54 protein-coding genes and 3 pseudogenes (1 of these 57 running past the window's edge) are annotated in these 57,671 nt (G+C 52.3%); 43 read left to right on the forward strand and 14 right to left on the reverse strand.

Translation table 11 applies throughout. The features are described from left to right. Positions 1-349: 349 nt before the first annotated feature. Positions 350-1,458 (forward strand): annotated as a pseudogene (locus HFP08_RS23215) (DUF2332 domain-containing protein). A gap of 10 nt (positions 1,459-1,468) precedes the next feature. On the opposite strand, the gene HFP08_RS23220 reads toward HFP08_RS23215, so the two are convergent. Beyond that, positions 1,469-2,368 carry an AraC family transcriptional regulator gene (locus HFP08_RS23220; RefSeq protein ID WP_168123016.1) on the reverse strand — a complete coding sequence of 300 codons (900 nt, stop codon included), beginning with the start codon at positions 2,366-2,368 and terminating at the stop codon, positions 1,469-1,471. Positions 2,369-2,508: 140 nt separating this feature from the next. Here HFP08_RS23220 and HFP08_RS23225 point away from each other — a divergent pair, with 140 nt between their 5' ends. From HFP08_RS23225 to HFP08_RS23305, 18 genes are all read left to right on the forward strand, one after another. Next, the gene (locus HFP08_RS23225) at positions 2,509-3,945 is read left to right on the forward strand and encodes a sulfatase family protein (protein WP_206109309.1); all 1,437 of its coding nucleotides are present in this window, start codon (positions 2,509-2,511) and stop codon (positions 3,943-3,945) included. Between the two features lie 108 nt (positions 3,946-4,053). After that, on the forward strand, positions 4,054-5,040 hold the full coding sequence (locus tag HFP08_RS23230) for a sensor domain-containing protein (protein WP_168123017.1): 987 nt from the start codon (positions 4,054-4,056) through the stop codon (positions 5,038-5,040). Positions 5,041-5,317: 277 nt separating this feature from the next. Continuing rightward, a complete protein-coding gene (locus HFP08_RS23235) occupies positions 5,318-5,548 on the forward strand; it encodes a hypothetical protein (RefSeq protein ID WP_168123018.1) in 231 nt (76 codons plus the stop codon). Positions 5,549-5,577: 29 nt separating this feature from the next. Next, positions 5,578-6,375, forward strand: a complete 798-nt coding sequence (locus tag HFP08_RS23240; protein WP_168123019.1) for a phosphotransferase family protein — start codon at positions 5,578-5,580, stop codon at positions 6,373-6,375. A 35-nt stretch (positions 6,376-6,410) separates the two neighbouring features. Next, positions 6,411-6,605, forward strand: coding sequence for a hypothetical protein (locus HFP08_RS23245; RefSeq protein WP_168123020.1), 195 nt, complete (start codon positions 6,411-6,413; stop codon positions 6,603-6,605). 23 nt (positions 6,606-6,628) lie between these two features. Further along, positions 6,629-7,144, forward strand: a complete 516-nt coding sequence (locus HFP08_RS23250; RefSeq protein ID WP_168123021.1) for an AAA family ATPase — start codon at positions 6,629-6,631, stop codon at positions 7,142-7,144. A 445-nt stretch (positions 7,145-7,589) separates the two neighbouring features. Then, complete coding sequence (locus tag HFP08_RS23255; protein WP_168123022.1) at positions 7,590-8,252, forward strand: PspA/IM30 family protein; 663 nt, start codon at positions 7,590-7,592, stop codon at positions 8,250-8,252. 42 nt (positions 8,253-8,294) lie between these two features. After that, a complete protein-coding gene (locus HFP08_RS23260; RefSeq protein WP_168123023.1) occupies positions 8,295-9,323 on the forward strand; it encodes a TFIIB-type zinc ribbon-containing protein in 1,029 nt (342 codons plus the stop codon). After that, entirely contained in the window at positions 9,323-10,165 is an 843-nt protein-coding gene (locus tag HFP08_RS23265; RefSeq protein WP_481856600.1) for a TPM domain-containing protein, read from the forward strand. Before HFP08_RS23260 ends, HFP08_RS23265 begins: the two co-directional genes overlap by 1 nt. A 22-nt stretch (positions 10,166-10,187) precedes the next feature. Beyond that, positions 10,188-11,198, forward strand: coding sequence for an SPFH domain-containing protein (locus HFP08_RS23270; protein WP_168123024.1), 1,011 nt, complete (start codon positions 10,188-10,190; stop codon positions 11,196-11,198). 87 nt (positions 11,199-11,285) lie between these two features. Further along, the gene (locus HFP08_RS23275; RefSeq protein WP_168123025.1) at positions 11,286-11,774 is read left to right on the forward strand and encodes a hypothetical protein; all 489 of its coding nucleotides are present in this window, start codon (positions 11,286-11,288) and stop codon (positions 11,772-11,774) included. Positions 11,775-11,820: 46 nt separating this feature from the next. Next, positions 11,821-12,585, forward strand: coding sequence for an SDR family NAD(P)-dependent oxidoreductase (locus HFP08_RS23280; RefSeq protein WP_168123026.1), 765 nt, complete (start codon positions 11,821-11,823; stop codon positions 12,583-12,585). Beyond that, positions 12,569-13,192, forward strand: coding sequence for an NUDIX hydrolase (locus HFP08_RS23285; protein ID WP_168123027.1), 624 nt, complete (start codon positions 12,569-12,571; stop codon positions 13,190-13,192). Before HFP08_RS23280 ends, HFP08_RS23285 begins: the two co-directional genes overlap by 17 nt. 35 nt (positions 13,193-13,227) lie before the next feature. After that, positions 13,228-13,650: a YhfM domain-containing protein gene (locus tag HFP08_RS23290; protein WP_168123028.1), complete on the forward strand. Its 423-nt coding sequence runs from the start codon at positions 13,228-13,230 to the stop codon at positions 13,648-13,650. Continuing rightward, positions 13,650-14,135, forward strand: a complete 486-nt coding sequence (locus HFP08_RS23295) for a GNAT family N-acetyltransferase (protein ID WP_168123029.1) — start codon at positions 13,650-13,652, stop codon at positions 14,133-14,135. The genes HFP08_RS23290 and HFP08_RS23295 overlap by 1 nt, the downstream gene beginning before the upstream one ends. 4 nt (positions 14,136-14,139) lie before the next feature. After that, a complete protein-coding gene (locus HFP08_RS29545) occupies positions 14,140-14,274 on the forward strand; it encodes a hypothetical protein (RefSeq protein ID WP_277345882.1) in 135 nt (44 codons plus the stop codon). Between the two features lie 69 nt (positions 14,275-14,343). Further along, a complete protein-coding gene (locus HFP08_RS23300; protein WP_168123030.1) occupies positions 14,344-14,994 on the forward strand; it encodes a carboxylesterase family protein in 651 nt (216 codons plus the stop codon). Between the two features lie 21 nt (positions 14,995-15,015). Then, complete coding sequence (locus tag HFP08_RS23305; RefSeq protein ID WP_168123031.1) at positions 15,016-15,858, forward strand: DMT family transporter; 843 nt, start codon at positions 15,016-15,018, stop codon at positions 15,856-15,858. On the opposite strand, the gene HFP08_RS23310 is transcribed toward HFP08_RS23305, so the two are convergent. Further along, a complete protein-coding gene (locus tag HFP08_RS23310) occupies positions 15,839-16,462 on the reverse strand; it encodes a cysteine hydrolase family protein (protein ID WP_168123032.1) in 624 nt (207 codons plus the stop codon). The two genes, HFP08_RS23305 and HFP08_RS23310, sit on opposite strands and share 20 nt — an antisense overlap. Positions 16,463-16,630: 168 nt before the next feature. Here HFP08_RS23310 and HFP08_RS23315 point away from each other — a divergent pair, with 168 nt between their 5' ends. Beyond that, the gene (locus tag HFP08_RS23315; protein ID WP_168123033.1) at positions 16,631-17,584 is read left to right on the forward strand and encodes a LysR family transcriptional regulator; all 954 of its coding nucleotides are present in this window, start codon (positions 16,631-16,633) and stop codon (positions 17,582-17,584) included. Between the two features lie 111 nt (positions 17,585-17,695). On the opposite strand, the gene HFP08_RS23320 is transcribed toward HFP08_RS23315, so the two are convergent. Next, positions 17,696-17,890 (reverse strand): hypothetical protein, encoded by a 195-nt coding sequence (locus HFP08_RS23320; RefSeq protein ID WP_168123034.1) that lies wholly within the window; start codon positions 17,888-17,890, stop codon positions 17,696-17,698. A gap of 48 nt (positions 17,891-17,938) precedes the next feature. After that, the gene (locus HFP08_RS23325; RefSeq protein ID WP_168123035.1) at positions 17,939-19,330 is read right to left on the reverse strand and encodes an amidase; all 1,392 of its coding nucleotides are present in this window, start codon (positions 19,328-19,330) and stop codon (positions 17,939-17,941) included. Positions 19,331-19,628: 298 nt separating this feature from the next. Between HFP08_RS23325 and HFP08_RS23330 the strand changes: the two genes are divergently transcribed. From HFP08_RS23330 to HFP08_RS23355, 6 genes are all read left to right on the forward strand, one after another. After that, positions 19,629-20,606 (forward strand): ABC transporter ATP-binding protein, encoded by a 978-nt coding sequence (locus tag HFP08_RS23330; protein ID WP_168123036.1) that lies wholly within the window; start codon positions 19,629-19,631, stop codon positions 20,604-20,606. A gap of 40 nt (positions 20,607-20,646) precedes the next feature. Continuing rightward, positions 20,647-22,260, forward strand: a complete 1,614-nt coding sequence (locus HFP08_RS23335) for an ABC transporter substrate-binding protein (protein ID WP_168123037.1) — start codon at positions 20,647-20,649, stop codon at positions 22,258-22,260. Between the two features lie 16 nt (positions 22,261-22,276). Next, entirely contained in the window at positions 22,277-23,221 is a 945-nt protein-coding gene (locus HFP08_RS23340) for an ABC transporter permease (RefSeq protein ID WP_168123038.1), read from the forward strand. 13 nt (positions 23,222-23,234) lie between these two features. Then, a complete protein-coding gene (locus HFP08_RS23345; protein ID WP_168123039.1) occupies positions 23,235-24,131 on the forward strand; it encodes an ABC transporter permease in 897 nt (298 codons plus the stop codon). A gap of 13 nt (positions 24,132-24,144) precedes the next feature. Further along, positions 24,145-25,158 carry an ABC transporter ATP-binding protein gene (locus HFP08_RS23350; protein ID WP_240941778.1) on the forward strand — a complete coding sequence of 338 codons (1,014 nt, stop codon included), beginning with the start codon at positions 24,145-24,147 and terminating at the stop codon, positions 25,156-25,158. Positions 25,159-25,758: 600 nt separating this feature from the next. Beyond that, positions 25,759-26,703: a carbon-nitrogen hydrolase family protein gene (locus HFP08_RS23355; protein WP_168123041.1), complete on the forward strand. Its 945-nt coding sequence runs from the start codon at positions 25,759-25,761 to the stop codon at positions 26,701-26,703. Positions 26,704-26,822: 119 nt separating this feature from the next. Here the strand turns inward: HFP08_RS23355 and HFP08_RS23360 are convergent, their stop codons facing one another. Beyond that, positions 26,823-28,229: an MFS transporter gene (locus tag HFP08_RS23360; RefSeq protein WP_168123042.1), complete on the reverse strand. Its 1,407-nt coding sequence runs from the start codon at positions 28,227-28,229 to the stop codon at positions 26,823-26,825. 346 nt (positions 28,230-28,575) lie between these two features. Continuing rightward, positions 28,576-29,097, reverse strand: coding sequence for a TetR/AcrR family transcriptional regulator (locus HFP08_RS23365; RefSeq protein ID WP_168123043.1), 522 nt, complete (start codon positions 29,095-29,097; stop codon positions 28,576-28,578). Between the two features lie 179 nt (positions 29,098-29,276). Between HFP08_RS23365 and HFP08_RS23370 the strand changes: the two genes are divergently transcribed. Next, positions 29,277-31,112, forward strand: a complete 1,836-nt coding sequence (locus HFP08_RS23370) for a cation:proton antiporter family protein (RefSeq protein WP_168123044.1) — start codon at positions 29,277-29,279, stop codon at positions 31,110-31,112. A gap of 770 nt (positions 31,113-31,882) precedes the next feature. On the opposite strand, the pseudogene HFP08_RS23375 reads toward HFP08_RS23370, so the two are convergent. From HFP08_RS23375 to HFP08_RS23390, 4 genes and pseudogenes are all read right to left on the reverse strand, one after another. Then, positions 31,883-32,215: pseudogene (locus HFP08_RS23375) on the reverse strand (ATP-binding cassette domain-containing protein); the annotation flags it as partial. Next, positions 32,208-32,573: pseudogene (locus tag HFP08_RS23380) on the reverse strand (amino acid ABC transporter permease); the annotation flags it as partial. The pseudogenes HFP08_RS23380 and HFP08_RS23375, both read right to left, overlap by 8 nt. Next, positions 32,570-33,169: a transporter substrate-binding domain-containing protein gene (locus HFP08_RS23385; protein WP_168123046.1), complete on the reverse strand. Its 600-nt coding sequence runs from the start codon at positions 33,167-33,169 to the stop codon at positions 32,570-32,572. The pseudogene HFP08_RS23380 and the gene HFP08_RS23385, both read right to left, overlap by 4 nt. After that, entirely contained in the window at positions 33,154-33,318 is a 165-nt protein-coding gene (locus HFP08_RS23390; RefSeq protein WP_168123047.1) for a hypothetical protein, read from the reverse strand. Before HFP08_RS23390 ends, HFP08_RS23385 begins: the two co-directional genes overlap by 16 nt. A gap of 236 nt (positions 33,319-33,554) precedes the next feature. Here HFP08_RS23390 and HFP08_RS23395 point away from each other — a divergent pair, with 236 nt between their 5' ends. The 6 genes from HFP08_RS23395 to HFP08_RS23420 all read left to right on the forward strand — a co-directional run bounded on the left by HFP08_RS23395 (position 33,555) and on the right by HFP08_RS23420 (position 40,644). Beyond that, positions 33,555-33,911 (forward strand): hypothetical protein, encoded by a 357-nt coding sequence (locus HFP08_RS23395; protein WP_168123048.1) that lies wholly within the window; start codon positions 33,555-33,557, stop codon positions 33,909-33,911. A 2-nt stretch (positions 33,912-33,913) separates the two neighbouring features. After that, positions 33,914-34,705 (forward strand): membrane protein insertase YidC, encoded by a 792-nt coding sequence (yidC, locus tag HFP08_RS23400; protein ID WP_240941781.1) that lies wholly within the window; start codon positions 33,914-33,916, stop codon positions 34,703-34,705. Positions 34,706-34,842: 137 nt separating this feature from the next. Then, positions 34,843-35,601, forward strand: a complete 759-nt coding sequence (locus tag HFP08_RS23405) for a hypothetical protein (protein ID WP_168123050.1) — start codon at positions 34,843-34,845, stop codon at positions 35,599-35,601. 386 nt (positions 35,602-35,987) lie between these two features. Continuing rightward, entirely contained in the window at positions 35,988-36,194 is a 207-nt protein-coding gene (locus tag HFP08_RS23410; RefSeq protein ID WP_168123051.1) for a cold-shock protein, read from the forward strand. A gap of 552 nt (positions 36,195-36,746) precedes the next feature. Next, complete coding sequence (locus HFP08_RS23415) at positions 36,747-38,489, forward strand: ABC transporter ATP-binding protein (protein WP_168123052.1); 1,743 nt, start codon at positions 36,747-36,749, stop codon at positions 38,487-38,489. 22 nt (positions 38,490-38,511) lie between these two features. Next, the gene (locus HFP08_RS23420; protein WP_168123053.1) at positions 38,512-40,644 is read left to right on the forward strand and encodes an ABC transporter ATP-binding protein; all 2,133 of its coding nucleotides are present in this window, start codon (positions 38,512-38,514) and stop codon (positions 40,642-40,644) included. A gap of 174 nt (positions 40,645-40,818) precedes the next feature. On the opposite strand, the gene HFP08_RS23425 is transcribed toward HFP08_RS23420, so the two are convergent. Continuing rightward, a complete protein-coding gene (locus HFP08_RS23425; protein ID WP_168123054.1) occupies positions 40,819-43,482 on the reverse strand; it encodes a putative bifunctional diguanylate cyclase/phosphodiesterase in 2,664 nt (887 codons plus the stop codon). Positions 43,483-43,710: 228 nt separating this feature from the next. Here HFP08_RS23425 and HFP08_RS23430 point away from each other — a divergent pair, with 228 nt between their 5' ends. The 4 genes from HFP08_RS23430 to bcp are packed head-to-tail and all read left to right on the forward strand — an operon-like array spanning position 43,711 to position 48,011. Continuing rightward, positions 43,711-44,151, forward strand: coding sequence for a MarR family winged helix-turn-helix transcriptional regulator (locus HFP08_RS23430; RefSeq protein ID WP_168123055.1), 441 nt, complete (start codon positions 43,711-43,713; stop codon positions 44,149-44,151). A gap of 50 nt (positions 44,152-44,201) precedes the next feature. Further along, positions 44,202-46,442, forward strand: coding sequence for an MMPL family transporter (locus HFP08_RS23435; protein ID WP_168123056.1), 2,241 nt, complete (start codon positions 44,202-44,204; stop codon positions 46,440-46,442). A gap of 4 nt (positions 46,443-46,446) precedes the next feature. Further along, on the forward strand, positions 46,447-47,541 hold the full coding sequence (locus HFP08_RS23440; RefSeq protein ID WP_168123057.1) for an asparaginase: 1,095 nt from the start codon (positions 46,447-46,449) through the stop codon (positions 47,539-47,541). A gap of 2 nt (positions 47,542-47,543) precedes the next feature. Further along, positions 47,544-48,011 carry a thioredoxin-dependent thiol peroxidase gene (gene bcp, locus HFP08_RS23445; protein WP_168123058.1) on the forward strand — a complete coding sequence of 156 codons (468 nt, stop codon included), beginning with the start codon at positions 47,544-47,546 and terminating at the stop codon, positions 48,009-48,011. Positions 48,012-48,629: 618 nt separating this feature from the next. Here the strand turns inward: bcp and HFP08_RS23450 are convergent. Further along, positions 48,630-50,507 (reverse strand): LTA synthase family protein, encoded by a 1,878-nt coding sequence (locus HFP08_RS23450; protein WP_481856601.1) that lies wholly within the window; start codon positions 50,505-50,507, stop codon positions 48,630-48,632. A gap of 163 nt (positions 50,508-50,670) precedes the next feature. Between HFP08_RS23450 and HFP08_RS23455 the strand changes: the two genes are divergently transcribed. The 6 genes from HFP08_RS23455 (at position 50,671) to HFP08_RS23480 (ending at position 56,767) form a co-directional block, all read left to right on the forward strand. Next, positions 50,671-51,591: a M15 family metallopeptidase gene (locus tag HFP08_RS23455; protein WP_168123059.1), complete on the forward strand. Its 921-nt coding sequence runs from the start codon at positions 50,671-50,673 to the stop codon at positions 51,589-51,591. Continuing rightward, on the forward strand, positions 51,588-53,039 hold the full coding sequence (gene cls / locus HFP08_RS23460) for a cardiolipin synthase (protein ID WP_346768760.1): 1,452 nt from the start codon (positions 51,588-51,590) through the stop codon (positions 53,037-53,039). Before HFP08_RS23455 ends, cls begins: the two co-directional genes overlap by 4 nt. Before the next feature lie 525 nt (positions 53,040-53,564). Further along, positions 53,565-53,957: a Fur family transcriptional regulator gene (locus HFP08_RS23465; RefSeq protein WP_168123060.1), complete on the forward strand. Its 393-nt coding sequence runs from the start codon at positions 53,565-53,567 to the stop codon at positions 53,955-53,957. Next, on the forward strand, positions 53,936-54,784 hold the full coding sequence (locus HFP08_RS23470; protein WP_168123061.1) for a winged helix-turn-helix domain-containing protein: 849 nt from the start codon (positions 53,936-53,938) through the stop codon (positions 54,782-54,784). Before HFP08_RS23465 ends, HFP08_RS23470 begins: the two co-directional genes overlap by 22 nt. Positions 54,785-54,796: 12 nt before the next feature. Continuing rightward, positions 54,797-56,089, forward strand: a complete 1,293-nt coding sequence (locus HFP08_RS23475) for a catalase (protein WP_168123062.1) — start codon at positions 54,797-54,799, stop codon at positions 56,087-56,089. 180 nt (positions 56,090-56,269) lie between these two features. Further along, positions 56,270-56,767: a CcdC family protein gene (locus tag HFP08_RS23480; RefSeq protein WP_168123063.1), complete on the forward strand. Its 498-nt coding sequence runs from the start codon at positions 56,270-56,272 to the stop codon at positions 56,765-56,767. Here HFP08_RS23480 and HFP08_RS23485 read toward each other — a convergent pair. Together HFP08_RS23485 and HFP08_RS23490 are read right to left on the reverse strand one after the other, a co-directional pair. Further along, positions 56,740-57,561 (reverse strand): hypothetical protein, encoded by an 822-nt coding sequence (locus tag HFP08_RS23485; protein WP_168123064.1) that lies wholly within the window; start codon positions 57,559-57,561, stop codon positions 56,740-56,742. The two genes, HFP08_RS23480 and HFP08_RS23485, sit on opposite strands and share 28 nt — an antisense overlap. 16 nt (positions 57,562-57,577) lie before the next feature. Continuing rightward, a protein-coding gene (locus HFP08_RS23490; RefSeq protein ID WP_168123065.1) for a M1 family metallopeptidase crosses the window boundary here: on the reverse strand, positions 57,578-57,671 show its end. 1,913 nt of this gene lie beyond the right edge of the window; 94 of the gene's 2,007 nt are visible here — the last part of the coding sequence; its start codon lies off the right edge, out of view — the gene reads right to left on this strand; the stop codon is at positions 57,578-57,580.

Consider the following 57,671-nt stretch of genomic DNA (forward strand, 5'->3'; position numbering starts at 1 on the left):
AGATAATCGCTTGTTATCTTTAATATTCGCCATCAGAGATGTGATTTCCTTCGTTTTTCTAGCTTTTTATTTAAGTTGCTTCACGGATTAAGGTTTTTGCAAATGCTTGGAGATTTCTTTGTAGACACTATCCCCTTTGCTCAGGGGCCAGGTGGCTCGAGGGCGCAGGTGTCTCAGGAGGTGAAGTAGTGAGTATGATGAATCCAAATTACGCATCACTATTATGGAAGTACTCAAGTATGACGGTGATGGATCACAATCGGTTATCACGGCTATAAAAGAGTCGAATATCTCCGCGAAGCCCACATATGCTACACTCTGCTCAAATAAATGGAATGGAGGCATGCTTATGGACATGATTACCCTGGCGCATCGTTTTAGAACCTTCGCGAGCAGAGAATGCCGAGGATCAAGCGAGCTCTATGAGAGATTGTCACTGCAAACTGCTGAGGATGAGGAATTGCTCGCCATTGCCGCGCATAGCAGAGCGTGGCAGCCCGCGCTAATCTATTCCTCGGCGCTGCTCATTATCTCTTGCTTCGCGGTGCGCAGCATCCTATGCGGAGCTTCTATGCGAGTCTCGAGGAGCATCCCCAAGATCCAGCGGGCTCTTTTTCAAGCTTCAGGGACTTCTGTCTCCTTCACAGAAACGAGATGATACATCTGCTCGAAACGAGGCTTGTGCAAACGAACGAGGTGCGGCGCTGTGCTTATCTTTATCCTGCCTTTTGCTATATTTATGGGCTGGCCGAATTGCCGCTCGCGCTAATTGAGATTGGCACAAGCGCAGGCTTGCAGCTGCTATGGGATCAATATGCTTATTCCTATGAAGGGATGCCGGGCAGATATGGTGAGGGGGAGTCGGAGCTATTGTTGTCCTCTGAGCCGAGGGGAGATGTTATTCCATTCCTGCTTGAGAACAGTCCTCCTGTAGCTTCAAGAACCGGGGTTGATCTTCATGTGAACGATTTGTCAGATCCCGAGGATTTGCTATGGATGAAGGCGCTTATCTGGCCGGAGCATCGGGAACGGATGGCGAACTTCGAGAAAACGGCTGATCTTATGCAGATAAATGCTAAGGATGCGGAGAATGTGAATGCGAAGAATGCAGAGACTGTGGATTATCTGAAATATGCGAAGAGTACGAAGTATGCGGTGGAACTGGTTGAAGGCGACGGCATTCGCATATTGGACAGCCTGGCTGCGGATACTCCGTCAAGGAGCGCTCTATGCATCTTCCATACGCATGTCGCCAATCAGTTTTCGGAGGAGGATAAAGAGCTGCTCCTCGCATGCATCCGCAGAATCGGGCAAGAGCGCGACGTCTTTCATCTCTACAATAATATGAGGGATGCCAAGCTTCATCTGGATTATGTGGTGGACGGCGTCGCCAGCAGCCTGACTCTTGCGGAGACCGATGGTCACGGCAGATGGTTCCGCTGGGAGGGTGCCCCTTGAGCCGAACCTCTTAGTAGCTCTTCCACTGGCGGCGGTATTGCAAAGGACTGATGCCCTCCGCAGCGCGAAAGGAGCGGCTGAATTGACTCTGCTCGCCAAAGCCGATCCGCAGCGAAATATCCTTTAACGAGAGCGAGGTGTTCAGCAGCAGCTCTTTGGCGAGTTGAAGCCGGCAGCGGCGAAGATATTCCATCGGAGGCATGCCAAGCGATTGATTGAACAGATGCGATAAGTGACCGGGACTAAGATGCGCCTTGCGGGCCAGACTGTCCAAATCCGGACTCAAATGCACGGATTCTCGAATATAGCGGCAAATATCGGCTACACGAGGATCGATCTGTCGTGGATACTCCGCCAATTGCGGTTGAAGCAGCCCCATGACGCTGGACAACCAGAGGGTCAGCAGCCCCTTCATGCTCAAATAGGCGCAAGAAAAAGCAGCGCTCTCGAGTGGATGAGGGAAATGGGGAAGGTGGGGTCGATCCTTCGCATCCTCCGCGATTTGTTCAAAACGTTCGAGCAGTTGCTCCCACAGCAGCATGAGCGGTTGGAGCTCAGGGTTGCCCGCGTGAAAGCTGAGCCGAGGGAAGGCGAATAGATCGCAGAGATCAACCGAATCCAGAACGGCGCTGTAGCCCAAGGAATAATAGTGGAAATCCGAATCATTCGGCCGTCCCGGGAGCAAGCGGTATTTGGTGCCGGGCGTGAAGAACAACAAATGTCCTCTCTTTAGATCAAGCTCGTTGTCGTCGGTTTCAATCGTTCGTTCCCCGCTCACGATTAACCAGCAGACCGTGAAGGGATTCGTTACAGGACCGAATACGAACTCAGGCTGCTTCAACATATCTCTTGCCCAAAATATCCGCTGTTGCAGACGATCCATGGCTATTCCATGCTGAAGAACATACATAGGGAGTCCTCCTTGTAACGGAATGGGGGGCTGTCATGTTCAGTATACCTGAAAAAATGTCAAAAACATATGAATGGTTACAATGTCTTGCGAAGACCGCCAATGGTACTCTTAAATAGACTGTAATTGCGGGAGGGACAATGATGAACCATACTCAGAGTAAAAATCCTAATATCGTTTTCATTCTAGCAGATGATCAAGGGCCGTGGGCCTTGGGGGCCGGAGGCAATCACGAGATTCTGACGCCTAATCTGGACCGAATCGCCGCGGAGGGCATGCGCTTCAGCAGCTTCTTCTGCGTGTCGCCGGTTTGTTCGCCGGCGCGGGCATCCTTGTTGACGGGCAGAATTCCGTCTCAGCACGGCATTCATGATTGGATCAGGGCCGGCAATGGCGGCGCCTCGGGGCAGGAGCATACAGTGGACTATTTGCAAGGACAGCGGGCTTATACGGAAGAATTGGCCGAACACGGATACAACTGCGGCCTTAGCGGCAAATGGCATCTGGGAGACAGCTATACGCCGCAGAAGGGCTTCACCCACTGGTATGTGCATGAGAAAGGCGGCAGCTCGTACTACAACGCACCCATGATACGAGATGGAAAGCTGGAGATCGAGCCCCGCTATGTGACGGAGGCGATTACGGATGATGCGCTGCGCTTCATCGACAGCCATGCGGGCGAAGACGCTCCCTTCTATTTGAGCGTGCACTATACGGCGCCCCATAGCCCATGGATTGACAATCATCCGAAGGCGTTTACGGATTTATACGAAGATTGCACGTTCGAGACCTGTCCGCAGGAGCCGCTTCATCCCAATTTCCTGGTAAGCTCGGTGGGAAAGGGGACGGTTGAGCGAACGAGGGAATGCCTGATCGGCTATTTCGCCGCTGTGACGGCCATGGATCATCATATCGGACGGATTCTGGACCGGTTGGAGCAGCATGGCATTCGCGAAGAGACGTTAGTCGTCTTCACGAGCGACAACGGCTTTAACTGCGGCCATCACGGCATATGGGGCAAGGGCAATGGAACCTTTCCGCAAAATATGTATGACACATCCGTGAAGGTGCCCTTCCTGGCCAGTCATCCCGGCCGGATTCCGGCAGGCTCCGTGTGCGATGAAATGGTAAGCGGATACGACTTCATGCCGACGCTGCTCGAATATGCAGGCATTCCATACACGCATGACAGCAAGCTTCCGGGCCGATCCTTCGCGGGTCTGCTGCTTGGAGAGGCCGCCGAAGCGTCAGCATTAGAGGAATGCGTTGTTGTGTATGACGAATACGGCCCCGTAAGAATGGCGCGCACGAAGGAATGGAAGTATGTCCACCGTTATCCCTACGGTCCGCATGAGCTGTACAATATGGCGAACGATCCGGAGGAACGGAAGAACTTGATCGACAACCCGGTGTATAAAACGCAAGCGGAACAAATGAAAGACCGGCTTGAGAATTGGTTCGTTCGCTATGTAGACCCGGCCATGGACGGCATCCATGAGCCCGTTACGGGCAAAGGACAATTGGATCTTGCCGGACCTGCAGGCCGCGGAAAGAAAGCATTTGCCGATTTGGAATAAACGCGGTAAGTTGAGAGAATATCCAATTATAGTTAATGCTTTTGCTGGGCGTTGGGAGAGGCTATAATGATAGGATGAAAGAGCAAATTACAGAAGGTGGATGGCTGTATGTTGCCTTATAATCCGATTCCCGACGACCGCGATAATGTTAACGAAAATCATTCGGACGGCGCCTCTCCTAAAAAAGAAGCCGACGTGCCTTATCAGGTTGATGTTCAAGAAATGTTCGCGTTCATTGCGGCTCATTCGCAGAATATTATCACTTGCTTCACGCCCGACGGCAAATTCATGTACATCTCTCCTTCGGTTAAGGCTCTCCTTGGCTATGAGCCTGAAGAAGTGATCGGGAAGCATACAACAGACTTTAATCATCCCGAGGATCAGAAAAGGCTGCATGAGCATCGCATAGCCTTGTCGAAGGATCAGAATACGGTGCGCTTCACCGCCCGCGTGCGGCATAAGAACGGAGAATATCGCTGGTACGAAACAACGGTCGAATATATTCGGGACGTGGATGGCAAGCTGTTGCAGTCAATCGGTGTCGGACGGGATATTACCATTCGCAAGCAAGCGGAGGAAACGATCGCGCATCTTGCTTATCATGACCCGCTGACAGATTTGCCAAATCGCAGATTGTTCATCGAGCGGGCCAAAACGCATCTTAACGATACTCACAATGGACTGAGTGGGTTGATGCTCCTCGATTTGGACGGATTCAAAGCCGTCAATGACAGCTATGGCCATGAAACCGGCGATCGGCTTCTTAAGGAGGCGGCTGGGCGATTGGCTGCGGCTGCAGGCGATCAAGGCTTCGCTGCCCGCTGGGGCGGGGATGAATTCACGGTTCTTCTGACGGATATAGCGAATAAGGAGGCCTTGTTTTTTTTCACCGAAAGAATCAAGCAGGCTGTCGCCGAGCCGATGATGATAGACGGTCATTGCTTCAAGGTAACCGCGAGCATGGGCCTTTCCTTTTTCCCTGAGGACGGCTATACGGTAGAAGCGCTGATTAAGCATGCTGACGCGGAGATGTATCGCGCCAAGGGGAAAGAAAAGCTGAGGAAGACCGCTGAGCTGCGTTTTGATGAAAATTGAGGAAGCCTTACCGGCTATTGATGCATAATGACCATTTCTCGTAATAGGCAATGGTCACTTGAATTCATAGAATGTTTCAATTAAAATGTAGTCAATATATGGAATATAATATAGGCGAACGCGGAGTGCCTTGGTGAAAATCCTGTCTCTTAAGCTGTGCGCCTTGGTAAAGCGTTTGATCCTTGATCAGATGCTTTTTTTGTTGCAGAGAAACACATCTGAAATATCCGGCAACCTTTATTATAAAATGCAGGCTGGGCGGTGAAGCGGGATAGCTATGAAAGTATTGTTGTTCGATCTCGATGATACGCTGCTCTATTTCCATGAGTATTGGAAAGATAGTATGCTAGAGACGTTCAGACGGCATCACTTAACGAGAGAATTTCAAAAGGCTGAGTTGTTCTCGGCCTTGTGGGAGCATAACCAAAAATATGAAGCCGGAAATGGCACGATCCATCGGCTTTCTCAGTTGAAGGAATTGCTGCATACAAGGTCGAATGAGCAGTGATATAAGAAAACCAGAAGTGAGGACTGTCTATGAATCCAATTGGTTATGGCAGGACAGCGGATATTTTCGCATTCGAGAATAGCAGGGTTGTCAAATTGTATAAAGCCGGTTTTCCGCTTGATGCTATTCATGAGGAATATACGGCCAGTCAGCTCGTTTTCGCGTTAGGCATTAACATCCCGGAGCCTTATGAGATGATATCTCGAGAAGGGCGCACGGGCATTGTTTTTCAAAAAGTTGATGGAGAAACGCTGCTTTCTGTCATGAAGAAGGAGCATTCCCGAATGGAAGAGCATGCGGCTGCCATGGCGGAGCTCCATTACTCGGTGCACCGGCATAAGGCTGGGGGCTTGCCTCCTCATCGTCATCAAAAGCTTGCTTTAAAAAGAAATATTGAAGCGGCCAGTCAGCTAACATCTGAAGAGAAAACGTATATTATCGATGGCTTGGAAGCCTTGCCAACGGGCGATCAATTATGTCATGGAGACTTCCATCCCGATAATATAATTGTAGGCAGTGAGAACTGGATGATTGATTGGATGACTGCGATGATTGGACATCCAAATGGTGATGCAGCAAGGACACTCTTGTTGATGCGTTTTGGGACGATGCCGGAAGGAACGCCTAACCATGTCGTAGAGCAGTTCAGCAGGCTTCGAACGCAACTTGCGAATGATTACTTGAAGAGCTATATGGAGCTCTCGAACCAAACTATGGAAGATATTGAAAATTGGCTGCTGCCTGTCGCTGCTGCAAGATTGGCGGATTGGTTGCCTGGCGAGGAACGGATTCAATTGGTTGCAGAGATACGACGGAGGTTAGAGTGATAGATGCATGATCACACTGCAGAAGGAGTCGGGAGATGAAATTAATAGGAATCTTTTTGTTGAGCGTGGCAATCGTGTATGTCATTGTCGCTCTTGGTGTCTATGGCATTATAATTGGAGGCGGATTGGTTCTAGCCATCCTGATGAGAGGCTTGTATCTCTTATACGATATCCGCGAGAGATTAGAACGAACGGAACGTCGGGCTGCTATGCAACGAAATTATGATTAAGATGCGAGAGTGAGGTCGACTGTATGAAAAACACCATCTACATCATCTCTGGCCCTGCCGGTGCGGGAAAATCGACAACTTCGAAGCAAATTGCGACGAGACTGGGCAAGAGCGCGTACATAGAAGGAGATCTTATCGATCATATGGTTATCGGCGGACATGAGAAGCCGTGGCTGAGCCAGTATCACACGGATTTGATCTGGAGGAATATCGAAGCGTTAACGAAAAATTTCATTAAGGAAAAGCATGATGTTATTATTGATTATGTGGCGTTTCCGTGGAATGCCAGGCGAATAAGCGAAGCGTTTGCGAATGCGGATATTGTTGTGAAATATGCCGTTCTGATCGTGGAGGAGGCAGAGCTTCTGCGAAGAGACGCCGAGCGGAAGCCCGAGCATCAGATGGGCCCTCGCTCTGTTGCGGGTTTGCATGAGATTCTGGAGTCGAAGCCCGGTGAGAGGCATGTTTTGAACACGACAAGCATGGATGTCGAGACGGTTATCCATGAGATTATGACGAATGAGCGATTTGTCGTTTGAAGTTAACATGAGCTGAGCCGAGCATGAAGCCAGATTAATCGGAGAGCAGTGAACTGCGGCTGTCGGACCAATGCAGTAGATAGATGCCTCTGCTGTAACGGACATTTTCGCTCCTTAGAAGCTGATTTTTGCCAGTTTGGAGCGCTAACGGACATTTTCGGCTCCTAGCCTAGTGAAATAGCTGATTTCAACCTCGAATAGGTCGCTAAGGCGACAAAATGTCCGTTAGAATCGTGAAGAGTCGAGAATCGCTGTTTAAAGGGCGGAAATGTCCGTTACAGCGTGCGCATGTTGCGAGCAAAACTGCGAGCAAAACTGCGAACAAAACTGCGAACAAAACTGCGAACAAAACTGCGAGAAAAACATTGCGGGGCAATATTCAGGTGGATCAGACAGCTGTCATGCCTTGGGTGAGTATGTGCAAAAAATGTGGAGGAGGCTGACTATGAGCGTTCTAGCGAGATTTCGAGATATAATGGCGAGCAACGTGAACGTCTTGCTGGACAAGGCGAAGGATCCGGAGAAGGAAATGGACGAGTATATGCGCAGCTTGAATCTGAATCTTGGAGCGGTGAAAGCGGAGACGGCCTCGGTCGAGGCGGAGGAGAGCAGAGCGAAGCGGGCGTGGGAGGAGTGCAAAGCGGAAATTAGCAAGCTGCAGCGTTACGCCGAGAAATCGGTGGAGGCAGGCGATGAGGAGAAGGCTCGCAGCTTCCTCGAGATGAAGGCGAAGGAAGCGGAATGTGAACAGCAGCTTCAGGCGAAGTATCATGCGGCCGCTGCGAATGCGGCGCGCATGAAGCATATGCAGGACAAGCTTATCGCGGATATGACGCAATTGGAGTCGCGCCGCACGATTCTGCAAGCGAAGCTGGCGGCGGCGAAGGCGCAGCAGAAGGTGAACGAAGGCGGCTCGCCGCTCGGCTCGGACAGCTCGATCTTCGATGCAATGGAGGAAAAGGCGAATCGGGCCTATGATGAGGCGATGGCGCTTGCTGAGCTTCGGCAGCAGACGGATATCGACGCCTTGTTCGAGAACAGGGAGAGAGTTCCGAACGCCGACAAGGATTTGGCTGCAATCAAAGAGAAGCTGCAGAGGAATGAGTAGAAGAGCATCGTGCTGCACAGCTACTGCTAATGAGGTGAACACATGACGGTAATCGAGTACAAATGTCCCAGCTGCGGCAGCAATCAGGTGTTCGACAGCGAGACGGGCAAGCTGACCTGTCAGGGCTGCGGGAGAACAGATGATGTAGAAAATGCGCCGGACCCGCTGAAGAACACGGTTTTCGAAGAGAATGAGGGTCATGAATATCATTGCACGAGCTGCGGCGCCGTCATTATGACGGAAGCGGAGACGACGGCCACGAGCTGCAGCTTCTGCGGCTCTCCGGTGGTGCTGGGCGACCGGCTGACGGGCAAGCTTGCTCCCGCCCTTGTCATTCCGTTCTCGGTCAGCAAGGAAGAGGCGATGAAGGCGTTCCGCAAGTGGTGCCGGAACGGTCGCTTGACGCCGAACGGCTTCATGACGGCAGATCGGGTGAAGAGCATCACCGGCATGTATGTGCCGTTCTGGCTGTATGATTTGCATAATCATATTGAAGTGCAGGCAAGAGGCACGAAGGTTAGAATGTATACAAGGGGCGGCTATCGGTATACGGAAACGAGTCATTATGATATTTATCGAGAGATACAGCTGCAATACGCCAAGGTTCCGATCGATGCCGCCGAGAAAATGAACGACGAGCTGATGGATAAGCTGGAGCCGTATCCCTACGAGCAGTTGAAGAGCTTCAAGACGCCTTATCTCGCGGGCTTCATAGCAGAGAAATACAGCTACAACGACGAGCAGCTGTTCCCTCGGGCGAAGGAGAAGATCAGCGATTATATCGACGCCTACATTAAGTCGACCATACCGGGCTACGCTACTGTGAATTACACAAACAAGCAGATTCAAACCAGCTCCAGCAAGCGAGATTATGCGCTCCTTCCCGTTTGGGTTCTGCATTATGATTACAATAAACTCGAGTATACCTTCGCCATGAACGGCCAGACGGGCAAGGTGGTCGGCAAGCCGCCCATCAGCAAAGCCAAGGTATCTGCCTGGTTCGGCGGCCTCTTCTGCGGAACCTTCCTGGCCATGAAGCTGTTGTCTTGGATCGTGGGAGGTGTGTTATAGTGATTTTGTGCAAAAATAGAAGCGATCAAGGCTCAAGAAGCTCGCAGCGCATTCTTCTGATCCTCCTCTTCCTTGTTGCGGCAGCGGCGCTTCTTCCTCTGCTCGCGTCAACAGCGCAGGCCGCCTCCGCGGAAGAGAAGACTCTCATCTATGACGATGCGGGCTTGCTGAATCAGACTGAGATTGACGAGCTCCAGACAATGGCTGCGAAGTATGGGGAGAAACGGAAGACCGATATCCTGATTGTCACGACTCGCAACGAAGGGGACGCGGATGTACAGCTGATGACGGAGGATTTCTACGACGAGCATGCTCCAGGCTATGACAAGCCGCACGGCAATGCCGTCATTCTAATGGTGGATATGAACAATCGCGAGGTATATCTCGCCGGCTTCTACAAGGGAGAGGAATATCTCGATGATGGCAGGCTGGACAAAATTAGGAATAAAATGACGCCCGCTATGACAAGCGGTGATTACGCGAGCGCCTTCAAAACCTACGTAAAAACGGCTTACCGTTATATGGGCGTACGCCCAAGCGTGAATCCAGACAATATTCTGTTCAAGCTATGGTTCCAGATTGTCGTGGCGATTGCGCTTGCGTGGATCGTAGTCGGGGGTATGGCTTACCGTTCCGGCGGGCGTGTCACGGTTCATCGCAAAACCTATGAGGAATCCGGCTCCTCCGGCGTGCTGAAGCAGAGAGATCAATTTCTTCATACGACGGTAACGAAGCAGAAGATACAGACCAATTCCGGCGGAGGCGGCGGTGGCGGAGGCGGAGGAGGCGGCGGCCGAACAGGCGGCGGTCATTCGCATAGCGGAAGCAGAGGATCATTTTGAGAGGGAAAGGGATGGTTAAGCTATGATGTTCTTCAAGGATCAATTCGCGAATGTGGTGGAGTGGGAAGAATTCCGGGATGATATGATCTTCTGGAAGTGGAGCAACAGGGAAATCAAGAAGGGAAGCAAGCTCGTGCTGCGTCCGGGACAGGACGCCATATTCGTCAATAACGGCAAGATCGAGGGAATCTTCCAGGACGATGGAGAGTACAATGTGGATTCGCAGATTATTCCTTTCTTGTCTACGCTTAAGGGCTTCAAGTTCGGCTTCAACAGCGGGATGCGGGTGGAAGTGCTGTTCGTGAATACGAAGGAGTTTACTGTGCGATGGGGAACGCAGAATCCGATTCTGATTCCTACGCCGGAGCTGCCAGGAGGTATGCCCATTCGCGCCAACGGCACCTTCGTCTTCAAGGTGAAGGATTATGTAGCGCTTATCGACCGGATAGCGGGAGTGAAGGCGAGTTATCTGGTTGAGGATGTGAAGCTTCGAATCACCTCGGTTCTGGATCAGCTTCTGATGAAATGGATTAGCCGCGAAGGCAAGGATATGTTCAATCTGCAGGCGAACGCTCATGATATCGCGCGAGGCATTCGAGAGGATCTGGATATGGAGCTGCTGGACGACGGTATGACGATTACCGATTTCCGTGTCATGAGCTTCAATTATCCGAAGGAAATTCAGGATATGATTACGAAGAACGCCTCGCATAGCATGATCGGCAATCTGCAGCGTTATCAGCAGGTGAGCATGACGGACGGAATCGCCTCGGGCAAGGTGAAGGGCGGCGGCGCCGCCTCGGATATGGCGGGCATGATGATGGGCATGAACATCGCGAAGGACATGATGAAGAGTATGGACGGGGATCGGTTGCAGGATTCCAGGGTTGACGCTGACCGGGTGGATGCCGGATCATCCGGAGCGAGGGCGCAGACTTCAAGCAACGGGACTAAGCCGAACTTTTGCCCCAACTGCGGGACCAAGAACGAAGGTGCCAACTTCTGCCCGAACTGCGGACAGAAGCTGGGCTAGCCGACAAAATGGAGAGAGTGCCTGTTGGGCGCTCTTTCTGTTCTTTGCAGGGCGGCGCGAGTATTTAGAACCAAGGAGAAGCAAAGAATGAACAGTCACAATCGGGAGAAATATGCGCTGGAAGAGGCGGCGCTGCAATTATTTTTGGATCTGTACCATGCCAATCACTCGAGCCGCTATACTTGTGTAGAACGCAGGGAGAGTCCGGATTTCGTTCTGCGGGATGACAAGGGAGAGTCGGTCGGGGCAGAGGTGGCTCATTTATTCTACAATGCGGAGGAAGCAAGAATGCTGCTCGGCCGTTCGACGAAGAAGTATCTTGCCCTGCAGAAGATTGAGGATTTAATTAACGTGTTGAATGAATTGATGCGGCATAAGGAAGCGAAGAGGGAGAAGTACGAGTCCTCTTACCCGAATATACTGCTGATTCGCAACACTTCGCCGATATGGGGAATTTCAGATGTTCTCAGAATGAAAGGTTTCATACAACCGACGGCAGCCTTCGAGAGGATCTGGTTTATCTCGCGGGACGGCAGCTATAAGCAATGGGTCATGAAAAATTTGCTTGATCTGTAGCAGGGTTAAGCATAGTCATGTGAAAACTCCGGAGAAGAGGGAAGCTATGGAGCATTTCATCATTACGGGTACATCAAGAGGAATTGGCGGGCAGACGGCAAGACTCCTTCTGGAGAAGGGTCATCATGTGCACGGCATTGCTCGCGGGAATGCTGAAGAGCTGGAGGCTTTTCCCCATTACGCCCATTATCACTGCGACTTAAGCGATAGCTCGGGTCTTCGCAGCTTAATGAGGGGAATTCTTCAAACGATAGACAGGCAGCAGGCAACCATGCTTTGTCTTGTTCTGAATGCCGCGATGCTGGAGCCGCTGCGCTTCATTGAGCATTGCGGCGATGAAGAGCTGCAACGGCATGTGCATACGAGCTTGCTTGCTCCGATGATTCTCACCTCCAGCTTTGCGGAGCTGACAGAAGGATTCCCAATGCGTCGCAAGCTTATATATTTATCCTCGGGCTCAGGTCGTTATGCTGCCCCTGGAATGAGCGCTTACTGTACAGCCAAGGCCGGGATTAATATGTTCGCAAGCTGCGTCTCCCTTGAACAATCGAAGCGAGATCAAGGAATAGAGATTGTAGTGGTTGACCCCGGCATGGCTGAGACCGCTATGCAGGCCTCAGCAAGAGAGAAAGACAAGGACGCGTTCCCGATGGCCGCTTATTTCCAAGAGGCGCATTCCGAAGGACAATTGCAATCGGCGGAGGCAGTTGGGGCGTATTTGGTTCAAGTCATTGCTTACAGGCATGAGTCTGGAGCGTTCTTACAATTTCCGAATATAGAAGGAGCTGAGCGGCTTGGAGGAGAGATTTGACGCGTTCGACGAAGCGGGCAATCTCATCGGGATAGTAACGCGGCAGGAGGCGCACCGGCTTGGCGTTTGGCATCGCACCTTTCATTGCTGGGTGCTGCATCGCTCCGTCGATGGGGATTTCCTGGTGCTGCAGAGACGTCATCGCTCCAAGGATACCTATCCGAACAAGCTGGATATTAGCTGTGCCGGACATTTGGAAGCGGGGGAGGAGCCCTCGGACGGCGTTCGTGAGCTGGAGGAGGAGCTTGGACTCACTGTTCCATTTGAGGAATTGCTTGAAGTCGGCAAGTATCGGAACTCTGATGTGAACGATGCGTTCATAGACAATGAATTCTTCCATATATATCTGCTTGTGAGCGGCAATGCGTCTCTAGCTGATTATCGTCCTGCTGCCATGGAATTAAGCGGGCTGTATCTCATCGGCGTGCAGGATATGATGGAGCTATGCCGCAGAGAGCGAGATGAGGCGGTTGTTCACGGTTATGAGATGGATGATGACGGAGGCAAGAAGGAACGAAGTCTCGGCATCGGCAGGAAGGATATGAAGCTGTTCGACATCTCCTACTATGAGTTGTTATTCGCGAGATTACAATCAGTTTTGGAATAATGTACGGCAGAGAAACATGAAAGGGAGGACTCTCCATGCATTGGCGCAAAATAGCACTTACGGCAGCCGTTATCATCCTGCTCCTCGCAGTGGCTGCGTATTTCCGCTACCGAGTAACTGAAAATCAAGTCACGGTCTTTCAAATGTCAGGCTTCGGTAAAACGGTGCCAGGCTCCGAGCATATCATTAAAGACAAGGACGCAGTCAAAGCGTTCACCTATGGGGTTCGATTTGCCGACAAGCAGCCCGGAGAAGTGGACATCGCAGCTCCTCCCTATCAATTCAAGCTTGGGGAGAACTCTTATTATTTATGGGTCAGCGAGCGCTATGGACTCGGCACTCTGATGAAGCTGCCGAATACGGGGACGACTTATAGAATTGGAACGTCCAGGGCGAAGGAGCTGCTCGACATTTTGGAAGAGGTTTACGGTGAAGAGAGCGACAATGAGGTGATGTAATGCAAATTAGAGCGTTTTGCAAGGCGGATATTGACGAGATTGTTTCTCTGTTCTACGATACGGTACACACGATTAATAGAGGAGATTATTCAAAGGAACAGGTGGAAGCGTGGGAGCGAGAAGAGGATCGGGCGAACAGGAGGGAAGCATGGCTGGATTCCCTGCAGCGGAATCTTGCTTATGTCGCCGAACGGGACGGCATCATCACAGGCTTCTCCGACATGACGACTAAGGGATATTTGGACCGCATGTTTGTTCACAAGGACTTTCAAGGAAGAGGTATCGCGACGGCGCTGCTGCGCAAGCTGGAAGAAGAAGCGGCAAGACTCGAATTAACTTCCATGTTCGCCGATGTCAGCCTCACGGCAAGACCGTTCTTCGAGCGCCATGGCTTCAATGTCATGCAGGCCCGGGTGGTAGAGCGCGGCGGCGTAGCTTTGAACAATTTCAGGATGGAGAAGGCGCTGAGGGGAGTGCGTTCATAAGCCTATGGACGAGTTGAAGGAGATTTCGGAGCATGTGCATGCCCGCTTCGGGATGACGGTTCGGGGAGTGAAGGCGATCGATAAGGGCTGGCTCAAAGTGGCAGGCAGACGGCTGATGATCAGCTTGTGTCGGACTTGAAACCATTTCGCTTTCCCGTTCGTCTGGAAGGAATAAGGGGACGTGAAAAAATGGAGGGAGGGATTGGTGATGGCGATTACGGATTGTTTTTTTCGAAACAGGGTTGAAGGTGATTCCCGCTTAGGCTGTCAAATCTATTTGCCTGATCCCTTTGACACAGAGAAGGCCTATCCTATGATCCTGTTTCTTCACGGCGTTAAGAAACGGGGAGACGATATTCGCTTGCTGGATCATTACGGCATCATGAAGCATGCGGCTGCGAACCCTGCATTTCCATTCATAGCCGTCGCGCCGCAATGTCCATTAACGAAAAGTTGGACAGATATGAAAACGGAGATCATCCAGCTCTGCAATGAGATGAACACACGATTCGGCGTAGATCAGAAGAGAATTTACCTCGTTGGCTTTAGCATGGGGGGCAATGGCGTATGGGAGCTTGCTTTCTCGGAACCCGAATTATTTGCCGCCGCGGTTCCGATTGCGGGCTGGTACGAGAGCAGGGCCGCCAAGCATATATCGATTCCTGTATGGGCTTTTCACGGGGAAGAGGATGATGTCATTCCGATGGAACAATCAATCCAGATGGTTAATGCCATGAAGAAAGCAGGTCGCGAGGTTCAATTCACGACCTATCCCGGCATGAAGCATGAACATGAAGTCATGGACCGCACCTTTGCGAATCCGGCGTTGTATGAGTGGCTGCTGAGCAAGCGGAATTAACGGAAAGCTGGAGAGATGAAGATGGTCGGTATAGCTGCATTGCTTGTGCTCGGGTCAGGCTTTCTGCATGCGGTATGGAATTTGTATACGAAGCGGAGCTTGGATAAGAATGCGTTTTTATGGTTTTGCCAACTGATTGCTATAGTCGTTTTTCTGCCTTGGGCGGTTATGGAGTGGGATACTAATGGTTTGACGATATGGGGGAGCGGCCTCATTCTTGTTTCCATGCTGCTGCACGGCGTATATATGCTCTTGCTTGCCGCAGCTTATTCGGTCGGCGACCTGTCGCAGGTGTATCCGATTATGCGAGGGACAAGTCCAATTCTGATTCCGTTTATTGGAGTCTTCCTTCTGGATGAACACTTGAGCTTATGGGGTTGGTGCGGAGTCTGTGCCATCCTAATTGGAATTTTATTGCTGAGCAGACCGAGTGGGAAAGGGAAGGCCCTCTCTGTCAAAGCTCCTTTCTTGGCGCTAATGGTAGGCTTGTGCATTACGAGTTACATTGTAATCGATAAGCTGGCCTTGGAATATGTTCCCGCGGTGGTTCTGAACGAAGCTACGAATGTGGGGAATGTGCTGGCTTTGTCATGGGCGGCATTCCGTTCTGGCGGTATGCGGCAAGAGCTGCGATTGAACTGGAAAATCATGCTTCTCGGAGGCGTCTTGGCACCGGGAGGCTATTTGCTGTTCCTCTATGCGTTGTCGCTCGCGCCAGTCGCTCAGCTTGCTCCCATGCGCGAAATTGGGACGGTGTTCGGCACGATTATGGGCGTGTTGATCTTGCGTGAACAGCAAGGGAGAAGGAGGCTGACAGCCTCCGTTCTCATTACCGCAGGCGTGATTATCCTGGGATTGTGGTAGTCTCTTTCGTCCAATGGCCGAGTATGGCTTCAGACTCCATCACTTGGCCGAAGTAGTTGCTGATGTTGCTGAGTGTCATGGCATGCGCTTCCGCCGATGAGCCTGCGCAGCCGTCGCTAGCGAGCGTAACATTGTAATCCAGCATGAATCCGTCGCGAGCTGTCGATTCAACGCATACGTTCGTCAAAACGCCTGTCAGCACGATTGATTTTCGGTTAAGAGAGCGGAGGGTGAGATCGAGATTGGTTCCGATAAAAGCGCTGTAACGATGCTTCTCGATCAGGTGATCTCCAGGCTGGGGCTGAAGTTTGTACATTTCCGTTCCCCAGCTGCCCTTCTCGACAATCCCCGCCGGAGAACCGCCTTCATGCTTCAGTTTCCAGGCATCGGAGGTTGTTCCGGCATCCAGTGTCATCATGACGTACAGGACTGGTATCTGAAGTGTTCTTGCTTGCTCGACAAGCTTGGCTATTGGCTCAACGCATGCTTGGAATGCTTTAATATCGACCATACCCGCGCGTCCACAAGCCCCATCCTCGTGACAAAAGTCGTTTTGCATATCAATGACAATTAACGCTGCTTCCTCCGGGTTTAAGCCTTTCATAATCATCCCTCCACTATTGTTTATGTTATGAATAATAACATGTAATTGACGAAACTAGGATATAGTACTTTTCTATAGCTATATTTTCTCATTTTCTTCCTTTTTTTCATAGTTTGCGTTAGGTAAGTTTACATAATTCATTGTTATCTGGCAGGCAGTGATGATAGAATGAGAGAAAGAAAGGCGGGGATGGGCATGGATCTGGAGGGGCTTCGTTCGTTCGTTATGATTGCGAAGGAGAAGAGCATTTCGAAGGCGGCTCAGATCCTTCATGTCACGCAACCAACACTCAGCGCCAGAATTCGCAAGCTGGAAGAAGGCATGGGCGTTAAATTGCTCGAGCGAAATTGGGAAGGGGTCAAGGTGACGGAGCAAGGCCATTATTTTCTGTATTACGCGCTTCAGATGGTCAGCCAATTGAACAATGCATCGGCTATGCTGAATAAATCCGACATGAAGAAGTTCGAACAGTCGTTGGAGGAAGTGACGCGAATGGATCGGTTGGTTATTGGTCTCGATACAGGCTTGTCGGGGGTGTTCATGAACCCGCTTGCGTCTGAGCTTCGGAAAATGCGTCCTGATTTGAAATGCAAATATGTCTCGCGACCGTCCATCATGCTTGTTGATCTGATTGATTACGGCGTTATTGATATAGGTCTCTTCTATGACGTGGTGGATTGCAGCCATTTGCGGCATGTGCATGTGATGGATGATGAGTGGGTGCTTCTGTGTTCGGAGGAGCATTATGGAAATGTTGGCGAAGGGGCGGATTTCATTGATTTGCTCAAGAATGAAATGTTCGTGCTGTTCGAGAATCCTGTCGCGACTTATGTGACTGTATGGGAAATTCTGCTGGGGTTGTTCGGTTCAATTCCGAATAAATTTCAAATCGTGGACAGCTGCGATATGATGCTTGGCGTTGTGGCGAATGGACAGGGATACACCTTCGTTCCGAGATGCTACATCCCACAGCTGTACCTGGACGGATTTCCGATACGCGCCATTCCCTACGGGGAAACATTGCCGAAATTGCCCATTTTGATGGCTTATTCGAAATCGCTGCAGCTCGATGTACCGATCGAACAATTGACGAAGAATCTGGCTTGTGCAATCTCATCTTGACGGGATAATATAGGATTGGTTTGGTCCATTGATATAGAGGAAAACGAAAAGAGGAAGCCCTCTTCGCGCGGCTCATGCGAGGAGGGCTTTTTGTCTGGCTGTTGAGAGCGGTCAGTCAATCGATTTCCATAGGGGGAGTATCGGCGGCTCAATGCCTGCTACATTAATAGCATACAGTCCGCTGAGCGCCGTGAGCATCGGCAAGACAGTGCCGGAGAATGCTTGCAGCTTCTCCTCGCTAAGCGGAGCGCCGTAGATTACTTGCAGCAACTGCGTATTCTTATCAGTCATTTGGTTGTTATTCATGAAAGGGACCTCCTTATGTGGATAAAATGCCATTCCTGTGATTCGCACCTAGAGAACGGGATGCTGCTTATGCCATTCTGTGCTGAGCTCATAAGCGTGGCCTATGCCCAGCACTTCATCCTCGGCGAACGGCTTGCCGATAATTTGCATGCTGATCGGCATGTTGTTGGAATCGAAGCCGCAAGGCAAGGCTAGACTCGGCAAACCGGTGACATTCGTTGGCATCGTCAGCTCGGCGAGTCTCATGCCGACGGCTGCATTCGTAATGAGCGGCGCCGTAATGGGGAGGGTTGGCGTAACCAGGACATCGACGGATTCGAAAGCGTCCAGGAATTCTCTTTGAAGCAGCTTGCGCGCGCGCTGCGCTTGCAGATACTGTACGGCGGAAGACAGACGGCCGGCTTCGATCATCCCGAGCACATCCGGACCGTACAGCTCGGGATGCTTGCGGTACCACTCGTCGTGGATGGAGGCGACTTCTCCGAGACAGATCCCCATCGAGATCGCATGGACGTCCTTCAACAAAGGAATGTTCACTTCAATGATCTCGGCGCCAAGCCGACGCAAGTCGTCAAGCGCCTTCTTGAGAGCAGAGTCGATCTCACCGTCGATATTGTCGTAATAGTACGGGGTTGGAACGCCGATTTTTACGCCCTTTAAGTCTAGACGAAGCTTGCCAGTGAAGTCTGGCACAGGAATATTAACCGAAGCCTCGTCCTTCGGATCATAGCCGGCCATGGCCTGCAGGCATAATGCCGCATCTTTAACGGTTCGAGTCAAGGGGCCGCCGTGGTCGAGAGACCACGCCAGCGGGAAAATGCCATGACGGCTTACGCGTCCGTAAGTCGGCTTCATCCCGACGATGCCGCAAGCGGCGGCGGGGATGCGGATGGAGCCGCCCGTATCGGTGCCCGTGCCCATGAAGGCAAGGCCGGCCGCTACGGCGGAGCCGGAGCCTCCGCTCGAGCCGCCCGGTGATTTCTCCAGGTCCCATGGATTGTGGCATGGTTTGAAATGAGGGCTGTTCGTCATCGCTCCGGCGGCAAATTCATGTGTCTGGACTTTGCCGAGCATGATGGTACCGGCATCGGATAATTGCGACACGGCAGTCGCGTCATAATCCGGGATGTGATTCTCGAGAATTTTGGAGCAAACGGTTGTCCGAACGCCCTTGGTATAATAAATATCCTTGTGGACGATGGGGATGCCGTGAAGCGCGCCTCGATAACGGCCGTTCATGATATCTTGCTCGGCCTGCCTGGCTTGCGCCAAGGCGGTTTCATTCGTAATTGTGATGAAGGCGTTCAGCTTGGGGTTCAGTTGTTCGATTCGATTCAGCGCATCCATAGTCAGCTCGACCGGGGAAAGCTGGCGGGACTTCAGTAGCTCGGCGACCTCATCAATCGTGGCAAATGCGAATTCCTGATTCAAGGTGGACATGTTCTTACCTCTCTTTCATGAATATAGGATGAATTGCGGTAAAGGCGGATGACATGATTGCTGCTCGCCATTTCCTGAATAAAACCGAACGAATTCTGATGGGCGGTTATTCATTGTTAAGAAATATAACACTAATTGAACTGAATTCAAGGGAATGAAGGTATAGAATGTTTCGATATCCTTAAATTCAAAATTTATGTTAGGATATGTGACATATAAGCTCCGGGCAGAGTCGCAAACCTTCGGGATTGCGATCATCAGGGGCATGAGCCTGAAATTTGCAGAGGGAGGGATTGTGATGGAGAAGCTGCTGGAGATCGAAGAATTGGTAACATCATTCTCGACGAAGAAGGGAATGGTCGATGCGGTAAGGAGCGTCAATCTGCAAGTGAGGAAGGGGAAGACGCTCGTCATTCTTGGCGAATCGGGATCCGGCAAAAGCGTGATGCTCAAGTCCATCTTGCGATTAACGCCGCAAGGTTCGCGATTATCCGGCGAAATCCGCTTCAAAGGAGAGAACCTGCTCCAGTATTCCGCGAAAGCGATGGAGCAGATTCGAGGGAATCGGATCGCGATGATTTTCCAGGACGCCTTATCGGCTCTGGATCCCTTGTATCGAGTAGGTTCGCAGCTCAAAGAAACGATCATGGCGCATCAGAAGGTCAGCAAGCGCGAAGCCATGGATAGAGTTGTCGAATTATTCAGAAAAGTTGGCATTCCATCTCCCCAAGAGCGTATCCGATCGTTTCCCCATGAGATGAGCGGGGGAATGAGACAACGTGCGGTAATCGCGATGGCGCTGGGCTGCAATCCCGAGCTGCTGCTTGCGGATGAGCCGACCACTGCGCTGGATGTGACCATACAAGCGCAGATTCTGCGGTTGTTCAAGGATCTGCAAGCGGAATTCGGCATGTCGATCGTGCTTGTCACTCACGATATCGGAGTGGCGGCGGAGATGGCTGATGATATTGCCGTTATGTATGCGGGCAAGATCGTTGAATACGGACGGGCGGAGGAAGTGCTCGCTAAGCCTTCCCATCCATATACCGCCGGCCTGATCGCGGCTACGCCGCAGAGCAAGATGAAGGGAAGATTGACCACCATCCCCGGTCAGCCGCCGCTTATCGCGAACATGCCTTCGGGATGCGCATTCGCTCAGCGTTGCTCCTCGGCAGAGGAGCGCTGCGGAGAGAGTCAACCGGAATTCGTACGTACAGGAGCATCGCAGCATGCGGCTTGCTGCCTGCTGAACAAGCAGGAACGAATCGCGCAATAGAAAGAGAAACATCATAGCAATCATAATTGGAGGGGTCAGGATGATACGATACTCGAAACCGCTAAAGCTGAAATTGTTCCTTCTTATGTTCGTCTGCATCGCTCTAGTAGCCAGCGCTTGTCAGAACAAGAATGGAGGTGCGGCCGCTTCAGGCGGAAACGACACGCTCATTATCGGTATGTCGGCGGCCAATATTCCAGTGCCGGATACGATGCCGACGGAAGGTTATGAAGGGATGCGGTTCGTCGGCTTTCAAATTTATGACGCTCTGGTCAAGTGGGATTTAACGCAGGGGGAGAAGCCTGCGGAGCTGGCTCCGGGCCTTGCGGAATCCTGGGAGCATTCCGAATCCGATCCGAATTTGTGGACCTTCCATCTTCGTCAAGGCGTCAGCTTCCATGACGGAACGCCGTTCAATGCGGATGCGGTCGTCTTCGCCCTGGATCGCATCATGAAGCCGGATTCCGAATATTACAACGCGCAGATGGCGGGATCGACAGGCAGCTCGCTCCGGTATATTGCCGAATATGCCAAGGTTGACGATTATACGCTGACGATGACGACCACCGAGCCGTACAGCTTCCTGCTCTACGATCTCGCCAGTGTTTTGATTGCCAGTCCGGAAGCCATTAAGAGCGGCGGAGATACGTACACGAATCACCCGGTCGGAACCGGACCGTTCAAATTCGTCAGCCAGAAGCTCGGCCAAGAGATGGTCATGGAGAAGAATGAGGATTACTGGGGCAATGTCCCCCAGCTCGGCAAGATCGTTCTGCGGCCAATCAGCGATCCTTCGGCGCGACTTGCGGCGCTGCAATCCGGAGAGGTCAATTGGGTGGAGATTCCTCCCACTGAATCGATTGAGCTTCTGAAGAAGGACGGCTATCAGGTTCTGACGAATCCTTATCCGCACATCTGGCCTTATGTGCTCAATACATCGAGCGGACCTTGGAGCAACAAGCTGGTTCGTCAGGCGGCCAACTATGCGATCGACAGGGAAGGCATGAGCAATGATTTGCTTAGCGGCGCCGCGATTCCTTCCACGCAGCTGATGTATGAAAGGCATGTCTGGTATAACGACGAAGCCGAGCCGTACTCTTACGATCCGGAGAAAGCGAAGCAACTGCTGGCGGAAGCGGGATATCCGGACGGCTTCTCCACAACATTCATGGTGCCGACAAGCGGCTCGGGCAACATGTGGCCGATTCAGATGAATGAATATGTGCAGAAGAACCTGAAGGCGGTAGGCATTGACGTGAAGCTGGAGTCCATTGAATGGCAGTCGCTGCTTACCCAGTATCTGCAAGGCTTCCCGACCGACAAGGAGCTTGGGGCGATCAATATTTCCCTGCCGACGATTGCGCCGAATACGTTCACGAATTTCTTCTCGAAGGCAGCCCAATTCCCGAATGGCATTAATATTGGCGGTTATTCGAACCCTGAGCTAGACGCGCTGCTGTCCAAGGCGAGCGCAAGCTTCGACCAGGCGGAGCAGGATCAATTGCTGAAAGAGGCTTCGGCCATTATTGCGGATGACGCGCCTTGGCTGTTCGTTGTTCATGATCTCAACCTTCGAGCGCTTTCACCTTCCATTAAAGGGTTTGTTCAACCGCAATCCTGGTTCGCGGATCTAACGACCATATCCATCGAATAAGAGGAGGCTGGCGCGGATGATATCCTTTATAGGCAAACGACTAATTTTATTTATCCCCACGCTTCTCGGAGTTTCGTTAATCGTATTCCTCATGCTGCAGATGGTGCCGGGCGACCCGGTCAACTCGATCGTGTCTTCCGACGCGACCGAGGAGGAGCGCGCGTTGGTCGCTCATGAGCTAGGACTTGATAAGCCCATTTACTTGCAGTTTGTATATTGGCTGGGTCATATGCTGCAGGGAGATATGGGCAATTCCATTATCAAAAGGCTGCCCGTTAGCGATTTGCTGCTCCCCGCCGTGTGGAACACGATGATTCTGGCCCTTGCTTCAGCGGCTGTTTCATTCGGATTGGGTCTCTTGATCGGCGTATACAGCGCCTATCGCCCGAAGTCCGTTATTGCTTCCCTCTTCAATGTCTCCAGTCTTGCCGGAATCGGGATGCCGAACTTCTGGGTCGCGCTAATTCTCATCGGCATCTTCTCGGTTAGTCTAGGCTGGCTCCCTTCATCGGGGATGACGGGAGTGGGAGGAGGAGGGCCGCTGGATTTGCTGAAGCATCTTATCTTGCCTACCTTGGCGGCTTCCTTGACGACGCTCGGCGTAATGACGCGAATGGTGCGCAGCACGATTTCCGGTTTGCTTCAGCAGGATTTCGTGTTTGCCCTTCAAGCGAAAGGCGCCGGGTCCGGCTCGATTCTCCGCCATGTACTGAAGAATGGCATGCCGACCATCCTGACGGTTGCCGGATTGCAGTTCGGCTATTTGATCGGCGGGTCGGTGTTGGTCGAGACGGTGTTCGCTTGGCCCGGCATCGGGCAACTGATCTACCAGGCAATCGGCCAGAGAGATTTCCCGATCGTACAGTCGGGCGTGCTTGTTGTGGCGATCACCTTTGTCCTGATTAATCTGATTGTCGATGCCTTGCATGCCCTGCTCGATCCCCGAGTCAGACATTCTTGAGAGGAGTGGCCTTATGGAATCCAATGTTCAAGCGATGAAGGAGCCCGTCGTCTGGGCCGGGAAGTCGAAGGAACCGTCCAGAACGGCAGAGCTTTGGAACGCCTTTCTTCGGAGGAAAACGGCTGTCGCGGCTTCTGTCATTCTGCTGATTATCGTGCTGAGCTGTCTCGCGGCTCCGCTGCTCACAGCGTATGATCCCTATGAAGGGGAGGTGAGCGAACGGCTGCTGCCTATCGGCTCGCCAAGCCACTTGCTTGGCACGGACGAGCAAGGGCGCGATTTGTTGTCACGCATTTTGTATGGCGGCCGGTACAGCCTTTTGTCCGGAATCGCTCCGATTCTCATGGCCGTCGTTATCGGCGGCGGACTCGGGATTATTGCGGGATATTTTAAAGGCATTCTGAATACGGTCATTATGCGTTCGCTCGATATTGTCTATTCGTTCCCGGCGATTCTGCTCGCCATCGGCATTTCCGCTTCCCTAGGACCGGGCATGAGCAACATTATCATCTCGGCAACGATTGTCTTCATTCCGCCGATTGCCAGAATCGCGGAGACGGCGGTGAAGGAAGTCGGCAAGGAGGAATATATTGAAGCCGCGGTATCCAGCGGCGCAAGCTCCGGGTTGATCATCCGCTTCCATATTATCAAGAACATCTTCAATCGCTTATTCGTGTACAGCACGACGCAGATCGGCATTTGTCTGATTCTGGCCTCGGGTCTTAGCTTTCTTGGTCTGGGCGTTGCGCCTCCGACGCCGGAATGGGGCTTTATGCTGAACAACCTGAAGCAGGTAATCTTCATTGATCCAATCGTGACGATCGTGCCCGGTTTATTCATCTTTCTGACCTCTCTATCAATGAATGTGTTTTCCGACGCGCTATCGGATGTGCTGGACAGCAAAGGATAAGGGGGGATACACGATGGAGCCGATCTTAGAGGTGAATCATATTTCGAAAACTTTTCCGGTGAAGAATATGCTCGGCAGAAGAAAGGGCGGCGTGTCTGCGGTCGATAATGTTTCTTTCACGCTGCAACGCAAGGGCACGCTCGGCATCGTGGGCGAATCGGGCTGCGGCAAATCGACTTTGGCAAGGCTGGTCATGCGACTGATCGAGCCTGACGCGGGGGAGGTGCTGTACCGTGAATCGGACTTGATGCAACTGAGCAAGAAGGACATGCTCGGCATGCGGAGGAACATCCAGATGGTGTTCCAGAATCCCTACTCCTCTCTCAATCCGAAGCTGACGGTGCTGGATAATGTCGCCTTCTCCTTATGGGCGAATGCGCAGTCGCAAGCGGAAGCAAGAGCGCAGGCGGGCAAGTTCCTGGATGCTGTGGGCTTGCCGAAATCCTATGCCGCGAAGCTTCCCCATCATTTAAGCGGCGGTCAGCGTCAAAGGGTGGCAATCGCGAGGGCTCTCGTACTGAATCCGGAGATCGTGATTGCCGATGAGGCCGTGTCCGCATTGGACAAATCGGTGCAGGCGCAGGTCTTGAATTTGTTCCAGGATTTGAAGGACGAGTTCGAGCTTTCGCTTATCTTCATCTCGCATGATCTGCATGTGGTGGAATATATGAGCGATGAAGTGATGGTGATGTACCTGGGAAGAGTGGTGGAGCGCGGACCGAAATCGAGAGTGTTCTCGCAGCCTGTTCATCCCTACACCCAGGCTTTACTGAAATCCGCTCCGTCGATGGATGTCCACTCCCGCATGATGGAGGAGGTTGTTCCGCTGAAGGGCGAGCTGCCAAGCCCGCTACATCCGCCATCCGGCTGCCGTTTCCGTACGAGATGCCTCTTTGCGGAAGAGCGATGCGGGCTGGCGTCTCCCCCGATGGTTGAAGCGGCGCCCGGACATGAGGCGGCATGCTTCCTCGTTAAGCCGAATCAAGGGGAAATCGACGAAGTACCGAATTCTAGCGGCCGCCGTTGACCGTTAGAAGCGATTTTTACTCGTTTCTGATTTTTAACGGACACAAGTGGCCGCTAGAGGGGAAAACAGTGGAATAATCAGCTATTTCCGTCTCTAACGGCCACCCGCGACCGTTACATTCTGTGAATCCTTTAATACGCCGCGTAATGGACATGGATGACCTTTATAATCACTTCTGAACTTTTCCGGCTCGCAGTCATTCGAACGCATTCACGGATTCAAGAACACGAGGAGTTGCAGAAGCGCCATCTCTCATGCTCATCTTTACGAGGTGAAGGTGCAAAACAAAATGTGGCTATCAAGATAGCTCAGAAAGAAGCTGAGAAGAATCTAACGAAGACTCACAGCGTTAAACTCTCTGTATCGACTGCTCCACGAATCTAACGAAGATTCATATTGCTATTGCAACAAGGGAAGGCATTTTGAAGCTCAGAAACGGTAAATAAGCTTATAGATATTCGTTAGAGTTCTAATCATGAAGAAAAAGGACATATAGCGCTATGAGGTTTCGTTAGCCATCCGAACTCATCAAAGGATGTGGAATCTGAGCTAACTTGAGAGCCATAAAACAAAACAACAAATAGAAGGGCGATGGGATGTATGAAGGCTCAAGATATCGTGACGGTGGCGGCAATTAACTTCCAGGCGAGATGGGGAGAGAAGGAAAGCAATCTGCAGCGCATGGCAGGCTATGTGAAGTCGGCTGCCAACCAAGGTGCGGACATTATTCTGTTTCCGGAGATGGCTTTGACCGGCTACAATGTGAAGGACATGACGCCGACCATGCAGCGCGACAATGCAGAGACCGTGCCTGGCGCATCGACGCTTATGTTGGCCGAGCTTACCAAGGAGTACGGCGTTTATGTCGTGCTCGGCATGCCGGAGCGCGATCCCGAGCATCATGATGTCATCTATAATTCGGCTGCGGTTATCGGACCCGAGGGCGTAATAGGAGCCTATCGCAAAATTCATCCGGCGGCGCAGGAATCGCTGTGGGCGACCAAAGGCAGCGAGCCGATGATGTTCGATACGCCTTGGGGGCCGGTCGGCGTGGGCATCTGCTATGATTCCTACTGCTTCCCCGAGTTGGTCCGTTATTATACGGCGCTGGGATCAAGGCTTTATCTGAATCCCACGGCGCTGCACAATGTGGAGAATTGGCAGGACTTCTACTATTCTACGCTGAAATCCCGCAGCCTGGAGAATGGAACCTTCGTGGCCAGCTCGAATCTGGTCGGACAGGATCTGGACGCCTATTTCCCCGGCGCGAGCATGATTGTCGGGCCTTCGAACAAGTTCGGCTCGGAATTCAAGGGCGAGCCCGTCGAGAACAAGGAAGCGATCGTCATGGCGACACTGGATCTGTCGCAATCCGGCGGACTGCTGAACACGATGTTCCAGGACAATCCCTTGACCGGCGTGCCCGATTGGAGACCGGACATCTATGCGAGGCTGCTTGGCGACCTGACGGAGAAGGGCAAGTGGTCCGTCAGCTCGGAGAACAAGGTTCTGGAAGCCGCGCTCAAGAAGCCGACTGCGGTATAATCGGCGTCGGCAAAAGCCTCCCCCTAAAGCCTGCAAGCAGGTTTTCAGGGGGAGGCTTTTGTTTTCTTCACTTAGAGCAGCCGCTTCCGTTGGAACAACTGCATTCGGGTCGTGATTCTCTACGTGGCTTCGCCCGCCGCCAGAGGCTGGAGCGCAGCCCTTCTGCCGCGCACGATCACAACGCTGATCAGGCTGACCAGAATCATGGCCGCTCCGGCGAACAGCGCGGGAACGACATGATCGCCGAAATCGGACGCGGATTGAACTGCCGCGCCGGATTGGAATACAAGTCCGCCGATGGCGATGCCGAAAACGCCGCCGAGCTCGCGCATCGCATTGCTCATGCCGCTTGCTTCACCCTCCGCTTCCTCGGGAACCGAGGAGAGGATGCCGTGGGAGATCGGCGTGAAGCTGAGGCCCATGCCCGCTCCGGCCATCATCATGAACGGCAGCATGTAGAGGAACGGGAAGTCGACGCCTTGCGAGATGATGAGGAAGCCAAAGCCTAGCAGTGCGATTCCTTGCAGCGCGAGGCCTGTGGTAAGCACGACGCGGGTGCCGAATTTGCCGACAGCGAGGCCCGCGAGCGGCGCGGCAATCATCGTGCAGCCGGTCCAGGCCATCTCGCGAATGCCGGCCTCCAGCGCGGAATAGCCTTGCGCCTGCTGCAGGAACAGGGTGAGCAGGAAGATCGCGCAGAAGATGCCGGCATTCATCCAGAAGCCTGCAATGACCAAGCTGGAGTATTTCGAGCTGCGGAAGAGCTCGAAGCGGATGAAAGGCTGCTTGCGGTTCCTCTCCCATAGATAGAACAGGCCAAGCAGGAGGGCGCCGCCGATGAGCAGCGACAGTACGGTGGCGGAGCCCCAGCCGTCTTCATTGCCGCGCTCCAGTCCGAAGACGATGCCGAACAGTCCGGCTCCGAGCAGCGCTATGCCGAGCGGATCGATTGGACGCTTCTCGCCGCGAGCCTCCGGCAGCCATCTCAGGCCAAGAAGGAAGGCGAGAACGCCAACGGGAACATTCACCCAGAAGATCAACTGCCATGCGGCGCCGTTCACGATAAGGCCGCCGACAAGGGGGCCGATGGACAGGCCCAGACCGGAGATGCCGGACCAGATGCCGAGCGCGGCAGCACGTTTGTCCGCAGGGAAGGCTGAATTCACAAGCGTCAAGCTAAGCGGTACGATGGCTGCTCCGCCGACGCCTTGCAGGGCGCGGGAGAGAATGAGCTGAATGGAGCTTTCGCTCATACCCGATATAGCGGAGCCGATCGTGAAGATCGCGATGCCGAACAAGAACATGCGCTTGCGCCCGAATCGCTCCCCGAGCACGCTGAACGGGATGAGCAGCACGGAGAAGGCGAGCGTGTACGCATTCATGAACCATTCCAGATCCGACATGCTGGCGTGGAACGATTCCTGAATGGAGGGCAGAGCGACGCCGAGCACAAGATTGTCGAGCATGGCCATGAACAAGGCAACGCAGGTGACGACGAGAATTTTGACGCGTGTTGCAGTAAACATAGGAAGGAACACTCCTTTATCCAATTTATTATTTATTGATAAATAAATGAGAGGTAAAAAATATAGACTCATTTACTTATTGTTGTTCGTTGCAGTTCGCAACAAGCGACCGAGTTACCGTTTTCTGCTTGATATACAGGAATTTTTCCAGCATAATTCATGCGTTATCGAGAAATTTGAGTGAATACGAGAGATGTAAGGGACGAAATCCAGCTTATGCGCTATTTCATTTTATTTATTGATAAATAAATAACTCCACTAAGAAAAAGCAACACAATCAAACGTATGCGCTGCTTCTTAATGAAATGTGCCGCTTCAAAATGGAACCGTACACGAGCGAATAACCTTAATCCCTCCATTGGCAGAGATGAGGCAGATTGAGTGTCTCCGACATGGCGATCAGCAAGCCCTGGCTGATGAAGTTGCTGGCCATATCGTCGGCGTCTTCGATGCCCGCCTGCTCGAACCGAGCCTTAACCCGCTTGTAGATCATATCGAACTCATTGTGCGCGTATTCCCTAACCTCCGCTTCCGGAGTCGTATAAGCCATCATCACCAGCAAAATTTCATCGCGGCGGCTCTCCAGCAGATCAATAAAAGCTCTTCCCAAAGCTTCCTTCAGCATGTCGGGAGGCGCTTCGACGGCGGCGAAGGCTTCAATAATGCTCCTGGATGCTCTCTCCAGCACAGCGAGATAAAGCGACAGCTTCGTCCGGAAGAAATGGAACACATAGGGCTGTGTAACGCCGACTGCTTCCGCTACTTTCGCCGTTGTGGTCTTATAGTAGCCATTCTCGGCAAACAGCGAGGCTGCGGCATCGAGTATTTGTTCTTTACGATTAAGGCTGGCTTCGTCTTTGGGTGTCATAGCGGCAGAGCTCCTTAAGCATTATTTATTGACTAATAAATAAATAACATAATCGGCTTGCCTTTGTCAATCATCAATTTGAAACGAAGTGAGTGAATTCATTTGTGATTTGCATTATTTTCCGCTAGTATAGTTGAAAATAGACAAATTCCGCCATGGTGTGGGTGAGGAGGAATCAGATGGAACTTGGAGACGGATCGTTGGGAAGCCTCATACTGGTTGTCGCAATATCATTCATTATTCCTATCCTGTTGTATCAGCTTCGGCTGCGCGTTATTCCTGTCGTGGTGGCGGAAATCATCGCAGGACTCATTATCGGCAAGAGCGGGTTCAACCTCGTCGGCAACGATCCTTGGGTGGAGCTGCTTTCTTTGCTTGGTTTCATCTATTTGATGTTTTTGAGCGGTTTGGAGATTGATTTCAGTTCCTTTGCGAAGCAACCGAAATCATCCACAAAGCTGATTAAGCCGCTATCGACGTCGATTATTATTTTTGCAGGAGTTCTGGTGATTTCCGGTGTGCTTGCGTGGACGCTTGTCATCATGGGCCTGGTCGATCGCGTATTCTTAACGACGCTGATTATTAGCACCATATCGCTCGGCGTTGTCGTTCCGGTGCTCAAGGAGAGGAAGATGCTCAGCACGAGTCTCGGTCAGACGCTGCTGCTCGTCACGGTGCTTGCCGATTTCTTCACGATGCTGCTGCTGGCGTTCTATGTGAGCATTCTCTCCGAAAATCTGTCTCAGCTCATGTATCTGCTGCTGTTCTTCTGCCTGGTTATCCTGATTTATCTGTTCGTGCGCAAGTTCGCGAAGGGCAAGGTGTTCCAGGTGCTGGGAGAAAGCTCGATACAGTTCGGCACGAGAGCGATTTTCACCTTGATCATGGTTATTGTTTTCCTGTCGGAATCCTTGGGCGTAGAAAATATTCTTGGAGCCTTCCTCGCGGGAATCATCGTGTCTCTGCTGCGTCCGAAGAAAGAGTTTATTCATCAGCTCGAGTCCTTCGGCTACGGCTTTCTTATTCCGATTTTCTTCGTGATGGTCGGCGCGAAGCTCGAACTGCGTTATTTGTTCGAGGATACGAAAGTGCTTCTGGCGATTCCTCTGCTGCTGGTGATGATGTTCCTCGCGAAGATCATTCCAATGCTTATCCTGAAAAAATGGTTCAGCTGGCGCGAAGTGATCAGCTCCAGCATTCTGCTCTCATCCAAGCTGAGTCTGGTGATCGCCGCCGCCACGCTTGCGCTTGATTTGGGCATTATCGGCGAGTCGTTCCACGGCGCTTTGATTTTGGTCGCGATACTGAGCTGCTTGCTCTTTCCGGTGCTGTTCAACAAGCTCTCGCCGAAGCCGAAGGAGAAGAAACGCATTATCTCCATTATCGGGTTGAATCACGTTACGATTCCGGTCGCGCAGGATTTGGCGAACGAGGATATCTATGATATTCGAGTATATACGGCATCTAGCCCGGAGGATAACCCGATTAATGCGAATCAGCGGATTCCGCAGTTCGCCTATCAGGTCGCGGAGCTGACAGAAGCGATTTTGAGGCAGAACGGAGCTTTCGAGGCGGATTGCATTGTTATCGCGACAATGGATGATGAGTTCAACATTCGTCTGGCCAAGAAGGTGAGCGCCGAATCGGACAAGCGGCTGCTCGTTCGAATTGAAGGGGCCGGCTTGCAGGGAGAGCTCGCGAATGAATCGTTCGAGGTGTTCTCGACCTTGTACGCCGCGCGCACCGTGCTTCGCGCCTTGATCGACAGCCCGGGAGCGCTGAAGCTCCTGTCCGAGGACGAAGGCACAATCTTCGAGGTGAAGGTGCAGCGTCTGCCTTATTCGTCAACGGTGCTTCGTCAGCTGCCGGGGCTGGAGAATCTGCTTATTCTGCGGATTTATCGCGGACAAGCCTTTATTATCCCGCATGGCAATACGGAAATCCGCGTTGGCGATGGTTTGCTCGTCAGCGGGACCGCCGCCAGCGTCGAAGCGTTCCGCAAGCATGTGACTTGACGGATCTAAGAACCTTGGCTCCAACTGTATCGGGATACGGAGAGTGAATAGGTTGGGAGCAACAGCAGAAAGCGCCGCATGTTCAATGATGAACATGCGGCGCTTTGTTAGTAGTTGGAGTTGCAGTACGAGTGCGAACGCCTGCAAGTCGAATAAATCGATTTGTAGAGCAGTCAGAACGTGTGCGGACGCCTGCAAGTCGAATAAATCGACTTGGAAAGCAGCCAGAGCGTGTGCGGACGCCTGCAAGTCGAATAAATCGACTTGGAGAGCAGTCAGAGCGTGTGCGGACGCCTGCAAGTCGAATAAATCGACTTGGAGAGCAGTCAGAACGTGTGCGAACGCCTGCAAGTCGAATAAATCGACTTGTAGAGCAGTCAGAGCGTGTGCGGACGCCTGCAAGTCGAATAAATCGACTTGTAGAGCAGTTAGAATGTGTGCGAACGCCTGCAAGTCGAATAAATCGACTTGTAGAGCAGTTAGAGCGTGTACGTACGTCTGCAAGTCGAATAAATCGACTTGGAGAGCAGTTAGAGCATGTGCGGACGCCTGCAAGTCGAATAAATCGACTTGTAGAGCAGTCAGAACGTGTGCGGACGCCTGCAAGTCGAATAAATCGACTTGTAGAGCAGTCAGAGCGTGTACGTACGTCTGCAAGTCGAATCGACTTGGAAAGCAGCCAGAGCGTGTGCGAACGCCTGCAAGTCGAAAAATCCGTCTTAAGTCATATGCGAAATCGTTGGTTGGCGGGCTTAATTGTGCTCAAATCCTCACCCCCGCCTTGTCCCGTCAAACCACCTCACAGCACCTTCTCCAGAAACCTCGCCGCCCTCCCGCTCGCTCTGCGGTGCGGAGAAGAACTGCTCGGGCTCCGTCTTTTCCACTAACTGACCATCATCCATAAAGTAAATCGTATCCGCCGTATTCCGTGCGAACTTCATCTCATGCCTCACGATAAGCATCGTCATGCCAGAGCATGCCAGTCCTTGAATGACGGTCAACACCGCCTTCACCATCCCGGGATCAAGCGCCGATGTAGGTTTGTCAAACAGCATAATATCCGGCTCCATCTCCAGGCTGCGCGCGATGGCCACTCGCCGCTTCGCGCTGGCCCCGGTCCACGGCCATGATGCCGCCCCGTATCGTCTCCGACAGATAGGCTGCAGAGTTAAGGCCGAATGCCAGCCCGGCGGCCATCAGCGGCGAGATATACCGGAACAGCTGCGGCGTGGCGTGGTAGATGAGGAAGAGCTGCAGCAGAAGCGGCGTGCCGCGGAAGATAGACGTATAGACGGTAGCGAACCATTCGAGCGGCCTCATGCCCGATATTTTGAATAGAGACAGAACGGTCCCCCACACGAACCCGAACAAGGCGGAGACAAGCGTGAACAGCAGCGTCACATAAACGCCCTTCAGCAAGTAGGGGACGTACCCTTTCAGAATGCTGAAGTCCAAATTCAACCAATCCTGTCCGTATCCCCCTCGTCCGTTGCGAACCAATTATCCGTAATTTCTTCAATCTGCCCGCTGTTCTTCATCTCTATAAGCGCTTGATCGAAGTCTGCTACAAGCTTGGAGCCCTTCGGGAAAGCAAGCGCATAGCCGTCGCCGGAGCTTTCGGCGGGCAGGAGGCTCATGACCAAATCCGGATTCGCCGACGTCATATCGACGGCAACCGCATCCTCGACGATTGCGGCGTCTATGCGGCCCGCCTTCAGCTCCTGAATCAAATCGGGAATTCGATTGAGCGCTTTAATCTCGATATCCTTCAAGGGCTTGGCGAACTCGTCTTGCGTCGAACCGAGCTGAGTGCCGACCAGCTTTCCCCTCAAGTCATCAGTTGTTTCCATCCTGTCTTTGCTACTGGACATGATGGTGTTCCTGGCGACATAATAGAGAGACGAGAAATCGACGCTTTGCTTCCGTTCATCGATTGCTGACATGGCGGACGTGACGAAGTCGACGCGTCCGGCTTGCAAAGCGGCAATCAGACCGTTGAAATCCATGCTGGAGATTTCCAGCTTGTAGCCGAGCCGGGCGGTTATGGTCTTGGCCATGTCGATATCATGCCGACGATTTCGCCGCCATTGTTGGCATCGACGTTCTCGTACGGCGCGTAATCGTGCGACGTGCCCATGTCCAGTATGCCTTTCGTCGGGATAATCGGCGACGAGAGCGGCGTATCTTCCGTTGATGCCGGCAGCATATGCTGGATCGCGGCTTGAGCGGCGGAGCGCCTAGTTCAGCTCTGGAGGAAGAAACCTCCGGCGATAACAGCAATAGCGAAGGAAATCAGCAGCAGATAGCTGTTTCGTAGAAGGATTTTGCGCATAGCAACCTCTTTCAGTTATCGTAAGGTATAGCATTTCTTGTTACTATATCCAGATGCATTGCGTATTACTAAAAACACAACACGAGATTCGATAGAAGGGAGGGATTGCTTTGTTTGAGCTGGAGCTACAGGAGCTATTGCCGTATCTGCTGTCCATCAGTCTTTTCTGCACGGTAGCGTACGCTTATGCTTCGCATTTCAATACAACGGTTCAGACGAACTGGGAGCAGGAACCCGCAGCAGTCATAATCGCTGTGCTGCATCCGCAGTGGATCATCATGTCGACCGTCATTCAGCGCTGGCTGGTCCGACATGTGAAGCGGAAGGAGTCGCCGGACAGCGACGAAACAGATTGCAAAGCCTCGTTTGCCCATCGCATTACAAACAAACGAGGAGGCTCCTTATGCCTAACAATAGTACAATCTCACCTTCGTCCCATACACGTAAAACCAGAAAAAATCGTCTAGCCTTGTTAGCCGTAGTTCTGTTCGGCATGCTCACCTTGACGGGCTGCGGTCCGAAATCCGGTGTCATTAACAGCGACACGCCGGGCGTATTCAATCATTATGTCATCTATCCGATGTCTGAGCTCATTCAGTGGCTCGCCACCTTGTTCAGCGACAACTACGGCATCGCCGTTATGGCGATGACCTTGCTTATCCGGCTCGTGTTATTCCCGTTCATGATGAGACAGTACAAGTCCCAGCATACGATGAAGGCGAAGATGGAGAAGCTGAAGCCCCATCTCAAGCTGCTGGAGGACAAGTATAAGGATAAGAAGGATCCGGACTCCCGCGCGAAGAAGCAGCAGGATACCATGAAGCTTTATCAGGAGCATAACGTGAATCCGCTGGCAATAGGCTGTCTGCCGATGCTGATTCAAATGCCGATTCTGATGGGGCTCTACTCGGCCATACGTCTTACGCCGGAGCTTGCGACGCATTCGTTCCTCTGGTTCAAGCTGGGGGAGCCGGATATGATTATGCCGGTACTGGCGGCATTCATTTATCTCGTGCAATTCAAGGTTCAGCAGAAGAATTCGACGGCAGCCTCAGGTCCTCAAGCGGACAGCATGAAACAAATGCAAGCGCTCGGCTATCTCTCGCCGATTTTGATGGGCGTCTTCGCATTCTTCGCTCCGGCCGCGATCGCTTTGTATTGGGTAACCGGCGGTACCTTCCTTATCGTGCAATCCTATGTGCTGCGCCGCATGATGAATCGCATGGATCAGCGTGTGGAGATCGTGGAGAACGCGAGCTGATCTTGCATTCCGCTTAACAGTACAAGCCCTCTTCCCTTTCAACTTGGAGGAGGGTTTTTTCATGTTGACGACGCAACTATTCAAGCCTTCTTGTCGTCTGAATCTGTTAGATGCTGTAAATGTGGAGGAGTTGCCTGATGAATAAGAATAAGCTGATGGGAATAGGAGCCTTGGCTTTCTTGTTGCTGCTTCTGTTCATTCCGCAAAGCATAATCGGGACGATGCGAAAGACTGGTACGGACTTCAACACAGAAAATCGGATTGCTGCTGCAGCAACCGCCAAGACATGCCCGGATGCGGAAATAGACTACATGGACGCTATATATTGGAACGACAGATTCTATGATGCGGTGGATCAACAGGAGGAAGCGATGCTGGAAGAAGGGGAGCTTCTCGGCGAGATTAACTATTCACTGATGGGTCATGCTTGTGCGGACTACCGCATGAAAAACGGTGATGCGACCTATCTCTCAATAGGCACGCCAGTCTATGCGGCAGGCGATTATGATCCGTCATTCCGACTGATGGCGAAAGGGAAGATCTATCAATCGGGGGGCAGCTCACATGAAGGAACGATTGAAGATGAAATGGATATTGCGGGGCGAATAACGGGAATCAGCTATGAAAGCTCAGAGGATGGGGAGATGATTTCCGCTTTCGATGATAAAGCCGTTGAGGACTTTGAAACGGAATATCTGTCGCTTGCCTATTTGGGTAGAGGGAAATTGCATGAACTTGGATTAATCAAGCATAACCGTTCATCCCAATTTCTTCGCATTCACTTGAATGACGGCACCTCCTATCGCATTGTGTATTGGGCCGGCGACAATGCCATCTCGCCTGACGCAATCGCGACACAAGAGCTGAAGGATATCATACTGAAGCAGATTTCATGAGCCTCAATTTCCTTCGATGTTGGCGGCAACCTTTAACTTGGTATAATCCTCCAACCATTTGCATATAAATAAGTTGTCCACAGCGAATCATCAAGGGGAATATCCGTATGATCTTTTGTTTGATTGTCCTTATTGTTTGCCTTTTTTGGCTTAACATGGTACAATAATGGATATTTCCTAAAACCTAAACCCACCTGTCGCAGGCGACAGCGCGAATAGACGAAAACTGCCCTCTTACATCTCGTTCGAGGCAGTTTTCCGTTTTTTATACGCTGCCACGCAAGAGGATCTGCGATGAGGCGGCGTCGGCTTGATGATTGGAAAGATTAGCTTGAAATCCCAGCAAACGGTGAAGATCGTTTGCGTAGGTGCGAAGGAGGCTATCCATGTATAATCGTAAAAAGCCGTTAGAAGAAGTTCCTCAAGTGAATACGAAGATATGGGCATGCGAAACCGAGGGCTGCAACAGCTGGATGAGAGATAATTTCTCGTTCGAGCGCGTTCCGAGCTGCGTCATATGCAATGAGCCAATGGTTAGCGAAGAGAGAATGCTGCCGGCTCTGGCCAATTCAACCGCTGAAGTAAGAAGCTGATCCTGATGGGTCGCTTCTAAGCCTAGACAATGCCTCCATGTATCGACTTCGGTTGCATGCATGGAGGCATTGCCGCGTCCAAGGCGGCTTTCCTTAAATCGGCATTCCGCAAAGAGCGGTGCGAAGTTTGTTTTAAACCATTTTTGACGGTTGACAGTCTGCAGATCATGATGGTAAAGTTGCAAGTAGATTTCAATCGAGAGGAGGGTTACGTCCCATGAGGTTTTTTGACGATTTTCATCAAAGAGCAATGCATAGCCATAACGGTCATCCAATTGAAAACCCGTTTGGAATGGGAATACACGTAATCCGTCCGCGCGATTTATGCTTTTAATCTGAGAGATGTTGGCAAACATCATTCAGGGGCGCAGATTACGTTTCCGTAATCATGCGCCTCTTCTGCGTCTTAAGCAGACCAATGGATTCTTTCGGGAATTGATCGGGTACTGTCTATGCGAGGGGAGCGTGTCGTTACGGCGGCATGCTTCTTTTTTTGTGTTTATGATGATGGTGCAAGGAAACTTGTGCAATTTTGGAAGGTGTGAGACAGGAATGTTTAGTGTATTGGGGAAATTAGGCTGGTTTTTCAAGATGGAGAAGAAGAGATACTTCATCGCGATCGGATTCCTCGTGCTTGCGGGCATTACGGATATCGTGCCGCCCTGGCTGCTTGGTTATGTGATTGACGGATTCAGCCAGAATACGATCGGCGACGCGGACTTTTACCGCATCGCGATCTTCTGGGGGAGCCTGACAATCGCGGGGTATCTGATCACGTACGTTTGGTTCTATTATCTGTTCGGCGCTTCGTTCGTGCTCGAGAGGAAGCTGCGTTATCGGCTGATGAGCCACTTTCTGCGCATGACGCCGACCTTCTACGAGCGCAATCGGACAGGGGATCTGATGGCGCGGGCCACGAATGATCTTAGAGCGGTCTCGAACACGGCGGGCTTCGGCATTATGACCTTGGTCGATTCCACGCTGTTCATGCTGACGATTCTTGCGGTCATGGCAATCGGCATATCCTTCAAGCTGACGCTGGCGGCGCTCATTCCATTGCCGTTTATGGCACTTGCCATGTCCTATTTCGGCAAGAAGATTCACGAGAAATTCATGGGTGCGCAGAATGCGTTCGGCGAAATGAATGACGAGGTGCTGGAGACCGTAGCAGGCGTGCGGGTCATCCGGGCGTATGTGCAAGAGGAGGCGAGCGAGAAGCAGTTCGCGGAGAAGACAGAGGAAGTGCTCGGCAAAAATATCGAGGTCGCCAAAATCGACGCGCTCTTCGAGCCGACGATGAAGATTTTGGTCGGCTGCAGTTATTTGATCGGCCTCGGCTATGGCGGTTTTCTTGTTTTTCATAACGAAATTACGCTCGGCGAGCTTGTATCCTTCAACGTCTTCCTCGGCATGCTGATCTGGCCGATGTTCGCGATCGGCGAGCTGATCAATATTATGCAGCGGGGCAATGCGTCGCTCGATCGGGTGAACGAAACGCTTGGCTACCATCCGGATGTGCTTGGCGCAGAGCAGCCTGTTGCCGTGTCCGAGCCGACCGTGCTGGAGTTCAAGGAGGTCACGTTCCGCTATCCCTCCTCCGAATCGAATAATCTCGAGGCTGTGACGCTGAAGCTGAGGCAAGGCGAGACGCTCGGCATCGTTGGTCGGACGGGAAGCGGCAAGACGACCTTGCTTAAGCAATTGCTGCGCGAATATCCGAAAGGCGAAGGTGAAATCCGAATCTCGGAGGTTCCGCTCGAAGAAGTGGAGATTGACCGCTTGCTAGGCTGGATCGGTTACGTGCCGCAGCAGCCGGTGCTGTTCTCGAAGTCCATTCGGGACAATATTTATTTCGGAAGCAAGAACGCGACGGAGGAGGATCTTCAGCACGCGCTCGAGCGTGCGTCCTTCGCCAAGGATATTGCGTTCCTGCCGGATAAGCTAGATACGATGGTGGGAGAGAAGGGCGTCGCTCTCTCCGGCGGACAGAAGCAGCGCGTCAGCATTGCACGGGCGCTCATCGCCAATCCGGAGATTCTCATTCTGGATGACGCGCTGTCCGCGGTGGACGCGAAGACGGAAGCGGAGATTATTGAAGGCATTCGCACCGAACGCGCCGGCAAAACGACGCTCATCACGACGCATCGTCTGTCCGCGGTGCAGCATGCGGAATGGATTATCGTGCTGGAGGATGGACGAATCGCGCAGGAGGGCACGCATGAAGAGCTCCTGCAACAAGGCGGTTGGTACCGCGAGCAGTATGACAGACAACAGCTGGAAGCGGCGATTGATTGAGCAAGAGAGGAAGTGAAAGAAGATGAACCAGACAGGCAAACGATTGTTTCAATATGCGATGTTCTATAAGAAGCCGATCACCATTGCGCTGGTGCTGCTGCTGCTCAGCGTATGCGCGGAGCTCGCGGGGCCGCTCCTGGCCAAGCGCATGATCGACAACAATATTCTCGGCATTGAGAAGAGCTGGTACGAGGTGGAGGGCGAGCAGGACTATGCCGTCCGCTATAACGGTCATTGGTACAAACGCGAGGACCGGTTCACGGAGGAAGAGAAGCCGATTCAAGGCCGGGAGGCGCATGTGCTGCAGGCGGGGCGAAGCTATTATTGGCTGAACGAAGCGATTGCAAACACGGAAGGCTCTCGAAGCGTTGAGAACGGCAGGATGACAATCGTGAACGACAAGACTGGCGAGAGTGGCGAGCACGCGGCCGTCAAGCTGAGCAAGCAGGAGCTATATGCCTTCTACAAGCCAGAGATTCCGTCCATTCTGAAGCTTGCGGCCTTGTATTTCGGCTTGCTCGTGCTGGTAGCGATCTTCACGTACGGACAGAGGTTGATGCTGCAAACCTCGGCGAACCGCATCGTGCAGAAGATTCGTACGGATGTGTTCGCGCAGACGCAGCGGCTTCCCGTGCAATATTACGATAATTTGGCGGCCGGCCAGGTGGTCTCCCGGGTCACGAACGATACGGAAACGATTCGGGAGCTTTATGTCGGCGTGCTGGCGAATTTCTTCACCGGCATTATCTACATGGGGGCGATCTTCGGAGCGTTGTTCCTGCTCGATGTAAGGCTTGCGCTCATTACTCTGCCGCTTATTCCGCTGCTCTATCTGTGGATTGTTGTTTACCGGAAATTCGCGGCCGAATACAACAGGAAGATTCGGGCGAAGCTCAGCGAGATTAACGGCATGATCAATGAATCTATACAAGGCATGACGATCATCCAGGCGTTCCGTCGGCAGAAGGAGACGCTGAAGGATTTCGACGAAATGAACGAGTATTATTTCAAATATCAGAATAAGATGCTCAGCTTGAACGCGATTACGTCGCATAATCTGGTCAATGTGCTTCGCAATTTGCTCTTCCTGCTCGTCATCTGGCTGTTCTGGGGCAATGCGCTCGGAGCTGTCGTGACGATCGGCGTGCTGTACGCGTATGTCGATTATATGAACCGGATGTTCACGCCGATCGTCGGCATCGTGAATCAGCTCTCCAACCTGGAGACGGCGCTCGTCTCGTCGGAGCGGGTGTTCAAGCTGATGGACGAGGAAGGGATTGACGTTGTTAAGGGTAAGCTGGAGCGGTATAAAGGGGAGGTTGCGTTCGAGCATGTGACCTTCGCCTATAAGAAAGAGGATTATGTATTGCGCGACATTAACTTTCATGCTCGTCAAGGCGAAACGGTAGCGCTTGTCGGCCATACGGGCTCCGGCAAGAGCTCCATCCTTAATCTGCTGTTCCGCTTCTATGACCTGAAGGAAGGCCGAATAACGGTGGACGGCAAGGATGTGCGGGAGATTCCGAAGCAGCATTTGCGCCAGCATATGGGCATCGTGCTGCAGGATCCATTCCTCTTCACCGGCACCATCGCCGCGAATATTTCCCTGAACAATCCGGCAATTAGCCGGGAGCGGGTAGAGCAGGCGCTGCGCGAGGTCGGCGCTTACGAGATGTTCAGCCAGCTTCCGGGCGGCATCGACGCTCCCGTAATCGAGAAAGGAAGCACGTTGTCCGCGGGGCAGCGCCAGCTCATCTCCTTCGCCCGGGCGCTTGCCTACGATCCGGCAATTCTGATCCTCGACGAAGCGACGGCCAGCATTGATACGGAGACGGAGGCGATCATTCAAGAGGCGCTTAATGTGCTGAAGAAGGGGCGCACCACATTCATTATCGCGCATCGTTTGTCCACCATTCGCGCGGCGGAGCAGATTCTGGTGCTCGATCGCGGCGTCATCGTGGAGCGCGGCAATCACGAGACGTTGATGGAGCAGCGCGGAAAGTACTTCGCGATGTACCAGCTTCAAGCTGGGGGCGGGACAGCCTCGGCACGCAGCTCCGAAGACGATACGGCGGAAATCTCTGAATCAACGGAGAAAACCTCCGATGCAGCAACGCTCAAGCCGAATACGTCCGCGCAGCCTACGAGCGTTTAATCCCTTTAATGCTATAACCGGCAGGCAGAGAGCCATTTCTCTTCGACTTGGAAGAGGGATGGCTCTTCAAGTTGAATGTATAAAATGGTATAACCCGTTCACAGCTAATCGACAGCCTCCGCTGCAGAAGGATTTCAGGATGGCCATAGTCATCAGCCAACTTAGTGAACTTGGCTAAATATGCTCCCCGCCCCCGCCCATCAGCGCCTCCATCTCGGTGGCCGGAAGCGGCTTACTGAACAGATAGCCCTGCAGCTCGTCACATTGCAACTCCTTGCAGAATTGCGATTCGTCTTGGGTTTCCACGCCTTCGGCTACCACTCTCATGTTCATGCTGTGAACGAGCTCGATAATCGCCCGGACGATCGACGATTTTTTCACGTCCTGATTGACGCCCTGAATGAAGGAGCGATCAAGCTTCACATCCGAAATCGGCAGTCTTTGCAACTGATTAAGCGAGGAATAACCCGTTCCGAAATCATCGATGGAGATTTTCAGGCCAATGTCGCGCAAGTAGAGGATCGTCTCGATGACTTTCTCTATATTTTGCATAAATACGCCTTCCGTAATTTCAATGCTTACATATTGCGGATCGAGTCCGGTTTCCGCCAAAACGCTATGCACCAGCTCTTTCAGGTTTCCTTGGTAGAAGTGGCGGGCGGAGATGTTGACAGAGATGCAGATTTTCTTGAGTCCTGCATCCTGCCAGGCTTTGTTCTGCCGACAGGCTTCGCGGAATACCCAGCTGTCGATGCCTAAAATGAACGAAGATTCCTCGGCAAGCGGAATGAATTTGTCGGGAGGAATCATGCCAAGGTCGGGATGCTGCCAGCGGATAAGCGCTTCAATGCCGCAGAGAAGTCCTGTCGCGGCGCTTATTTTGGGCTGATAATGCAGGGAGAATTGAGGCTCTTGCAGCGCACGGCGAAGTCCGTTCTCCAACAGCATTTTCTCGGAGAGAGCACTGACCAAGCCCGGTCTGTAATAGCGGTAGGTGCTGCCGCCGACCTCCTTGGCGTTGTACATGGCTATATCCGCGTTGCGAATAATCGTTTCCATCGTGTCGCCATCCTGGGGATAGGTACTGATGCCGGCGCTTAAGGACATGAACAACGTCATGCCTTCAATGATAAAAGGCTCCGTGAAGCAGCCGCAGATGGCCTCCGCCAGTTCCTTCAAGACGAGCTCGTCGTCATAGGCGAGCAGGAAGACGAATTCATCTCCGCCTAGACGAAATACGGAGCAATCCCTGCTCGTAAGCGTCAAGAAACGCCCGGAGGCTTGCTGAAGCAGAACATCACCGGCGGCATGTCCCAGTGTATCGTTAATATGCTTGAAACGATTGAAATCGACGAACACAACCGCCAGCGACTTGCATGAAGCGGCCGATTTGTTGCCAAGGGCATGAAGAGCCACACAATCCTTGAACTGATGCGTGAATTCCAGGCGATTGGGCAGTCCGGTCAAAGGATCATAATAGGCGAGCTGATGAAGCTGCTCCTCGGACTGCTGCAGAAGCTGGGCTTGCGCTTGCAATCGCTCATTGTTTTTCCGGGATTCCTGGAGCAAGTAGACCAGGCTGCCCGCCATATGCTTAATGTTGGACATGAGCGAATGAAGCTCGACAATGCGGCTGTCCGGAAGTCGCAAGTCGTTATTTTGTTTTAATTTGAGTGGAAGATTGTAAGAGGCCGACGCAAGTCGCCGCAACCCGCGCGCGAAGGAGCGGTTCATGAGCAGAGCTGCGCATGATGCAAGCAGCGCGAATCCGAACAAATAGGCGAAGTGAATCGAATATTTGTTGAATAGATAGCTTTGATAATTGCTGAGCGGCGTTTGAACAAGAATCATGCCGTTTCCATCAAATTCAGACGAATACAGGAAGCTCGCGTCATGCCATGATTCCATATAGAGCAATTTGCTTGTTGGATTTGGGAGAACAAGAGTCTGTTCCGCAGTTACGGGAGTCAGCCTCTGTCCGCGCCAAGGGCTCACGATTTGATTAATCAAATCTCTGTTGTTGGACGCTACGACGACATGATTCCAATTGACTATGCTAATGGTGTACGTAGGGGATGCATTGAGGTCAATCCATTGCTGCAAGGTTAGCGAATGCAGCAACAGCTCGACGGGCCTGTCAGACGGAGACGACGTTCTGTGCCATTCATCCAGAATGGTTCGCGTAATCGTCTCGGCTTGTTCCTCCGCATACTCGCTGACCTCATGAAAGGAGCTGATGTTGTTCACGAAGAGATTGAGCAGGAACGAGAACAATACGATGGCAAGCGTATATTGCTGAAGCAACTGAAGCAGGGAAACCGGCATGCGGCTAACGGTGGCCATTCCGCTCCATTTGGCAAGAGGGGAATGCTGATAAAGTATTTCTGCCAGAAGAGCATTGAACAAACGATTAAGCACAATAATGAGAACGACGAGCTTTAAATCCGAAGTTGGAAATGATGTGTGATAGGTGTAGAAAATATAAATCCCGGGTGCCCCGATAACAATCCAGAACAACAATACGGAGAAAAATAATTTATTGTGGTAACGTCGTAACAGAATTCCTGCCGCCAACGCCTCGAGAATGCCAAGAATTGGAGTGCCCGGAGAATGAAATAGAAATACGACGGATCCATAGGCTGTCACCGCGGACAGAAGTCCTCCGCGCAATCCGAACATGCGGACAGCTAATAAAACAAACAAGCTGGAAAGCGAGAAAGGAATACCGTATAGAAAAGGAATAGAAATCCGTTCGGCCAAAATCGCAAGTAATGTGCAAATAATGAATGCGGGCAACCTATTTCGGTTATTCGTTGTTTGTAGGGATAAGATGCTCACTTGCTTCCTCCTGAATGCTCGTCAAATTCGCTTATGGACGTTTTAATCGTATTTCTCCATCCTCTTCGAGCAATTTCGCCTTCACCTCCTAATATTCGACAATATTCTTGGGTATCCTTTTTTCAAAGTGGCATTTGTTAACAAGCTTGTCTGGACAGTTCGAATTTGATATAGTTCTATTAGTGAATAGTTTGATAATAGAATTAATTTGGGAAGGAGGGGAGAGAAGTGAATGTTGAGCTTCTCAAGGACCTTATTCAACGCTATAAGTCCGCTACCTTCATTATCGAGCGCAGATTCATCTCCATATTCCGTGAGCATATGTCGGGAGAGATTACGGTCGATCAATACAAGACGCTTAGTTATTTGCGTAAGCACGGACCATGCACTTCGACAGAACTGGCGGATATGTTCTGCGTGGGCAAGAGCTCGATAACCGCCATCATTAATCGTCTCTCCGACAAGCAATTCATTGAGCGAATTCCGGAAACCAAGGATCGGCGGGTCATTCAGATCTCTCTTACGGATGAGGGAGCCGCTGTCTGCGAAGAGATGGATGAGAAGCTGGGGGAAATACTGGGCGGCTATATGAATCAGTTCGAGGAGCAAGAAGCGCTGGCATTCATTGAAACCTTCGAGAGACTGGCCTCGGAGATGCAGAAGGCATAAGACGATAAGAGTAGTGAAAATTATAGGGCAGAGAGAGGAATGGGAATGTAATGAGAGTCGTTTTGAGAATGAAATGGTTAATGCTGGTCATTTGGCTGGCCGGTGCTGTACTCCTGATGGTTAATGCGCCCGATATGGCTGAGCTGGTTCGCACGAAGGGACAAATCACGGTTCCTGACGGCTATTCCTCGGTAACGGCTGCACAGCTGGAGAAACAGATCGGAGCGAATTCGGGAGGGGGCGGACTCTCCACGATTCTGGTCTTTCACAAGGAAGGAGGGATGGGCGACGCGGATATCGCGGAGGTGAAGGAAAGTCTTGGCCGTCTCCAGCAGGACAGCGAGGCGCTCGGCATTAAGTCGATTACGTCCCATTTCGCGGTGCCCGACCTGACGGAACAGATGGTATCCGGGGACGGCAGCACCATTCTCGCGCTGTTGTCCGTCGATGCCGGAGATCGAGAGAAGTCCGAGCTTCGGGATGATCTTTATGCGGAGCTTGAGGATGTGTCCATCGATCATTATTATACAGGCGACTGGCTTATATCGGAGGATGTCGTCGAGAGCTCGGAGGAAGGGCTTAAGAAAACGGAGCTCATTACGGTCGGCTTTATTCTGATCATTCTCTTTATTGTGTTCCGGTCGCTTGCCGCGCCTTTTGTGCCGCTGCTCGCTGTCGGCTTCAGTTATTTGATCTCCCAATCGATTGTTGCTTTTTTGGCGGATCAAGCTGATTTCCCCTTGTCGAATTTCACGCAGATCTTCATGGTGGCCGTTCTGTTCGGTATTGGCACCGACTATTGCATCCTGCTGATCAGCAGATACAAGGAGGAGCTGTCCCATGGCGCCTCGACGACGGATGCGATCGTAACCACCTATCGCACCGCGGGGCGGACCGTACTGTTCTCCGGCTTGGCCGTGTTCATCGGCTTCGCGTCGATCGGTTTCTCGACCTTCGTGTTATACCGCTCGGCGGTAGCGGTGGCGGTCGGAATCGTCGTGCTGCTGCTCGCCTTGTTCACGCTGGTGCCGTTCTTCCTGAGCGTGCTTGGCAAGGGCTTGTTCTGGCCGGCGAAGAAGGATTCGCTGGAGCATAAGCCCAATAAGCTGTGGGGAGCTGCGGGCAACTTCTCGCTCAAGCGGCCGTTGTGGGCCATTGTCGTCATTCTGATTATCATTGTACCGTTTCTGTCGGCGTACAAGGGTTCGCTGTCATTCAACTCGCTTGACGAGATTGGAGACAAATACAATTCGGTTAAGGGCTTCAATATAATCGCCGACAGCTTCGGTCCCGGTCAGACGCTTCCGACGAATGTAATCGTGAAGTCTGGAGAGGGATTGGCAACGCCGGAAGGTCTTGCATCGATCGAGAAAGCGACCGAAGCGCTCTTGAAGGTGCCGGGCGTTCAAGGCGTACGCAGCGCGTCGAGACCTACAGGCGTCGTGATGGAGCAATTCCTTGATGGGAACAAAGCCTACGCTGTTCCGCAGGAGGTCATTGACAGCGAGCAATTCCAGGCGACGCTGACCGCCTATATGTCGGAGGATCGGACCATTGCCAAGTTCGATGTTGTCTTCAGCAGCAATCCGTATGCGGAGGAAACGATGAACGAGATCGATTCGCTGGAGAAAGCGGCGAAGGCAGCTTTCGAAGGCGGGCCGGCGGGTTCGGTTGAGATCGCAATCGGCGGCGTTACGGCAACCAATCATGATCTCGATACGGTCTCCCAGAAGGATTATTCGCATACGGTCGTCTGGATGCTGATCGGAATTTCGCTCATTCTTATTGTTTTGTTCCGCTCCATCGTTATTCCGCTTTACGTCGTGCTTTCGCTTGTTATTACGTATTTCACTTCACTGGCAATAGCGGAGGTGATCTTCGTTCGAATCGTGGGCATTACGGGCATCAGCTGGTCGGTGCCGTTCTTCGGCTTCGTACTGCTTATGGCGCTCGGCGTCGATTACAGTATCTTCCTGATGGATCGCTTCAAGGAATATAGAGAACTGGAGCCTAAGGCGGCGATTCTGAAATCGATGAAAAACATGGGCGCGGTCATTATGTCCGCCGCCGTTATTCTGGGCGGCACCTTCGCGGCCATGATGCCGGCGGGCGTCATGTCGCTGCTTCAGATCGCGACCGTCGTGCTCTGCGGGCTCGCTCTTTATTCATTGGTTATGCTTCCGTTGTTCATACCGGTCATGGTCCGCCTGTTCGGCAGAGCGAATTGGTGGCCGTTCATGAGGAAGAGCGCCGGGGAAGCTCGTTCGTCGTCTTCTATGGGAAGCGAATAAGCCTATGACGAAGAGGATGATGATCGTCTTTACCGGAGGAACGATAGGCAGCAAGCTTGCGGGGGCGGACATTAACGTGAGCGGCGCAGGCTCTTATAGCTTGCTGGAGCAGTACACGAAGCAGCCCGTCGCGCGCAAGGATCTGGCGTTCGACACGATTCAACCGCTCAATCTGCTAAGCGAGAACATGACAACGGCGGACTTGGTCACGCTGGCAAGCGCTATTCGGGGCGTTGATCCCGGCGCATATCAAGGCATCGTTGTTACGCACGGATCGGATACGCTTGCTTACACGGCTGCAATGATGAGTTATCTTTTCTCGGACGTGAAGATTCCGATTGTGTTCACCTGCAGCAACTATCCGCTTGAAGACGAGCGAAGCAACGGACTGCGTAATTTTACGAGCGCTATTGATTTCATCGAGGAAGCGGCGCTGCCGGGCGTGTTCGCCGTTTATGAGAACGGAGAGGGAGACAGCGTCGTATACTTGGGCACGCGGCTGCGGCAATGCGAGGCGTTCACGGATCAATTCAGAGGCGTCGGCGACATTGCCTACGGGAGAATGGAGGGCGGCTCGTTCCTGTGGGAGCGTGACCGCCGCAATCCATGGCCGCAAGAGCTGCTTCAGGCTTCGGAGACCGCGTTGGAATGGGAGCCTGACAAGCTGCAGTTGGAGAGCGGGGTCGTGTACATCCGCCCTTACCCCGGACTCGATTATTCACTTTATAATTGGGGGGAGAGCGGGCGTCCGAAGGTCATCTTGCATGATCTCCATCATTCCGGAACGGCTTGCGTTGCGGGCGATGAGCGGAATTCTTTGCTGATCTTTCTTGATCGCTGCCGAGAGCAGGGCATTGCGGTGTACCTATGTCCGATCAAGGACTTGTCAGACGCGCTCTACGATTCCTCCAGAAGATTGGTCGACGCAGGGGCGGTGTTTATCGAGAATATGTCGATGGAAGCGGCGCTGACGAAGCTGATGCTGGCGTACGGCATATATGAATCGCATGAGGACGCGAAGGCGTTCATGATGGAGAAAAACGTTTATTTCGAGCGGTTATGGGTATATGATAGGGTAGATAGTACGGAGGAGGAATGAGCATGAGTCAAAAGGAAACTGTAGAAGTAGGCAAGAAGGTTCCGAATTTTACATTGGAAGCGTCGAATGGCAAGAAGGCTTCGCTCTCAGACTATCTGGGCAAGAAGCTTGTCATTTATTTCTATCCGAAGGATATGACGCCGGGATGTACGGCCGAATCCTGCGATTTCCGCGATTTCAATGGCCAGTTCGGTCAGAAGAATACCGAGGTCATCGGCATCAGCCCGGATGATCTGGCCTCCCATGAGCAATTTATCGGCGAGCATAAGCTTCCGTTCCTGCTGCTTAGCGATACGGATCACGAGGTATCCGAGCTGTTCGGCGTATGGAAGGAGCGTACCTGGGATGGGAAGACCTTCATGGGAATCGAACGGTCGACCTTCCTGCTTGATGAAGAGGGCAAACTCGCGAAGGAATGGCGCCAGGTGAGCGTGGACGGGCATGTGAAGGAAGTGCTGGCGGCTATCTGATGTCTGGGGGCAGACGCCGTCTCCATCTTCCAATGTAACACGAAAAAGCTCTCACCTTAATGTACTAAGGGAGAGCTTTTTTTGTGAATGGCGAGTCCGGGTAAGATAGGGGTTCTGTTTATGGTTGCGCACAGTCGCAGCGGACCGTAGGTGCGCTATTTCAGCAGAATGAGCTGTTTTTATGATTTATTGGACAGAGAGGACCTTATTTCCAAAAAAACAGTGTTTTATTTTGATTTTTGAGGAAATAGAGCCTGCTGTGTCCGCCAAACCGAACAAACTTCGTATTTTCCAAAAATAGAGTCTCCTGTGTCCGCTTGAATTCTCCCGAATTGTTACGCGCCCCGCCGCGATACGACCTAAAGGATTTTATGCATTTATTTTTTATCAAAATAACAGGGAGAGTATCCTACATGGGCTTCCTGCATCTATTTAAGGCAAGTATAAATCGAATCCTCGAGATGTGGTTCATTTAACAGCAGTTTTCCATATAGCAGCTTGGAGATCCCGATTTTTAACGGATTTAACTACGGGAAATACAGTTAAGAAGTCGTTACCGCTATATATCATGCATGGCGGTTTCCTATTCCCGCTGCTCTGCTACTCTTGCTGATTTTGCTACTTCTGCTCGTTCTTGCTCCAATCCGGCAGATGCTCGACATAGCTGTCCGACAGCTTCAGCAGTTGCAACGCCTGGTCGTATTCCTCGGCCGACGCCCCTTTGCCGGTGGAAATCTTGCCCGCGAGCGGATAATGCTTGCCGTCATCATAGCCACTGCCCGAGACGAACAATTCTTCGCTGCTTAAGAAGGAGCCCGTTGGCAAATAATAGCGTTGCGGCAGCAAATTGTACGTCTGATTGAACAAATCCTGACCGAAATGGATTTGGTCGCCGACGGACACGCCCAGCAGGTTCGCGACCGTCGGCAGAATATCGACTTGGCCGCCCAACTGCTCATAGAGCCTGCCCGGCGATAGATCGCCCGGATTCACGACAACGAACGGAATGTTCATCATATCCTGGTTTGTATATTCCCGACCATAGATTTCCGTCATCAGATCCTTCTCGTGCGAATTCAAGGAATAGATCGGCAGGCCGAGATGATCGCCGTACAGCACAATGACACTGTTGTCCCATATGCCGCGCGCCTTCAAATCCGCGACGAATTGTCCGAGCGCGTAGTCCGCGTAATTCTGCGCCGTAATATAATCGCCGACAAGCGTATGATCGAACCGCTCTGGAAGGGCGATCATGTGCTTCTCTTGCGGAATGCTGTAGGGATGATGCGCCGACATGGAGATGATTTGCGTATAGAACGGCTCCTCCGCCGCTTCCATCTTGCTTAATTCCTCGGCGGTTTTCTTGTACAGAATTTCATCGGATGAACCGAAGAATACCGAATCCTCGTCTCCGAAGAAAGCTTTATCGTAATAACGGTCGAATCCGACGGCTTTGTACAGCTCTTCCCGATTCCAGAACTCGACGGAATTGGTATGGAAGGTCGCCGTATCGTAGCCGCTGGCCCTTAGAAGCTTCGGCAGACTCGGAAGCTCCTTGCCCGCATACATTTGCGTTGCGGCTCCATGGGCCGGAATATACATCGATGTATTCACGACATATTCCGCGTCGGAAGTGTTGCCTTGCCCAACTTGTTGGTAGAAATGATTAAAATAGCTGTTTTCCTTCACAAGCTGATTAAAGTTTGGCGTAATTTCCTGGCCGTCTATCTTCAGGTCGACGAGAAAGTTTTGCATCGATTCCATTTGAATGATAATCAGGTTTTTTCCTTTCGCCGATCCGAAAAGCGCCGGTTCCGCAGGAGGCTGTGTCTGCTTCAAGCTTTGAATTTTTTCCTGAGTAATCTCTTCTGCGGGAACGAGATCATCTTCTTTGCTAGCGAAGAAGGCATAAGCTTCGTAATTCAGAATGCCCATTTGCTCGGCTTTCACGATTTCATTCATGCTTGCGCGGTTCGGCAGCACGTTGAACAGACAGAACGCGACAGACAGACTCAGCAGGCTGAGCACAAAGCGTTGATTCGCTTTGCGCGCGAACAACTGATTAATCTGATGAAGCTTCTTGCGCCGCACGATGAGCAAAGCGGCGATGACTACGACATCCGTATAGATGAACAGATAATAAGGGGCGAGCAGGGAGAAGACGCTGCTCTTCACTTCGGTCACTTGATTTACCTGCGCCAATGCGAAATACGTGACAATTACGCCGTAGTACTTGTAATACATGATGACTGCAAATAGAATAGAAGTCATGAGCAAATTCGACAGCATATAGTAGAGAAGCTTTCGCTTGCTAGAGAGCCACTCGATCAGGCAGAATACGATGAGGACGAATGGAATTTCCTTCAGCAGGGTTGTCCAGGACGAGCCGTCTTCGAATACGACCGACCATGCCAGATAGCTCTTGAGAAGCATGATCAGCGAGAAGAACCATATCGGATGAACGCTCCATTCCTTCTTTGTTTCCAGCTTTGACACTTGCGTTTCTCCTACCTTTCACAGCAGAAACGGGCTTCTTGGGGGAGCAGCCGCTTCGCTCTGGTTGAAATCTTAACATACTGTAAATGCCTTACTATTATGCTCCAATTACGGATCAAATGTCAAAAGGCAATTGGGCCCTGAACGGACGGGAGGACTTGAAATGAGGAAATTAAATGCACTGCTCTTAGCGCTGGTTTTATGCGTGGTCATAGCGGGCATCTACGGTTTTGCGAGGAAGGACGGATGGCTGTCCGATTCGAATGCGGAGACGACGAATACGCCTGCCCCGAGCCAGTCGACTGGTCAGCAGACAGCGGACGGAAACGCTGGGAGCAGCGAGACGCCGACGCCGACAGAGAGCGCGGCTGCTGCGCCGCCGGCATCGCCTTCGCCCAGCAGCACGCCGGAGCCGGAAGAATCGCCTTCGCCCGATCCGACAACCGCTGCATCCCAGGATCAATATTCGAACGGAGAGGATGGCGCTATCGCGGTCATCGCGCATCCTGCAAGCGTGACAGCGCTCGTTAATCCTTATAACAAGCTGCCCGATGACTATAAGCCGGACAATCTGGTTTATCCCGATGTCGCGTTCATCTTCAGCGAGAAGCTCGAGAAGCGAATGATGCGTCAAGAAGCGGCGGACGCCCTGGAGCAATTGTTCAGCGGCGCGGAAGAGGATGGCATCTATCTTGCCGGGGTGTCGGCTTATCGCTCCCATGCCACGCAGACCGCACTGTTCAATCGCTATGTGGAGCGCGACGGGTACGAGAAGGCGAGGACCTACAGCGCTCTGCCGGGAACGAGCGAGCATGAATCGGGACTGGCTATCGACGTGACGAGCAGCGACGGCAAATGCGCCGCGGCGGATTGCTTCGGCGATACGAAGGAAGCGGCTTGGCTGAAGGAGCATGCGGGCGAATACGGCTTCATTATCCGCTATCCCGATGGCAAGGATAAGATTACCGGCTATCAATACGAGCCGTGGCATATTCGATATGTAGGGACGGAGCTTTCCGGGGAGCTGGCCGCAAGCGGCAAGACGCTCGAAGAGTATTATGACGCAGTGCCCGTAAGCCGATGATGATCACCTACCAGCATTTGTACCTGTTGATCATGCTGCTTAATATCTTTCTTGCCGCGACGATAATTTTTCTGGAACGGCGCAATGCGACCTCCACTTGGGCGTGGATCATGATTCTCTTCTTTATCCCGGTGCTCGGCTTCATTCTCTATCTCATTCTGGGACAGAAGATTCGCAAGCGTCAGCTCAACAAGATGCTTGGCGACAATCAGCGCATAATTGAAGAAAGGCTGGAACAGCAGAGACAGCAGCTGCTGTCTCCGGAGCTGCTGCCGGAGCTGAGCGAGCTTGCGAACTTCCGCGATTTGGCCTATTTGAATCTATCGACCAGCTACGCTTTGTATACGAATGACAATGCGATCGACATCTTCACGGACGGCAATGACAAGTTCGACGCTTTGTTCGCCGATATCGAAGCGGCAGAGCATCATATTCATCTGGTGTATTATATTGTAAGGAACGACGAGCTTGGCAAGCGCCTGATTAAAGCGCTGACAGAGAAGGCGAAGCAGGGCGTCGAGGTGAGATTTCTCTACGATCATATCGGCAGCCTGAACTTGCCGCGACGCTTTTTTAAGGAATTTCGCGAAGCCGGGGGGAAAGAGACGGCGTTCTTCCGTTCACGCATTCCATTCCTGAATCTCAAGATCAATTATCGCAACCACCGGAAGCTTGTCATCATTGACGGGAAGATCGGCTATATCGGGGGCTTCAATGTCGGGATGGAATATCTCGGCCTGAACAAGAATTTCGGTTATTGGCGCGATACGCATCTGCGAGTGCAGGGAGGAGCCGTGCTGCAGATGCAGGCGCAGTTCTTCATGGACTGGAATCTGGTGTCGGCAACCAAGCTGGAGCTCTATGCGAAGTACTATCCCGTCCATCGGGAGCGCAAAGGGAATATCGGGATGCAGTTGGTGGGGAGCGGACCGGACACCGAATATTTGGAGATTGAGAACGCGTATATCAAAATGATCTATTCGGCGAAAGAGATGATCTGTCTGCAGACGCCTTATTTCGTGCCGGATGAAAGCCTGTTGTCCGCTCTGAGAGTGGCGGCATTGTCAGGGGTTCACGTGCGAATCATGCTGCCAAGCAAGCCCGATCATTTCTTCGTGTATTGGGCGACGCATTCGTACCTCGGGGATTTGCTTGCGGCGGGCGTGCAGATCTATCTGTACGAGCAGGGCTTCCTGCATGCAAAAACGCTGGTCGTGGACGGCAAGGCGGCATCGGTCGGTACGGCCAATCTGGATATTCGCAGCTTCAGGCTGAATTTCGAGATGAACGCCTTTATCTTCCACGAGGAGACCGCGCTTCGGCTGAAGCGGATCTTCGAGCGGGATATCGCGAGCAGTCGCCAGTTGACAAGAGCCGACTATGCCGGACGTCCGTTGTTCAATCGCTTCAAAGAATCGATCTCGCGCTTGTTAAGCCCCATATTATAATCACTGGACATACGAAAGGGATTCCGCTTCTCCAAGAACCGGAATCCCTTATGTTTCTGTCAAACGACTATTCAATTTATTCTAACGCTCCAATCCATTACTTCCATTACGGTTTTCCATCCGTCTACTTAGAAACGGTCTTCCTTCCGTCCTTTCGGTAAGTATTTTCACTAGTGATCCTTACCACAAGCTCCCTTTCAGGAATGAGCTTTCCATCATTGCGCCGAGTCCCCACATGTCTTAACCGCTTGCGGACATCCGTTCCGATGCAGTGAGACATGCTTCGCTAACTCACTTCATTGGACTATCCCCTCTCGTTTAAGATAAGCCAAGTATACACTATTATTTTAATTTTGTAAATATTCTGATAATTAATAAATTCTCATGTATTTCCTGTTTCGTTTCATGCCAAGCTGAGCCAAGTCCAGTCGAGCCGATTCGATAGCCAAGGAATGGATTTGACCTTCTCTTCATTTAAATTTATACTTAGTCTAAATTCATAATAGAAGGCGGAATGATTGGGCCATGAGCAAAATAAACTTAACTGTGCAGAGAAAAGCTGTCTACGACGTGATCCAGGAAGCGAATGATCATCCGACTGCCTCCGAAGTGATCGACCGCTTGCGGGGCAAGGGCTTCAACTTCGCTTACGGCACGGTCTATAATTCTCTTCGGTATCTGAAGGATGCGGGCATGATTCATGAGCTGAAGCTTGGGGAGGCGATCAGTCGCTACGACGCCAGAACCGAGGAGCATCAGCATATCGTGTGTACACGCTGCGGGAAGGTGGATGAGGTGCTGCAGGAGCTGCCGAAGAACTGGCTCTCCGATGTAGCGAAGGAAACGAAATACAAAGTGGAGCATGCGCAAGTCGTGCTGGAAGGGGTGTGCGAAGCATGCGCGAGCCAAACCTCTTAACCGACTTCACGGAAGGCGTGCTTTGCGCGTTGACCAAGCGCGTCATGATTATTAGTCCCTTTCCCGATCGGGTGCGCGCATTGGTGCTTCCATTGTCGTCCCAATGCTTCGACATGTTCACGCTTCATGAATTTTCCGAGGATATGTTGCCTGCGCTGTCGCCGGAGCTGATCGTATACGATGCGCTGCCGGTTGGCGCGGAGCGGCCTTCAAGCTGGGAGAAAGGGCAAGGCGTTCATCTGTCCGCGAAGCGGCATGGGATTCCGCTCCTTGTTCTGGTGGACGATGCCGCGCTTGAATCGGCGGAGGCTTCCAGGGAATCCGCGCTCGAAGGAGCGGAGCTTCAGGTCTGGCCGGCCGATCCGCAGGCGGCGCTGGACCGCATCCACCGCATGCTGGAAGAAGGGGGCGGCGGGGCAAGCCAGCCGAGCATGCATCTGAAAGAGGGTTCGGCCGAGCAAGGCGGGGTGCAGCCAACCGAGCGTTCGACCGAGCAAACTGGCTTACAGCCTTCCGAGCCTGAAGGCGTCCGCAACTTCAAGGACATTCGCCTTGATACCCGGCGCATGATTGTCGAGGCGGCGGGGGAGCGAATCGATCTGACGAAGACGGAATATGACTTGCTGCTTTATTTTATCGATTCGGAGGGCGTCGTGGTCACTCGCGAAATGCTGCTGGATCATGTGTGGGGGCATCAGTTCTTCGGCGGCAGCAATGTAGTGGACGTACATGTGAAGAGTCTGCGCAAGAAGCTGAAGGACAGCGCGGTCGCGCCGAAATATATCGCGACGGTGCGCGGGGCGGGTTATCGGCTGGCGGATGGTTAAGGAGGTGTTGAAATGGAGCATTCCAAATTAACGACGAATGGAGGCGCGCCCCTCGGCGATAACCGTAATTCGAGAACGGCGGGGGGGGACGGGCCGGCCTTGCTCGAGGATGATCATCTGCTTGAGAAGATCGCGCGTAACGGCAGAGAGCGCAAGCCGGAGAGCGTGGCTCAAGAGCGGGGAGCGGGAGCGCGAGGGATATTTGTCACCGAGAACAGCATGTCCCAATATACGAAAGCTTCTTTCCTGCAAGAGGCGGGAGAGGAGACGCCGGTATTCGTTCGGTTCTCGACCGTCATCCACGGCACGGGCTTGCCGGAGACGGCCCGCGATTCAAGGGGATTCGCGGTGAAATTTTATACGAAGGAGGGCAATTACGACTTGGTGGGAAACCACCTGCCTGTGTTCTTTATTCGCGATGCGATGAAGCTTCCCGACATGGTCCAAGCTTTGAAGCGGGCTCCGGATACGAATCTTCAAGATCCTGCTCGCTATTGGGATTTCATGACGCTTTCGCCCGAATCGACGCATATGCTGACCTGGCTGTTCTCGGATGACGGCACGCCGGCCTCGTATCGCGAGATGGACGGCTTCAGCGTGCATGCTTTCAAGTGGATCAATGCGGCGGGAGAGCAGGTTTACGTGAAATACAACTGGAAATCGCAGCAGGGCGTTCGCAACTTTACGGCGGCGGAGGCAGCGCGGATGCAAGCTGCCGACTTCAACCATGCGACCCGCGATTTGTACGGAGCCATCGAGAATGGTGAATTTCCGCGCTGGGAGCTTCATGTGCAGGTAATGCCTGTTGATCATTTGGGGCGCCAGGCATTCGATCCGCTTGATCCGACCAAGCTGTGGCCGGAGGATCGTTATCCGCTGCAGAAGATAGGAACCATGACGCTCAACCGCAATCCTGTCAATTATTTCGGCGAAGTGGAGCAATCCGCGTTTGCGCCGAGCGTGGTCGTTACCGGCATCGAGCCTTTCGAGGAGCCGAACAACGGGGGAGGAATGCCGCAGCAATCGCCTCAGTACAGAGACGCATCTTCCGCGATACATGGATATATCGGCAGCCAGAGAATTGGCAAGATGGATGATTTCACGCAGGCGGGCGAGCGTTTTCGCTCTTTGAGCGGGGAGGGGCAGACGAACTTGATCTCGAACCTGATCGGCGAGCTTGAACGGACGAACGACGAAATCAGGCTGCGGGCGATCTGCAATTTCTTCCGCGCGGACCGCATGCTCGGCATGCAATTGTCCCAAGGGCTTGGCGTGGACATCCGTTCCTATATGCCGCAGAGCTAGCTATATAAGTTGAACGCAACAATGTAATGCCGGATATAGTCCAACTAAGACAGCCTCCATTCAACCGAGCCGCGCAGGGTTCGTTTAGAGGGAGGCTGTTTCTTTATTCGGATTTGCCTGACGCCCCCCGCTAAGCGTACACTAGAGAGAGCAAACAACAAACAGGAGGTAGCCTAACCGATGCATTGGACCAATCCAATCGTTCAAATCGGCTCCGTCATCTTTTCGATCGCGGCGGGAATAACGCTCATAATACTGCGGCTTCGAGCGGGCAAGCGGCCGACGACGCTGCGCAAAATCATCATTCCGCCGATAGCCATGTCTACCGGCTTTATCATGTTCGCATCTCCGGTAACCCATATTCCCTGGCTGTGGGGAGCATCCGCTTTCGGGACGGGCATGCTGATTTTCGCATTCCCGCTAATCGTGACCACGAGGCTGGAGAGAGTGGACCAGGACATTTATGTAAGACGCTCCAAGGCGTTCGTCGCCATCTTTGTCGTGCTGTTTCTGATCCGCACCCTGCTGCACGGCGTGGTTGACGATTACATGTCGATTCCGCAGACGGGGGCGATCTTCTATCTGCTTGCCTTCGGCATGATTATTCCGTGGCGGCTTGCCATGGTAAGCGATTATGTCAGGCTGCAGAATCACGGCTCTCTTCTGGATTCCAAATAAAGCAATTGCGTCGCAAGCGTCCACATCTTCATCATGATCTTGATCAGATGATAGCTCTGATGCACGACCAAAGCGATGAAGCCGGCCCAGACGAGGGATACGCCGGTCACGGCAAGGCCCAGGGTCATGCCGATCATCCACATCAGCATGGAGAGGGCGGCATAAGGCAGGAAGTGGCGGATGGAGCGCCAGAGCACGGCGGCCATGCTTTCCTCCGAGACGGCTCCGACTTGCAGCGAAAGCGACAGCAGGCTCACGACTATTCCCCACAGCAGCCACAGAGCCGCTCCGGGCAACAGCGTCATGATCAGCTCATTGGTCGAATGGCTGGTCAAGAGGGCGTTGTAGGCTTTCGGCAGCAGGAAGTAAGCTGGCGCGAAGGTGAGCAACGCTTGAAGCCAGTAGAGGAGCATAACGGGCTTCCAGGCTTTGCGGACGCCCTCGCGGAAGCGGGTGCCGCCGCCGCTCCTCGACTGCTGCAGCATCGAATGGAAGAAGCCGGCGTTGAACAGCGGCGTCAGCAGCATTCTTGCCGCGAACAGGCCGCCGAGCATCCATAAATATGGCATAGCCATATCAGTCTTGAAAAGCTCGATCTGCGCCTCCGTCAGGAAGGTCTGAACCGCCTGCGCCGAGGCGGTCGCCCCTGGGAATCTGCGAAGCAGCGGCGATACCGTCTCGTCGATGGCTCGATAGAGGAAGAAGCCCCAGAGCAACTGATAGACAAAAACCAGGAGCAGCAAATAGAAATGCTTGAACGTAAGGCGCCAGCCTTGCTTCATATGCGTCTTCATAATCATCCTCCTTCCTTTACCAACTCAAGATCCCCAGAAATCCCTCAATCAGCTTCGTTAGTCCGAGATTCCAGCGGGCGCGAGTCGCGACGGGCACATCCGCCAGCATA

Origin of the sequence: Paenibacillus sp. HB172176 (assembly GCF_011947265.1) — a bacterium.
Lineage (GTDB): Bacteria > Bacillota > Bacilli > Paenibacillales > Paenibacillaceae > Pristimantibacillus.

Excerpts from the sequence above, each read along its gene's own strand:
- HFP08_RS23220 (WP_168123016.1), bottom strand. The coding sequence starts at position 2,368 with ATGTATGTTCTTCAGCATGGAATAGCCATGGATCGTCTGCAACAGCGG.
- HFP08_RS23225 (WP_206109309.1), top strand. The coding sequence starts at position 2,509 with ATGATGAACCATACTCAGAGTAAAAATCCTAATATCGTTTTCATTCTA.
- HFP08_RS23230 (WP_168123017.1), top strand. The coding sequence starts at position 4,054 with ATGTTGCCTTATAATCCGATTCCCGACGACCGCGATAATGTTAACGAA.
- HFP08_RS23235 (WP_168123018.1), top strand. The coding sequence starts at position 5,318 with ATGAAAGTATTGTTGTTCGATCTCGATGATACGCTGCTCTATTTCCAT.
- HFP08_RS23240 (WP_168123019.1), top strand. The coding sequence starts at position 5,578 with ATGAATCCAATTGGTTATGGCAGGACAGCGGATATTTTCGCATTCGAG.
- HFP08_RS23245 (WP_168123020.1), top strand. The coding sequence starts at position 6,411 with ATGAAATTAATAGGAATCTTTTTGTTGAGCGTGGCAATCGTGTATGTC.
- HFP08_RS23250 (WP_168123021.1), top strand. The coding sequence starts at position 6,629 with ATGAAAAACACCATCTACATCATCTCTGGCCCTGCCGGTGCGGGAAAA.
- HFP08_RS23255 (WP_168123022.1), top strand. The coding sequence starts at position 7,590 with ATGAGCGTTCTAGCGAGATTTCGAGATATAATGGCGAGCAACGTGAAC.
- HFP08_RS23260 (WP_168123023.1), top strand. The coding sequence starts at position 8,295 with ATGACGGTAATCGAGTACAAATGTCCCAGCTGCGGCAGCAATCAGGTG.
- HFP08_RS23270 (WP_168123024.1), top strand. The coding sequence starts at position 10,188 with ATGATGTTCTTCAAGGATCAATTCGCGAATGTGGTGGAGTGGGAAGAA.
- HFP08_RS23275 (WP_168123025.1), top strand. The coding sequence starts at position 11,286 with ATGAACAGTCACAATCGGGAGAAATATGCGCTGGAAGAGGCGGCGCTG.
- HFP08_RS23280 (WP_168123026.1), top strand. The coding sequence starts at position 11,821 with ATGGAGCATTTCATCATTACGGGTACATCAAGAGGAATTGGCGGGCAG.
- HFP08_RS23290 (WP_168123028.1), top strand. The coding sequence starts at position 13,228 with ATGCATTGGCGCAAAATAGCACTTACGGCAGCCGTTATCATCCTGCTC.
- HFP08_RS23295 (WP_168123029.1), top strand. The coding sequence starts at position 13,650 with ATGCAAATTAGAGCGTTTTGCAAGGCGGATATTGACGAGATTGTTTCT.
- HFP08_RS29545 (WP_277345882.1), top strand. The coding sequence starts at position 14,140 with ATGGACGAGTTGAAGGAGATTTCGGAGCATGTGCATGCCCGCTTCGGG.
- HFP08_RS23300 (WP_168123030.1), top strand. The coding sequence starts at position 14,344 with ATGGCGATTACGGATTGTTTTTTTCGAAACAGGGTTGAAGGTGATTCC.
- HFP08_RS23305 (WP_168123031.1), top strand. The coding sequence starts at position 15,016 with ATGGTCGGTATAGCTGCATTGCTTGTGCTCGGGTCAGGCTTTCTGCAT.
- HFP08_RS23310 (WP_168123032.1), bottom strand. The coding sequence starts at position 16,462 with ATGAAAGGCTTAAACCCGGAGGAAGCAGCGTTAATTGTCATTGATATG.
- HFP08_RS23315 (WP_168123033.1), top strand. The coding sequence starts at position 16,631 with ATGAGAGAAAGAAAGGCGGGGATGGGCATGGATCTGGAGGGGCTTCGT.
- HFP08_RS23320 (WP_168123034.1), bottom strand. The coding sequence starts at position 17,890 with ATGAATAACAACCAAATGACTGATAAGAATACGCAGTTGCTGCAAGTA.
- HFP08_RS23325 (WP_168123035.1), bottom strand. The coding sequence starts at position 19,330 with ATGTCCACCTTGAATCAGGAATTCGCATTTGCCACGATTGATGAGGTC.
- HFP08_RS23330 (WP_168123036.1), top strand. The coding sequence starts at position 19,629 with ATGGAGAAGCTGCTGGAGATCGAAGAATTGGTAACATCATTCTCGACG.
- HFP08_RS23335 (WP_168123037.1), top strand. The coding sequence starts at position 20,647 with ATGATACGATACTCGAAACCGCTAAAGCTGAAATTGTTCCTTCTTATG.
- HFP08_RS23340 (WP_168123038.1), top strand. The coding sequence starts at position 22,277 with ATGATATCCTTTATAGGCAAACGACTAATTTTATTTATCCCCACGCTT.
- HFP08_RS23345 (WP_168123039.1), top strand. The coding sequence starts at position 23,235 with ATGGAATCCAATGTTCAAGCGATGAAGGAGCCCGTCGTCTGGGCCGGG.
- HFP08_RS23350 (WP_240941778.1), top strand. The coding sequence starts at position 24,145 with ATGGAGCCGATCTTAGAGGTGAATCATATTTCGAAAACTTTTCCGGTG.
- HFP08_RS23355 (WP_168123041.1), top strand. The coding sequence starts at position 25,759 with ATGAAGGCTCAAGATATCGTGACGGTGGCGGCAATTAACTTCCAGGCG.
- HFP08_RS23360 (WP_168123042.1), bottom strand. The coding sequence starts at position 28,229 with ATGTTTACTGCAACACGCGTCAAAATTCTCGTCGTCACCTGCGTTGCC.
- HFP08_RS23365 (WP_168123043.1), bottom strand. The coding sequence starts at position 29,097 with ATGACACCCAAAGACGAAGCCAGCCTTAATCGTAAAGAACAAATACTC.
- HFP08_RS23370 (WP_168123044.1), top strand. The coding sequence starts at position 29,277 with ATGGAACTTGGAGACGGATCGTTGGGAAGCCTCATACTGGTTGTCGCA.
- HFP08_RS23385 (WP_168123046.1), bottom strand. The coding sequence starts at position 33,169 with ATGGCCAAGACCATAACCGCCCGGCTCGGCTACAAGCTGGAAATCTCC.
- HFP08_RS23390 (WP_168123047.1), bottom strand. The coding sequence starts at position 33,318 with ATGCTGCCGGCATCAACGGAAGATACGCCGCTCTCGTCGCCGATTATC.
- HFP08_RS23405 (WP_168123050.1), top strand. The coding sequence starts at position 34,843 with ATGAATAAGAATAAGCTGATGGGAATAGGAGCCTTGGCTTTCTTGTTG.
- HFP08_RS23410 (WP_168123051.1), top strand. The coding sequence starts at position 35,988 with ATGTATAATCGTAAAAAGCCGTTAGAAGAAGTTCCTCAAGTGAATACG.
- HFP08_RS23415 (WP_168123052.1), top strand. The coding sequence starts at position 36,747 with ATGTTTAGTGTATTGGGGAAATTAGGCTGGTTTTTCAAGATGGAGAAG.
- HFP08_RS23420 (WP_168123053.1), top strand. The coding sequence starts at position 38,512 with ATGAACCAGACAGGCAAACGATTGTTTCAATATGCGATGTTCTATAAG.
- HFP08_RS23435 (WP_168123056.1), top strand. The coding sequence starts at position 44,202 with ATGAGAGTCGTTTTGAGAATGAAATGGTTAATGCTGGTCATTTGGCTG.
- HFP08_RS23440 (WP_168123057.1), top strand. The coding sequence starts at position 46,447 with ATGACGAAGAGGATGATGATCGTCTTTACCGGAGGAACGATAGGCAGC.
- bcp (WP_168123058.1), top strand. The coding sequence starts at position 47,544 with ATGAGTCAAAAGGAAACTGTAGAAGTAGGCAAGAAGGTTCCGAATTTT.
- HFP08_RS23455 (WP_168123059.1), top strand. The coding sequence starts at position 50,671 with ATGAGGAAATTAAATGCACTGCTCTTAGCGCTGGTTTTATGCGTGGTC.
- cls (WP_346768760.1), top strand. The coding sequence starts at position 51,588 with ATGATGATCACCTACCAGCATTTGTACCTGTTGATCATGCTGCTTAAT.
- HFP08_RS23465 (WP_168123060.1), top strand. The coding sequence starts at position 53,565 with ATGAGCAAAATAAACTTAACTGTGCAGAGAAAAGCTGTCTACGACGTG.
- HFP08_RS23470 (WP_168123061.1), top strand. The coding sequence starts at position 53,936 with ATGCGCGAGCCAAACCTCTTAACCGACTTCACGGAAGGCGTGCTTTGC.
- HFP08_RS23475 (WP_168123062.1), top strand. The coding sequence starts at position 54,797 with ATGGAGCATTCCAAATTAACGACGAATGGAGGCGCGCCCCTCGGCGAT.
- HFP08_RS23480 (WP_168123063.1), top strand. The coding sequence starts at position 56,270 with ATGCATTGGACCAATCCAATCGTTCAAATCGGCTCCGTCATCTTTTCG.
- HFP08_RS23485 (WP_168123064.1), bottom strand. The coding sequence starts at position 57,561 with ATGAAGACGCATATGAAGCAAGGCTGGCGCCTTACGTTCAAGCATTTC.